This is a genomic window from Sorangium sp. So ce406 (genome assembly GCF_051474675.1).
GTDB classification, from domain to species: Bacteria; Myxococcota_A; Polyangia; order Polyangiales; family Polyangiaceae; genus Sorangium; species Sorangium cellulosum_G.
This window is the reverse complement of record NZ_CP150340.1, coordinates 3170302-3227972: the sequence shown is the minus strand read 5'-3', so window position 1 is coordinate 3227972 and position 57671 is coordinate 3170302. Positions and strand designations below refer to the sequence as shown.

The 57671-nt window shown below is 72.1% G+C and carries 44 protein-coding genes and 1 tRNA gene (2 of these 45 only partly in view); 19 read left to right on the top strand and 26 right to left on the bottom strand.

The genetic code is table 11. From position 1 onward, the window contains the following. Positions 1 to 143, bottom strand: partial view of a hypothetical protein gene (locus WME96_RS12130; RefSeq protein WP_437290302.1) — the start only. The gene continues 475 nt to the left of window position 1, outside the view; the window shows 143 of its 618 coding nt (coding positions 1-143); it begins with the start codon at positions 141 to 143; the stop codon falls past the left edge of the window. Positions 144 to 252: 109 nt separating this feature from the next. On the opposite strand from WME96_RS12130, the gene WME96_RS12125 reads away from it, so the two are divergent. Next, positions 253 to 1527, top strand: a complete 1275-nt coding sequence (locus tag WME96_RS12125; protein WP_437290301.1) for a (2Fe-2S)-binding protein — start codon at positions 253 to 255, stop codon at positions 1525 to 1527. 89 nt (positions 1528 to 1616) lie between these two features. Here the strand turns inward: WME96_RS12125 and WME96_RS12120 are convergent, their stop codons facing one another. The 3 genes from WME96_RS12120 to WME96_RS12110 form a co-directional block, all read right to left on the bottom strand. Continuing rightward, complete coding sequence (locus WME96_RS12120; protein WP_437290300.1) at positions 1617 to 2366, bottom strand: heme exporter protein CcmB; 750 nt, start codon at positions 2364 to 2366, stop codon at positions 1617 to 1619. An 8-nt stretch (positions 2367 to 2374) separates the two neighbouring features. Continuing rightward, a complete protein-coding gene (gene speA, locus WME96_RS12115) occupies positions 2375 to 4306 on the bottom strand; it encodes a biosynthetic arginine decarboxylase (protein ID WP_433935609.1) in 1932 nt (643 codons plus the stop codon). A gap of 226 nt (positions 4307 to 4532) precedes the next feature. Beyond that, positions 4533 to 4910 (bottom strand): hypothetical protein, encoded by a 378-nt coding sequence (locus WME96_RS12110; protein ID WP_433935608.1) that lies wholly within the window; start codon positions 4908 to 4910, stop codon positions 4533 to 4535. A gap of 234 nt (positions 4911 to 5144) precedes the next feature. On the opposite strand from WME96_RS12110, the gene WME96_RS12105 reads away from it, so the two are divergent. Further along, positions 5145 to 6176, top strand: coding sequence for a CPBP family glutamic-type intramembrane protease (locus WME96_RS12105; RefSeq protein WP_437290299.1), 1032 nt, complete (start codon positions 5145 to 5147; stop codon positions 6174 to 6176). Between the two features lie 27 nt (positions 6177 to 6203). Here the strand turns inward: WME96_RS12105 and WME96_RS12100 are convergent, their stop codons facing one another. Further along, positions 6204 to 6689: a hypothetical protein gene (locus tag WME96_RS12100; RefSeq protein ID WP_437290298.1), complete on the bottom strand. Its 486-nt coding sequence runs from the start codon at positions 6687 to 6689 to the stop codon at positions 6204 to 6206. Between the two features lie 272 nt (positions 6690 to 6961). On the opposite strand from WME96_RS12100, the gene WME96_RS12095 reads away from it, so the two are divergent. The 3 genes from WME96_RS12095 (at position 6962) to WME96_RS12085 (ending at position 10192) form a co-directional block, all read left to right on the top strand. After that, positions 6962 to 7648, top strand: a complete 687-nt coding sequence (locus WME96_RS12095; RefSeq protein WP_061617312.1) for a lytic transglycosylase domain-containing protein — start codon at positions 6962 to 6964, stop codon at positions 7646 to 7648. A 200-nt stretch (positions 7649 to 7848) separates the two neighbouring features. Continuing rightward, positions 7849 to 9234: a KamA family radical SAM protein gene (locus tag WME96_RS12090; RefSeq protein WP_437290297.1), complete on the top strand. Its 1386-nt coding sequence runs from the start codon at positions 7849 to 7851 to the stop codon at positions 9232 to 9234. 124 nt (positions 9235 to 9358) lie between these two features. Next, positions 9359 to 10192, top strand: a complete 834-nt coding sequence (locus WME96_RS12085; RefSeq protein ID WP_437290296.1) for a hypothetical protein — start codon at positions 9359 to 9361, stop codon at positions 10190 to 10192. Positions 10193 to 10250: 58 nt separating this feature from the next. On the opposite strand, the gene WME96_RS12080 is transcribed toward WME96_RS12085, so the two are convergent. The 4 genes from WME96_RS12080 to WME96_RS12065 form a co-directional block, all read right to left on the bottom strand. After that, the gene (locus WME96_RS12080; RefSeq protein ID WP_437290295.1) at positions 10251 to 11408 is read right to left on the bottom strand and encodes a helix-turn-helix transcriptional regulator; all 1158 of its coding nucleotides are present in this window, start codon (positions 11406 to 11408) and stop codon (positions 10251 to 10253) included. Between the two features lie 444 nt (positions 11409 to 11852). After that, the gene (locus tag WME96_RS12075; RefSeq protein WP_437290294.1) at positions 11853 to 12485 is read right to left on the bottom strand and encodes a hypothetical protein; all 633 of its coding nucleotides are present in this window, start codon (positions 12483 to 12485) and stop codon (positions 11853 to 11855) included. 337 nt (positions 12486 to 12822) lie between these two features. Further along, positions 12823 to 14883, bottom strand: a complete 2061-nt coding sequence (locus WME96_RS12070) for a MopE-related protein (protein WP_437290293.1) — start codon at positions 14881 to 14883, stop codon at positions 12823 to 12825. 241 nt (positions 14884 to 15124) lie between these two features. Beyond that, on the bottom strand, positions 15125 to 16786 hold the full coding sequence (locus tag WME96_RS12065) for a hypothetical protein (RefSeq protein WP_437290292.1): 1662 nt from the start codon (positions 16784 to 16786) through the stop codon (positions 15125 to 15127). Between the two features lie 213 nt (positions 16787 to 16999). Between WME96_RS12065 and WME96_RS12060 the strand changes: the two genes are divergently transcribed. Both WME96_RS12060 and WME96_RS12055 read left to right on the top strand, forming a co-directional pair. Beyond that, entirely contained in the window at positions 17000 to 18349 is a 1350-nt protein-coding gene (locus WME96_RS12060; RefSeq protein WP_437290291.1) for a porin, read from the top strand. Positions 18350 to 18360: 11 nt separating this feature from the next. After that, entirely contained in the window at positions 18361 to 21993 is a 3633-nt protein-coding gene (locus tag WME96_RS12055) for a PHP domain-containing protein (protein ID WP_437290290.1), read from the top strand. 266 nt (positions 21994 to 22259) lie between these two features. On the opposite strand, the gene WME96_RS12050 is transcribed toward WME96_RS12055, so the two are convergent. The 5 genes from WME96_RS12050 to WME96_RS12030 all read right to left on the bottom strand — a co-directional run bounded on the left by WME96_RS12050 (position 22260) and on the right by WME96_RS12030 (position 30844). After that, positions 22260 to 23990, bottom strand: coding sequence for an OmpA family protein (locus WME96_RS12050; RefSeq protein ID WP_437292307.1), 1731 nt, complete (start codon positions 23988 to 23990; stop codon positions 22260 to 22262). Positions 23991 to 24248: 258 nt separating this feature from the next. Then, positions 24249 to 25970 carry an FG-GAP repeat domain-containing protein gene (locus WME96_RS12045; RefSeq protein ID WP_437290289.1) on the bottom strand — a complete coding sequence of 574 codons (1722 nt, stop codon included), beginning with the start codon at positions 25968 to 25970 and terminating at the stop codon, positions 24249 to 24251. Between the two features lie 160 nt (positions 25971 to 26130). Further along, positions 26131 to 27996 (bottom strand): IgGFc-binding protein, encoded by a 1866-nt coding sequence (locus WME96_RS12040; RefSeq protein WP_437290288.1) that lies wholly within the window; start codon positions 27994 to 27996, stop codon positions 26131 to 26133. Between the two features lie 399 nt (positions 27997 to 28395). Continuing rightward, positions 28396 to 29433, bottom strand: coding sequence for a cytochrome d ubiquinol oxidase subunit II (locus tag WME96_RS12035; protein ID WP_437290287.1), 1038 nt, complete (start codon positions 29431 to 29433; stop codon positions 28396 to 28398). Next, the gene (locus tag WME96_RS12030) at positions 29423 to 30844 is read right to left on the bottom strand and encodes a cytochrome ubiquinol oxidase subunit I (protein WP_437290286.1); all 1422 of its coding nucleotides are present in this window, start codon (positions 30842 to 30844) and stop codon (positions 29423 to 29425) included. The genes WME96_RS12035 and WME96_RS12030 overlap by 11 nt, the downstream gene beginning before the upstream one ends. A gap of 144 nt (positions 30845 to 30988) precedes the next feature. Here WME96_RS12030 and WME96_RS12025 point away from each other — a divergent pair, with 144 nt between their 5' ends. From WME96_RS12025 to WME96_RS12015, 3 genes are read left to right on the top strand one after another with little or no spacing between them, the layout of a single operon-like run. Continuing rightward, positions 30989 to 32299 carry a thymidine phosphorylase gene (locus tag WME96_RS12025; RefSeq protein ID WP_437290285.1) on the top strand — a complete coding sequence of 437 codons (1311 nt, stop codon included), beginning with the start codon at positions 30989 to 30991 and terminating at the stop codon, positions 32297 to 32299. A gap of 54 nt (positions 32300 to 32353) precedes the next feature. Further along, the gene (locus WME96_RS12020; protein WP_437290284.1) at positions 32354 to 33421 is read left to right on the top strand and encodes a sensor histidine kinase; all 1068 of its coding nucleotides are present in this window, start codon (positions 32354 to 32356) and stop codon (positions 33419 to 33421) included. Between the two features lie 49 nt (positions 33422 to 33470). Then, a complete protein-coding gene (locus tag WME96_RS12015; protein WP_433935587.1) occupies positions 33471 to 34175 on the top strand; it encodes a response regulator transcription factor in 705 nt (234 codons plus the stop codon). Between the two features lie 121 nt (positions 34176 to 34296). Here the strand turns inward: WME96_RS12015 and WME96_RS12010 are convergent, their stop codons facing one another. Together WME96_RS12010 and WME96_RS12005 are read right to left on the bottom strand one after the other, a co-directional pair. After that, complete coding sequence (locus tag WME96_RS12010; RefSeq protein ID WP_061616526.1) at positions 34297 to 34734, bottom strand: hypothetical protein; 438 nt, start codon at positions 34732 to 34734, stop codon at positions 34297 to 34299. A 129-nt stretch (positions 34735 to 34863) separates the two neighbouring features. Then, positions 34864 to 35331, bottom strand: coding sequence for a DUF3293 domain-containing protein (locus WME96_RS12005; RefSeq protein ID WP_061607955.1), 468 nt, complete (start codon positions 35329 to 35331; stop codon positions 34864 to 34866). Positions 35332 to 35642: 311 nt separating this feature from the next. On the opposite strand from WME96_RS12005, the gene WME96_RS12000 reads away from it, so the two are divergent. The 8 genes from WME96_RS12000 (at position 35643) to WME96_RS11965 (ending at position 44835) form a co-directional block, all read left to right on the top strand. Then, on the top strand, positions 35643 to 36779 hold the full coding sequence (locus WME96_RS12000; RefSeq protein WP_437290283.1) for an ABC transporter ATP-binding protein: 1137 nt from the start codon (positions 35643 to 35645) through the stop codon (positions 36777 to 36779). Further along, complete coding sequence (locus WME96_RS11995) at positions 36776 to 37522, top strand: ABC transporter permease (RefSeq protein ID WP_061618146.1); 747 nt, start codon at positions 36776 to 36778, stop codon at positions 37520 to 37522. The genes WME96_RS12000 and WME96_RS11995 overlap by 4 nt, the downstream gene beginning before the upstream one ends. After that, the gene (locus tag WME96_RS11990; RefSeq protein ID WP_437290282.1) at positions 37522 to 39264 is read left to right on the top strand and encodes a GldG family protein; all 1743 of its coding nucleotides are present in this window, start codon (positions 37522 to 37524) and stop codon (positions 39262 to 39264) included. The genes WME96_RS11995 and WME96_RS11990 overlap by 1 nt, the downstream gene beginning before the upstream one ends. Next, on the top strand, positions 39264 to 41621 hold the full coding sequence (locus WME96_RS11985; RefSeq protein ID WP_437290281.1) for a DUF4340 domain-containing protein: 2358 nt from the start codon (positions 39264 to 39266) through the stop codon (positions 41619 to 41621). The genes WME96_RS11990 and WME96_RS11985 overlap by 1 nt, the downstream gene beginning before the upstream one ends. Positions 41622 to 41684: 63 nt before the next feature. After that, positions 41685 to 42599 carry an SH3 domain-containing protein gene (locus tag WME96_RS11980; protein ID WP_437290280.1) on the top strand — a complete coding sequence of 305 codons (915 nt, stop codon included), beginning with the start codon at positions 41685 to 41687 and terminating at the stop codon, positions 42597 to 42599. Positions 42600 to 42685: 86 nt separating this feature from the next. Beyond that, a complete protein-coding gene (locus WME96_RS11975) occupies positions 42686 to 43489 on the top strand; it encodes an alpha/beta fold hydrolase (protein WP_437290279.1) in 804 nt (267 codons plus the stop codon). 116 nt (positions 43490 to 43605) lie between these two features. Then, a complete protein-coding gene (locus WME96_RS11970; RefSeq protein ID WP_437290278.1) occupies positions 43606 to 44178 on the top strand; it encodes a hypothetical protein in 573 nt (190 codons plus the stop codon). Positions 44179 to 44493: 315 nt separating this feature from the next. After that, positions 44494 to 44835, top strand: a complete 342-nt coding sequence (locus tag WME96_RS11965) for a hypothetical protein (RefSeq protein WP_437290277.1) — start codon at positions 44494 to 44496, stop codon at positions 44833 to 44835. Positions 44836 to 44940: 105 nt separating this feature from the next. Here WME96_RS11965 and WME96_RS11960 read toward each other — a convergent pair whose 3' ends face one another. From WME96_RS11960 to WME96_RS11915, 10 genes are all read right to left on the bottom strand, one after another. Next, a complete protein-coding gene (locus tag WME96_RS11960; protein WP_437290276.1) occupies positions 44941 to 45426 on the bottom strand; it encodes a response regulator in 486 nt (161 codons plus the stop codon). Between the two features lie 325 nt (positions 45427 to 45751). Beyond that, positions 45752 to 45824: transfer RNA gene (locus WME96_RS11955), tRNA-Phe, on the bottom strand. A gap of 110 nt (positions 45825 to 45934) precedes the next feature. Beyond that, a complete protein-coding gene (locus WME96_RS11950) occupies positions 45935 to 46909 on the bottom strand; it encodes a hypothetical protein (RefSeq protein WP_437290275.1) in 975 nt (324 codons plus the stop codon). Then, complete coding sequence (locus tag WME96_RS11945) at positions 46906 to 49014, bottom strand: M1 family metallopeptidase (RefSeq protein ID WP_437290274.1); 2109 nt, start codon at positions 49012 to 49014, stop codon at positions 46906 to 46908. The genes WME96_RS11950 and WME96_RS11945 overlap by 4 nt, the downstream gene beginning before the upstream one ends. Positions 49015 to 49123: 109 nt before the next feature. After that, positions 49124 to 50458: a hypothetical protein gene (locus WME96_RS11940; RefSeq protein ID WP_437290273.1), complete on the bottom strand. Its 1335-nt coding sequence runs from the start codon at positions 50456 to 50458 to the stop codon at positions 49124 to 49126. A gap of 34 nt (positions 50459 to 50492) precedes the next feature. Beyond that, positions 50493 to 52322: a molecular chaperone DnaK gene (gene dnaK, locus WME96_RS11935; protein WP_061619411.1), complete on the bottom strand. Its 1830-nt coding sequence runs from the start codon at positions 52320 to 52322 to the stop codon at positions 50493 to 50495. 279 nt (positions 52323 to 52601) lie between these two features. Further along, entirely contained in the window at positions 52602 to 54368 is a 1767-nt protein-coding gene (locus tag WME96_RS11930) for a DnaJ domain-containing protein (RefSeq protein ID WP_437290272.1), read from the bottom strand. Positions 54369 to 54466: 98 nt separating this feature from the next. After that, positions 54467 to 55069 (bottom strand): hypothetical protein, encoded by a 603-nt coding sequence (locus tag WME96_RS11925; RefSeq protein WP_437290271.1) that lies wholly within the window; start codon positions 55067 to 55069, stop codon positions 54467 to 54469. After that, positions 55069 to 55926 (bottom strand): hypothetical protein, encoded by an 858-nt coding sequence (locus tag WME96_RS11920; RefSeq protein WP_437290270.1) that lies wholly within the window; start codon positions 55924 to 55926, stop codon positions 55069 to 55071. The genes WME96_RS11925 and WME96_RS11920 overlap by 1 nt, the downstream gene beginning before the upstream one ends. Beyond that, positions 55923 to 56561, bottom strand: a complete 639-nt coding sequence (locus WME96_RS11915; protein WP_433935571.1) for an RNA polymerase sigma factor — start codon at positions 56559 to 56561, stop codon at positions 55923 to 55925. Before WME96_RS11915 ends, WME96_RS11920 begins: the two co-directional genes overlap by 4 nt. A 344-nt stretch (positions 56562 to 56905) precedes the next feature. On the opposite strand from WME96_RS11915, the gene WME96_RS11910 reads away from it, so the two are divergent. Further along, positions 56906 to 57671 carry the 5' portion of a rhomboid family intramembrane serine protease gene (locus WME96_RS11910; RefSeq protein ID WP_437290269.1) on the top strand. 161 nt of this gene lie beyond the right edge of the window, so only the first 766 of its 927 coding nucleotides appear in the window; its start codon is at positions 56906 to 56908; the stop codon falls past the right edge of the window.

Below are 57671 nucleotides of genomic sequence, written 5' to 3'. Positions count from 1 at the left end.
CAGCCCTCGACGACCCGCTCGAGGGCGTCGTCGTCGGCGACGTAGATGACCCGCTCGGCGTGCCCTTCATCGAGCAGGTGCTGCGCGCCACGAGCGAGCGCGGGCAGATCACCCTGTGCAGGGCCGAGGACGCCGAGGCGCATCGGCGACAGCATAGATCAGCGCCCCAACCGGGGGACACCTTCTCCGCTTCGCGCGATCGCGCGGCGCCTCCCTCCTCCACGGCGCGCGGGCGTCTGCTAGCGTCCGCGCATGTTTCGGCGAGGTCGCGCGCTCCGGGATCCGGTCACCATCACCCTCGACGGAGCGGCCGTCCCGGCGGAACGGGGGGAGCCGCTGGCCGTGGCGCTGATCGCCTCGGGGCGCGTGACGCTCGCGCGGAGCCCGAAGCTGCACCGCCCCCGGGCGCCGACGTGCCTGCGCGGCGGCTGCGACGGCTGCCTCGCGCGGGTCGACGGCGTGCCCAACGTGATGACGTGCCTGCGCCCGGCGACCGGCGGCGAGCGCATCGAGGTGCAGAACGTCGTGGGCTCGCGGCAGACGGACCTGCTCCAGGTGACCGACTGGTTCTTTCCGCAGGGGATCGACCACCACCACCTGATGGCCGGCGTCCCCGGCCTGTCCGCGGTCATGCAGTCGATCGCGCGCAAGCTCGCGGGGCTCGGGCGGCTGCCGAGCGCGGCGCTCGCGGCCGAGCCCGCCGCGCGGCTCGACGTGGACGCGGCGGTGATCGGCGCCGGGCCCGCCGGCGTGGCGGCGGCCTCGGCGCTCGCGTCACGGGGGCTCCGCGTCGCGCTGATCGATGACGGCCTCGCGCCCGCCGGGTCGCTCGCCGGGGCGCCGCGGCGCGCGGCGGAGCTCCTGGCGCGGCACCCGCTCGCCGGCGTCCACGTGCTCTCCAGGCACGTGGCCGCCGGCGTCTACCTCGGCGAGCTGCTGGTCGCCGGCGACGCGGGCGCGACCGTGATCAGGGCGCCCGCCAAGGTCTTCGCCACCGGGGCGCACGACGGCGTCGCGGCGTTCCCGAACAACGATCTGCCCGGCGTCTTCTCGGCGCGCGCGCTCTGCCGGCTGCTCGCCCACGGCGTCGAGCCGACCGGCCCGATCGCCCTCGCCGGCGAGGGATTCTGGGCCGACGAGCTCGCGGGCGCGCTCGGCGACCGCATCGCGGCGCGGATCCCGCTCGCCGCGCTCGCCGCGGTGAACGGGATCTCGCAGGTGAAGGGCGTGACCGTGCGCGAGGCGCCCTTCGAGCCCGACAGCCCGACGACCGACCTGAAGGTCGTGGCCGTCGCCGTGGACGCGCCGGCCGCGCCCTCGTTCGAGGTCGCCGCGCAGGCAGGCGCGCGCGTCCAGGCCGACCCGCGCTCTGGGTACGCCGTGCGGGTCGACGCGCGCGGCCGCGCGGGCGACGGGGCGTGGGCGCTCGGCGAGTGTACCGGCGCCGCGCTCGACCTCGCCGCCATCGAGCGGGCGGCGGCGACCGTCGCCGACGACGTGCTGGCGGCGCGCGGCGCTGCCGCCTGAGCCTGCCATCCGGTCGGCCCTGGCCGCGCGGCCACATGAGCCCTCGCTCGACCGGCCCCGGCCGCGCTGGATCGCGGTCGCGCGGCGGGTCAGCCCTCGATCATGAGATCGAACAGGCCGACGCCGCCCGCGATGAACACCACGTCGAACACGCCCATCAGCGCGATGTAGTCGGTGAGCTCGCCGATCGACGCGCCGCCGAAGAGCTCCCGCGTGCCCGCGACCGCGGCGAGCAGGGTGGGCGCGAGCAGCGGAAAGAGCACGCTCGCGAGCACGAGGTCGCGGGCGCGGGTGCGCACGGTCATGGCCCCGAACAGGGTGCCGCTCGCGGCGATGCCCGGCGTCGCCGCCAGGCAGAAGAGCGCGAGCCCCGCGCCCGTCTCCACGAGATCCACCGCGAAGAGGAGCGCCGCCACCGGGATGATGATGGCCTCGACCGCGCCCACGAACAGGCAGAGCCCGAGCGCCTTGCCGGCGAACAGGGCGCTCCTCGCGATCGGCAGGACGAGCAGGCCCGCGAGCGCGCCGTCCTCGCGCTCCCGCTGCCAGGTGCGGCTCAGCGCGAGCACCGACGCGAACGCGACGCTCACCCAGATGACGCCGGGCGCGACCCGCTCGGTCGCGTCCTGCCCCGCGTGGAATGCGAGCGACGCGATCACGGCGACGAGCACCGCGAAGAACCCGCTGGTCGTGACGATCTCGCCCGTGGAGAGCTCGATCGAGAGGTCCTTCCCCGCGACGAGCAGCGCCTGGCGCGCCCAGCCCGGCGGGCGGCGCCCGGGGGGCGCCGCGCGGCCCGCGATCACCGTGGTCTGGGGCGCCGTGGCGTCGGAGGGCACGGCGCGGCTCAGAGGCTCAGGTACGTCTGGTCCTTGAGCCCGCGCTCGTAGTCGGCGAGCAGCCGCATGCCCTCGGTCGGCTTGAGGAGATCCTGCTTGATCGCGCCGTCGACCTGCGCCTTCACCTTCCCGACGAGATCGCGGTTGTCGTACTGCGTCAGCGCCAGGACCTCCTGGATCTTGTTCCCGGCGATCGTCTCCTCGATGTAGTACCCGCTGTCCTCGTCCTCATCGAGGAAGACGTGCACCTCGTTGACCCGGCCGAACAGGTTGTGGATGTCGCCCATGATGTCCTGGTACGCGCCGGTCAAGAAGATGCCGACGTAGTACGGCTTGTCGCCCGAGATCGGGTGCAGCGGGAGCGTGTCCTTCACATCGTTGAGATCGATGAACTTGCTCACCTTGCCGTCGGAGTCGCACGTGATGTCGACGAGCGTGCTGTCGGCCGAGGGGCGCTCGTTGAGCCGGTGGATCGGCACGATCGGGAAGAGCGCGCCGAGCGCCCAGTGATCGAGCAGCGACTGGAACACCGAGAAGTTGCAGATGTACTGGTCGGCGAGCTGCTTGCGGAGCTCCCCGAGATCGTCCGGCACCTCCTCCGGGTCGAGCTCCGACGCGATCTTCTGCATGCTCTCGGCGATCTCCCAGAAGAGGATCTCGACCCGGGCCTTCACGTCCAGGTTGAGCAGGCCGAGCTCGAACATCTTCTGCGCCTCCTCCTTGATCTGGAGCAGGTCGTGCCACGACTCGCCGAGGTTCGGCGAGGAGAGGTTGTCCTTGATGTAGAGGAGGTTCTGGATGAGCTTGTGCTCCTCGGTCTGGATGTCGATCGGCGACATCGGCGTCTTCTCGATCGAGCCGAACGCCTGGACGACCAGCACCGAGTGGTGCGCGACGATCGCGCGCCCGGACTCCGAGACGATGTTCGGGTGCGGCACCCGCTCCTCGTCGCAGATATCGGCGATGTTGTGCACGATGTCGCGCGCGTACTCCTCGACCGAGTAGTTCATCGACGAGTGGAACGTCGAGCGCGAGCCGTCGTAGTCGATGGCGAGCCCGCCGCCGACGTCGATGTACTCGATGCGCTGCCCCATCTTGCGGAGCTTCGCGTAGTAGCGCGTCGCCTCGCGCACGGCGCGCTTGATGATCAGGATGTCCGGCACCTGCGAGCCGATGTGGAAGTGGAGGAGCTTGAACGAGGCGCTCATCCCGGCCTCGTCCATGATCCTGATCGCCGCGAGGATCTCGGCCGTGGAGAGGCCGAACTTCGCGTTCTCCCCGCCGGAGGTCTTCCACTTGCCCGCCCCCTCGGTGAGCAGCCGCACGCGCAGCCCGATCATGGGCTCGACGTTCATGTCCTTGGCGACGCGCGTGATCATCCGCACCTCGGAGAGCTTCTCCGCGATGAGGATCACCTTCTTGCCGAGCTTGCGCCCGATGAGCGCCGTCCGGATGAAGTTCTCGTCCTTGTAGCCGTTGCAGACGATCAGCGACTCGGGGTCGGTGTGGACCGACAGGCCGGCGAAGACCTCGGGCTTCGAGCCGACCTCGACGCCGTAGTGGTAGGTCTTGCCCGCGTCGAGGATCTCCTCCACGACCTCCCGGAGCTGGTTCACCTTGATCGGGAACACGCCGCGGTACGTCCCGCGGAACTTGCTCTCGGCGATCGCCTTGTTGAAGGCCTCGTTGAGCGACCGCACCCGGTGATGGAGCAGATCCTGGAAGCGGATCAGGAGCGGCGTGCGGAGCCCCTGCTCGAGCGCCGCGTCGACGACGTCGCGGATCGCGATCTTGCTGCCGCGCTCCTGGAGCGGCGCGACCGTGAGGTTGCCGTCCGGGCTCACGTCGAAGTAGCCGCGGCCCCAGCGATCGATCATGTAGAGCGACTTGGCGTCTTCCGTGGTCCAGACGCCGGTCTCGGTCTCGTGCGCGCTGCTCACAGTCGTTCTCCTTGGCGGGGCTCGCCGGGGGCGACACCCGCCTTTCTGGGAGGGCCCAAGAGGGGATTCACGCTCAACAGGGGGACGTCAGATCGTCGGTCCGACGCTGGACGGCTGGACACCGCGCGCTGGCGACGCGGCTCAATTACGATAGGAACGCCGGACCTTCAAGGGCAGGCAGCCCGGTCAGGTCCGACATGGATGGGCGCGGTCGGTGGGCGGCGGCTCAGGCCTGGGTCTTCGGGGTCGCCGAGGCGGCCTTCGCCCGCTTCGAGGCCGACTGGTAGAGATCGTAGAGGCGCGGGACGGGGTACGCCTCGAGGCGCTTCTTGTACCCCTGGTCCTTCGACCGGTTCAGGACCGTGAGCGTTTCCTCGATGAGGCGCGCCCGCGTCCCGAACTTCTCCTTCACGGCGCTGAACGTCGCGTGAAGACGGAGGAGCTTCGCGTTCGAGACGTGATCGAGCCCCTTGCTGCCGCCCCGATCCGAGCTGACGCGCCCGAGCCAGAGGTCCTCGGTCGCGAAGCCCTTCACGGCCTCGACGAGCTTCGCCTTGTCGCCGAAGCGCTCCTTCACGATCGCAAGCGGATTCTTGATGGCCATCGCTGATACTCCCACGGGCAGGCGAGGCCTGCGCCGGTCATGCGCGAGATGACTCGCGCGGCATTGAAGAGGGAGCGCGATCTAGCAGAGCGGCCTGGGTCACCGCAAGGCCGCGCTGCGGGAGTCGCGGGAGTTCGGCGAAGCGGCGGGGCGCGCTCCTACGCTGGTCGGGGGCGCTGGTCGGGGGCGTCGACCGGGCGCGTCGCTCGTCGGCGCTGTACTGGGCCCCGGATCATGGTACACGCCGCGCCGATGCTCAACCTGGGGAGCTGGCTCGTGGCGAACGTCGACTGGCTCCGACCGCTGCGGCCGCCGCTCCAGGAAGCGGCCTCCCGCTTCGCCGAGCCGTCCTCCGCCCTGGCGAGCACGCTCCTCAAGGCCCTGTTCCCGGTCGCCGCGTTCATCGCGCTCGCGCCCGTCCTCTGGCTCTTCTTCCGGCGCACCTGGCGGGAGCTCGACGTCGAGGCCCACGAGCACCAGCGGCGCACCCTGGCGGCCGGGGGCTACGACCGCCGCCCCGCCGTCCTGTTCACGATCACCGCGCTCGTGCTCATGCTGCAGCAGTACTACGGCGGCCGGGCCGTCTACGACGCGCACATACGGCCGTGGCTGCGCGAGGTCGAGCTCGCCCAGGCGCTCTCGCCGGCCGGCGCGCTGCTGCCCGTCTCGCTCCGTCGTTACGACGAGCTCTACAGCTACGTCTGGTGGTCGTTCACCCGCGTGTTCGGCTACGTGGCCATCCCGATGGTCGCCTGGAAGCTCTGCTTCCCCAGGGACAGCCTGCTCGACATGGGGCTGCGCGTCCGCGGGCTCGCCAGGCACGCGTGGATCTACCTGCTCTGCCTGGCCGTCGTGGTCCCGGCGGTGTTCATCGTCGCCAGCGCGCCCGACTTCGGGACCTATTACCCCTTCTACAAGCAGTCGTCGCGCTCCTGGTTCGACCTCATCGCCTGGGAGGCGATGTATTTCGCCCAGTTCTTCGCGCTGGAGATCTTCTTCCGCGGCTTCTGGCTGGCCGGCCTGCGGCACACCATGGGCTCCGGCGCGATCTTCGCGATGATCGTCCCTTATTGCATGATCCACTTCGGCAAGCCGTACCTCGAGGCGGCCGGCGCCGTTGTCGCCGGGATCGCGCTGGGGTCGCTCGCGATGCGCACGAAGAGCATCTACTCGGGTTTCCTCGTGCACGTCACGATCGCGCTGCTCATGGATCTCGTGTCGCTGTCGAACCGCGGCGCGCTGCCGCGGACGTTCTGGGCGACGTGACGGCCGCGCGGGCCTGCGCGCGGCGGCTCAGCCGAACGTCTCGGCCAGCTTGCGCATGATCTCCGCGCGGTTCCGGTCCCGGATCTCGCGCCGGTAGAGCGCCTGGAGCCCGATGGCGGCCGCGCGCGCCGCGTCGCGGTGCTCGCCGTCCCACGGGAGCACCGCGAGCCGCCGCCAGAGGATCTTCTCCAGGAGCCGCGGCCTGCGCCTGGCCAGCGCGCCGCTCGCGAGCTCGATGACGCGGGCCGATGTGGGGTCGGCGCGCATGGCGCGCACGAAGAAGCCCACGGCCGCGGTGACGCGGCGGCCGCCGTGCAGCGCCTGTACTCCCGCGTCGCACAGCGCCTCCGCCCGCTCGCGGGGGGTCGCGGCGCGCCGCGCGCGCTCCCGCGCGGCCTGCACCTCGGCGCTCAGCGCGTCCCGGCGCCGCCGCGCGGGGCGCATCTTGACGATCAGGAACAGCAGGAAGAGGGCCGCAACCCCCACGAGCACGTGTCGCCAGCCGATCTCCATCGCGCCCGCCTTAGTACAGCGCCCGGGACGTGCTCACCAGACAGACCTTCCGCCGCGACGCCCACGAGCACGCACAGGGGCGCCACGGCGCGCTGGCGCCCCCGCGAGGCGTCCCGGAATGGCGCCGCGGATCGCGGCGTTGCTTCCGCCGCCTCGCTGCGCCGTCCATCCATCCGCTGTTTCCGCCGACTGATTCCGCCGTCTGCTCCTGGTTCCGCCGTCACGGTGCGGTTTGCGCGAGCGGACGATCACAACCTATGCTTCGGCCAGAGATGCCCGTCACATCGACCTCCGGCTCCTCCCTTCGCCTGCCGCTCCGCGCCCTCGCCGCCGCGCTCGGGCTCGCCGCCCTCGCGCTGCACCCGGGCAGCGCGCACGCCGACATCTTCACCTACACCGACGCGGATGGGACGGTGCACTTCTCGAACCGCTCCAGCGGCGACGGGCGGTTCAAGCTGTACATCAAGGGCGACGGGCGCCGATCGCCGGCGCGCGCCGGCGTGAACCCGGTCGCCCCGAGCGACAAATCGCTCGAGCGCTTCAGCCGCTACGACGCGTGGATCCGGCAGGCCGCGACGCTCTACCAGATCCCCGAGGAGCTCGTTCGCGCCGTCATCAAGTGCGAGAGCGACTACGACCCGCGGGCCGTCTCGCCCGTCGGCGCGCAGGGGCTGATGCAGCTCATGCCCGAGACCGCCCTCCGCATGCAGGTGCGCGACGCGTTCGACGCGCGCGAAAACATCTTCGGCGGAACGCGGTACCTGCGCATCCTGGCCAACCTCTTCAACGGAGATCTCGATCTCACCATCGCCGGGTACAACGCTGGCGAAGGGGCGGTCATGCGGTACGGCGGCATCCCGCCGTACGCGGAAACGCAGGCTTATGTGACGCGCGTGCGGACCTACTATGCGCGCTACCGCACCACGCGGGACACGACGCTGGCTTCCATCGAGCCCTGACCGGCTCGCCCGCCTCGGAGCACCTCCGCCCGCCAGCCGAAGACACGGCACACACCGCCCCCGACGGGTGTGTACCGCGATGCTACGATCCGATAAACCGCTGCCCCTGCCTCTCCCGGGCGGGCCCCGAGGGGCGCAGGCGCAGGCAGGCGGCCATCCGCTGACGCCCTCTCTTCTCCGCGCGGACAAGGGTCCACGACATGACGACCACCTCGAGCCTCATCGAACTCACCAAGCGAAACAGCGACATCGCGCCCCTCAAGCCGCCGGTCGACCCGGCGTCGCTCCAGCACGCGCAGCTGCTCGAGATGCCCGACTTCCGGCGGATCCCGGCGTACGCCGACGTGACCGACGAGCAGTTCATGGATCACCGGTGGCAGGCGAAGAAGTCGATCACCCGCCCGGACAAGCTGCTCGACACGCTGCGCGGGATGGTGTCGGACGATTTCATCCGCGACGCGACCGAGGGCTTCGCGCACGCGCCGATGAGCGTCCGGGTCTCGCCGTACATGCTCTCGCTCATCGACTGGAACGATCCGTACAACGATCCGCTCCGGACCCAGTTCATCCCGCTCGCGTCGCGCTTCCTGCCGGACCACCCGAAGCTCGGGCTCGACTCGCTGCACGAGCGCGCGGACGCGCCCGTCCCCGGGCTGACGCACCGGTACGCCGACAAGGCGCTCTTCCTGCCCCTCGACACGTGCCCCGTGTACTGCCGCTTCTGCACGCGCAGCTACGCGGTGGGCATCGACACGGAGGAGGTCGAGAAGACCCACTTCAAGGTCGACGAGGACCGCTGGAAGCGCGCGTACGCGTACATCGCGTCGCGCCCGGAGCTGGAGGACATCGTCGTCTCCGGCGGCGACGCGTACAACCTGCGGCCGGAGCAGCTCGGCGCGATCGGCGAGACGCTCCTCAGGATGCCGAACATCCAGCGCATCCGCCTCGCCACCAAGGGCCCGGCCGTGATGCCGCAGAAGCTCCTCACGGACGACGAGTGGATCGACGCGGTCACGCGGACCGTGGAGCTCGGCCGGAAGCTGCACAAGGAGGTCGTGATCCACACCCACTTCAACCACCCGAACGAGATCACGGGCATCACCCGCGACGCGATGAACAGGCTGTTCGAGCGCGGGATCACGGTGAGGAACCAGTCGGTGCTGCAGCGCGGGGTGAACGACACGCCCGAGACGATGAAGCTGCTCGTGAAGCGCCTTGGGCACGTGCACGTGCACCCTTATTACGTCTACATCCACGACCTCGTGCGGGGCGTCGAGGACCTGCGGACCACGCTCGCGACCGGGCTCATGATCGAGAAGCACGTGCGCGGCTCGACCGCCGGGTTCAACACGCCGACGTTCGTCGTCGACGCGCCCGGCGGCGGGGGCAAGCGCGACGCGCACTCGTTCGAGCACTACGACCGCACGACCGGCATCTCCGTGTTCGAGGCGCCGAGCGTCAAGCCGGGGCAGCGGTACACGTACTTCGATCCGATCGATCAGCTCCCGCCCGAGGGGCGCGCCCGCTGGGCGGACCCGGCGGAGCACCAGAAGATGATCGACGAGGCGCTCCGCGCGTCGCGCTGAGGCGGCCGGGCGCAGCGGGCCGAGCGCGCGTCGCTCGAAGAAACCGGAATCAGGTCGCCTGCCAGCACGCAACTCCATGGTGTGTCCCGCCGACTTCGGAGGGACCCAGCTGGAGGCTGCTACCATGACCCTGCGCATGCCATCGAAGAACCCCGCCGCATTTCATCAGGCCCCCGAGGCGACGTCGCCCGCTGCCCAGAAGCTGCCAGGCCACGGCGATCCGCCGCGCGTGGACGAGCGCCTGGTCCAGGTCGAGAGCCGCGAGGAGATGATCGGCGGCCGCCGCGTGCTCGCCGCGCCCGCGGCCCCTCCCCACGGCGACGCCCACTGCCAGGTCGACGGCGAGGCGCTCTTCCACGTGCGGCCCGGATACGTGGCCTCGACCGACATGCTGACCCGGACGGATGACGGCTCGGACTTCGCCACCGACACGTCGATTCGCAAGGAGGGCAACGACCCGACCACCGGCGCCCGTTACCTGGAGGAGGTCGTGTTCGAGGTCGTCCACAAGCAGCCGCTGCGCGATCTCATCGACCGGGCCGAGCGCCTCACGGCGCGGGGCATCCGGCGGATGTTCGCGCTCTTCGTCCAGCGGCGCCTGGTGGCCGAGTGGTCGCCGGCCGAGCGAGCGTTCCGGCCGCTGCCCATCGACGCGGAGATCGAGGACGCCTGCCTGATCCGGCCGCTGCCGGTGCGGGCGCTGCTCGACCGCGCCGAGGGGCGCAACGCGGTCGCGCGCGTGCTCCTGGACGAGAAGAACCCCGTCCTCGCCGAGGCCCAGCAAGAGGCCTTCCGCAGCGGTCTCGCCGAGGGACACCGCAAGGCGATCGAGCGCCTCTGCCAGGCGCTCCAGATCGAGCTCACCGGCGAGCGACATGCCACGCTCGCGCGCCTCGACGCAGCCGCGCTCGAGGAGATCGCCGCGCGCGTCGCCGCCGAGCGACGCTGGCCTTCCTGAGCACCCGCGCGCAGCCTGGCCGGAGCGCTGGCGAGGTCCGCCGGAGCGCCGGCCAGGTCTATCCGTCGGCGGGCGGCGGCTCCGCGTAGCGCGCGAGCGCGCCGGCCAGCTCGCGCTTCACGCGGTCCACGAGATCGGGCGGCTCGACCACGCGGGCGGTCTCGCCGAAGCCGAGCACCCACGTCGCGAGCTCGGTCATGTCGCCGATGTGCATCGTGAGCCGCACGCCGCCGGCGGGCAGCGGCGTGATCTCCTGGGACGGGTGGACCTTGCGCGTCCGCACGAACTCGGTCACGCGCTCGTCGAAGTCGATCACCACGCGCCGGGGCTCGCCGCCGCGCCAGATGCCGAACTGGCCCTGGAAGTAGTCGTCGATCGAGAAATCAGGGGGCAGCTCGAAGCGCTCGGTGACGGCGCACTCGGTGTCGCGCATGCGATCGAGCAGGAACGTGCGCACCTCGCCGCGGCCGACGTGGAGCCCCACGCAGTAGATCGCATCCTTGTAGAGGACGAGCGCGTACGGGTGGATGAGCACCCGCTCCTCGCGCCCGTCGCGCGCGCGGCGGTACCGGCACCTGAGCGGGCGCAGGTCGGCGACGGACTGGAACAGATCGTCGAGCTCCTCGGTGCGCGCGGCGTAGTCCTTGGGGGCGAACGGGAGGTAGAGGAACCGCTCCTCCAGCCGCGCGTCGGCGACGCCGGCGTTCGGCCCGCGCCCCGGCCGGCGCGCGACGCCGAGCAGGCGCTGCGCGGCGAGATCGATCTCCTCGAAGAGGGTCGAGCCGCGCATCGGCTCGAACAGCCGGCGGGCGGCGAGCAGGGCGTACGCCTGCGTCCGGCGCACCTCGACGCGCCGGGGCGCCTCGCTCGGCGACAGCCGCCAGAGGCGCGGGCCCCCAGGGCGCGTGGCGACCGAGACGAGATCGAGCTCGCGCTTGACCTCGACGAGGTAGCGCCGGAGCGACCGCGGCGTGACGTTGAGCTCGCGCGCGAGGTCGTAGATCGTCAGGCCGGCAGGGTGCTTCTGCAGCAGGCTGCGCAGCGAGTCGAGCCGCCGGTGCTGCGTGAACGGGCCGCGCGGCCGGCCGCGCTGCGAGCCGCCCCTGGCCTCTCCGGCGTCGTCGTCGTCCTCGTCCTCGTCCGGCGGAGGAGGCCTCTTCGAGGCGGCCGCCGGCGGGCTCGCCTCGGCCCGCGGAGGGGCCGCCGGGGGGCGCACGCTCGGCGAAGCTGGGGGGCGCACGCTCGACGAAGCCGGGGGGCGCACGCTCGGCGAAGCCGGGGCCGCCGCGCCCGGCCTGACGTCGAGCCCCGCGTCGCCCGTGAGGCGCGGCGCCGCGCCTGCGCGCGGCTTCGACGGCGGCAGCGAGCTGCTGGAGAACGGGTCGGCCGCCTGGCCGACGCGCGCGCGGGGCGCGCCCGCGGACCCGCTCGAGCCGCCGGCACCCCGGCCGCGAGTCGGCGAGGCGGCCGGCGCATGGGCACCCCCGGGGCCTGTGCGAACAGCGCGCGCCATCAGCTCAGCGCTCTATCGCATCACCCCCGCCCGTCCAAGATGTTTGTCCCGCGCGACGCCGGCCGAGCGGCGACCGCCGCTCGGCGCGCAGGCGCGAGGCGCGCCGCCCGGCGCCCGCTGGGCTCCGAGGCGCGCGCGGCGGGCGGCTCACCAGGGGCGATCGCGCATCGTCTTCTTGTACTGCTCCTTGTAGAGATCGTGGCACTGCTTGCAGCTCGCCTTGGCGCCGTCGATGTCGCCGGCCTTCGCCTTGGCGGCGCCTGCCCTGGAGATCGCGCCCCAGCTCCCCATGCCCGGCGGCGGCTTGCCGGCCACGTACTGCAGCGCCGCCGCGATCTTCGCGCCGTCGCCGCTCGAGGTCGCCGAGGCCATCGTGCTCTTCATCCAGGCCTGCATCGGGCAGAGCTTCTGTCCCTTCGCGCCGCACTCGACCTTCTTCTCGCCCGCCTGCGCAGCGCCGGTCGCCGCCGGTCCGGCGGCCGCGGCCGCCGACGCCGCGGCGGTCGCCTTCGGCGCGGCCGCGGCCGCCGTCTCCGCCGGCTCGGCCGCAGCAGCGGCCGTCTCCGCGGGCGCGGCCGTCGGCTCCGCGGTCGCAGCGGCCGGCACGGCCGCCGTCGCCGCCGGCGCGGCCGTCGTCGCCGCGGGCGCGGCGCTCTCGGTCGGCTTGTCCTCGGCGACCGCCCCCGGTGTGGTCGCGTCGTTCCCCTTGCTGTCGCAGCCGAGCGTGGCGAAAGACAGGCCCGCGAGCAACAGCGCGAGCGGGGTGATCGTTCTCCTCATGCAGTCTCCTTGGGTGATGAACAGAAGCGCTCCCGTGAGCGCGAGGCCGAGGGATGCGTGCCGCGGTCCCCGGCTTCGTCGCGCAGTGTAAACGGGTCGCCGTCCGTCCGCTGCGTTCGCGCGCGCGGCACGGCGGAGCGCCGCTGGCCCGGGTGCCCGCCCTGATGCGCCTTCACGGACACCCATTCCGGCAGGTGGTGGCAGATTGGACCACGGGGACCGGAGGGCTGGTAGAAAAGTTCAGGAACGCATTCGCCTGGAGAGGAGCGCTTTTCCCCGATGCCGGCGACCGCGGGGCCCTTGCTCGCCGGCCGTCAGGACCGCCGCGCTGGGCGCCTCAATTGCGCGTGCCGGGCGTCGAGGCGAAGCTCGACCACTGGAAGTTGTCGAGGAGGGCGACGGAGTCATTCCAGGGATCGCCCGTATCCCACAGCACGAACCGCAGTTCGATGATCTCCCCCGGGCTGACATTGCCGTTCATGACCAGCCACCCGGTCCCGCCGCCGGCGAGCTCGCTCGCGCCGCACCAGCCCGGCTCGCCGTCGAACTGGGCAGCCGGCCGCGCGACGTCGAACCCCGTCCCCTGGAGCTGATCGACGCCCGCGCAGGTCGTCGTCGTGCCGGGGACGGCGCCGCCGCCGCACCCGGTCTGGCCGTTGACGCACTGGGTGAAGAGCCCGGTGCCGCCGAAAGCGAGGTTCACGCCCAGCGGGTAGACGGGCGCCCCGGCGGGCGGAGGGTCGTGGAAGGCGAGGTTCCTGTCCGCGGGGTTCGGCGCCTCCCCCGCGAGGGGCGCGAACGACGAGTCGAGCAGCGCGAGGAAGAAGTCGTTGAACCGGCTGCACACCCATTCGGGGTATTCCGACGAGAGGAAATAGGTCGAGACGCTGAATGAGCTCGCGTTCGTCGGGACGCGGATGCGCAGCCGCAACATCACGGGATCGTGGGCTGTCGACCCGCCCTGCGGCTCCGGACACCCGGGCGCGTTCGGGAGGTTGCCGCCGTTCGCCTCGAGCCAGTCCTCGGGCACGCTGCTCGAGGTCCCCATGTCCCGACCGCCCTGGAACGGAGCGAAGCTCGGCCTCGTGTTGTTCGGCGCCGCCTGGGCCGCGGCCACGCCGGTCGAGAGCACCGCGAGCCGCGCGCCCCGGAGCGGCGCGATGCCGGAGCCGAAGCCCTGGCGGATCGACCGCTGGGCCGCCGCCGGCGCGCCGGCGGCGTCGGCGCGGTGGAAGCTCGCGGAGACGACCCCCCACGTGCGCGCCGCGGGCGACGACGGGGCCGCCGCCGTGGTGACGCAGAGATCCATCGCCCTGGCGTAATCGAGCGCCGTGGCCGAGTCGCTCGCGAGCCCCGCGTCGCAGGGCGCGGCGTTGTCGACGGCGCCGTCGCAGTCGTCGTCGACGCCGTTGTCGGCCACCTCGAAGGCGCCGCGGTTCACGAGGGCCGGGGTGCTGCACCCGTCCGACGGGGAGTCGCAGCAATCGCCGTCACAGGCGGTCCAGCCGTCGCCGTCCTGATCGGGGGTGTTGTCGACGGCGCCGTCGCAGTCGTTGTCGATGCCGTCGGCGCACGCGTCGAGCTCCGGGAGCACCTGGCCGAGGCACGGACCCCACCCGAGGCCGTTCGATCTGCAGGTGGAGACGCCGGGGGCGCAGGGAGAGACGCCCTCGGTGCCCGGCGGCCCCTGGTAGCACGCCCTGGTCTCGTTCGGCGTGCACGAGCAGGGCCCGCGCGCCGCGACGTCGTGCTCGCACCCGTCCGCCGGGTCCTTGTTGCAGTCGATGAACCCGTCGTCGCAGGCGCTGAGCGCGCAGGCGCCGTCCTCGCAGGCGCTCTCGCCGTGGGCCAGCGACGGACAGGCGCGATCGCAGGCGCCGCAGCTCCGCGCGTCGGTCTGGAGGTCGCGGCAGAGGCCATCGCAGCACGCGGCGTCGCCCTGGCACGGGCGCGACGCCGAGCACCCCTCCACGCACTCGCCCTCTCCGGTGCACGACATGCCGGTCGGGCACTCGTCGCTCGCGGCGCAGCCGACACAGGCGCGCTTCGCGCGATCGCAGGTGAGCGCAGCAGGGCAGTCGGACTCGGATTCACACCCGGCCACGCAGCGCTTCGCCTCGGCGTCGCAGTGCTGGCCGGCCGGGCACGCGGCCGCGCCGGGGAGGCACGCGACGCAGCTCCCCGTCGCCCGGTCGCACAGCGGAGCGCTCGGGTCCGCGGCGCAGTCGGTCGGACAGTCGACGGCGTCCTCCCCGCCGCCGCCGAGCGGGACGTCGGGGGGCTCCGCGCTGGCGCAGGACGGCGCCACCCCGGACGCGAGCGCGAGCGCCGCCAGGGCGGCCAGCCCTCCGGTCCAGGCCAGCGGGCGGCGACGGACAGCGCGGGTTCTCTTCGGCATCGGCAAGCTGCTCCCCTCCGCGAGGCGGGCACACCCGAGGGGCGCCGGCCGCAAGATCGTAGACTACCCCGCCGCCGGCGAGCGCGACGGCCGATCCGCGAGCCCGCGACATGGCGCGCGCGTCGCGGGACGCGCAGCGACGCGGCCACAGGCGACCGCGGCCACGCCGTGACGCGCGCGCCGCGCGGCGCAACGAGCCGCGCCGAGGCGGCCGGGGCGGAGGTGCGACCGGGACCGGCGATCAGCGCGCGCGCTCGTACAGCGTGAAGGCGCCCTCGCGAGCGACGCGGCGAAAGGGGGTGCGCGCCGCGGCGAACACCGACCTGTCCGGCCGCTCGTTCCGGAGGATCACGTAGTCGTAGGCGACGCCGTGGACATCCGGGTTGAACCACTCACCGCGGTTCGACGGCGGGGCGGGGAGACGGCGCTTCAACGTGAAGGGGAAACCCACGTTGTGCCAGCCGTCCGCGCTGAAGCCCCCGCGCATGATCTGCACCCACGAGGAGAAGTGGTTCGTGCCCTCGATGATCAGGGCCTCATCGGTGCGCGGCGGCAGCGACACGAAGAGCACCTCGGCGCCGGGCGGGATCCGCTCCACCATGCGCGCGAACGGCTCGAGCCGCTCGTCGAAGCTCGCGTATTTCTCCGAGAGGTGCAGCGGCAGCACCAGCGCCGCCACCGCCGCGGGCGCCATCAGCAGGCGAGAGAGGCCCCGGAGCGGCGCCGGGATGGCGAGGAAGCCGAAGAAGCAGATGAGCGGCGAGAAGCGCCCGCTCACGAACCACCAGTCGAACGGGCGGGCGAGGTGCAGCGGCACGAGAAAATAACAGGCCACCATCGCCGCGCACAGGGCGAGGGAGCGATGGCGATGCAGCCGGTCGAACAGCGAGCCGGGAGGCGGAGGACGCTCCGCGCCCCGGCGCGGGAAGAAGCGCACGGCGGCGCTCCGGAGGGCGAGCAGCGACGCCGTGGCGAGCAGCACCCAGAAGAGCCGGGTGTCGAGATCGCCCGAGACCGAGTCGAGCGTGTACGCGGGGAACGACCTGATCATCTCGTGCCAGGGCACCCAGGCGCCCTGGAAGCGCGGGCCGCTCCGCAGGTCGACCATGGGGCTCTTGAAGGCGACGAGCTGCCAGAGGAGGAGCGCGACAGCGGGCGCGAAGAGCGGGAGCGCGCGGGCGATCCGCGACCACCGGGGCAGGTGGCAGAGCATCAGCACGGCGACGCAGACGTAATAGCCAAAGAGGATGAGCGGATGGCTGAGGCCGCAGCCGACGCTGAGCAGCGCCACCGCGGCGGCGCGGCCGAGGCTCGGCCGATCGAGGTGGGCGTCGAGCGCGACGACGCCGGCGAGCAGCAGGGCAATGCCGACGAGGAACGGCAGGAAGCCGCACGCCCAGGAGAGGCTGAAGGCGAGCGGGAACGTGAGGACCGAGAGCCACGGGCTGCGCCGCGTCCGGCGCGCCCAGACGAGCGCCGCCGCGGGGATGCCGAGCACATAGCCGGAGAGCACGAGTCGATTCGCGTTCTCCAGACTGACCACGTGGGCGATGACGTGCGTCAGGATGTGATAGGCGCCGTACGGGGCCGGGCGCAGGCTGAGCTCGTAGAAGTCGCGGAATCGAGTCCACGGCGCGTCGAAGTTGTGCCAGATGTGGACGGCCGCGAGGTGGTTCGGCAGGTCGAGCAGGGGCAGGAACCGCACGCGCCATATCGGCACGATGGCCGCCACGGCGAGGAGCGCGAAGGTCGCGACAAACGCCCTGTCGCCCGGCCATCGTCGTGGCCCCTTCGCCCCGGCGAGGGAGTCCCCGCCGGCGGGGCGGCCCGGCGCGTCGTGGGCGAGCTCGGCAGTCGCGGGCGGGAGATCGCTGTCGGGCGGGCTCGATTCGGGCGTTCGCATCAGAAGGGTGGCCCTCCCTGCCCTCCGCGCTGCGGGTGGGCCGATCGAGGCGCTGCGAGCCTTACCACAGGACGCCGCGCCGATTGCAGCGCCGCGCGTCTTCCTCTAGTTTCAGCGGCACCTCGTCGGGCGGACACGGCACGAGATGACACCCCACTGGCCATCCGGAGCGGCGCGGGGCGCTCCGCGCAGCCCTCCAGGAGACCTGAATCCATGAGGCACCTTGCTGGCGTCGCAGGCGGCGCCGCCGTCCTGCTCGCCCTCTCCACGCCGCGCGCGCAGGAGCCCGAGCCCGCGGCCGACGAGCCCGCCGGCGCGATGCCGGCCGACGCGCAGGGCGGAGCCGTCGAGTCGACCGGCGAGCCGGAGAGCGCGCCGGAGCCCGCCGCGCGCCCGGAGGCCCCGGAGCGCCCGCGACCGCCGCGGGAGAGGCCGGCGCGGGCCGCGGCGGCGGTGCCACCGGCGCCGGCCGCGCCGGGGGCCGCGCGCGACGAGCCCCTCGGGCCGGGATTCCGGGAGCGGGTGCGGCTCGCGCTCGGCCCGCTGGAGGTCACGCCGATCGCGCTGATCGCGCTGCAGGCCGCGCCGTACGTGGGCGACGACGCGCTGAGCCAGGCGGGAGACAGCGCGGAGCAGCCCGGCTTCCGGCTGCGCCGCGTCCGCGCCGGGCTGTACGGCGACGTCGCGGGGCTCGTCCGGTTCGCGATCTCGACGGATCTCGCCGGGGGCGACGAGGGGACAGCGCGCATCCACGAGGCGTGGGGCGGCGTCACGGCGATGCCCGCGCTGGAGGTCTATGCGGGCGCGCGGACCGTCCCCTTCTCGCGCTCCGCGATGGCCGGCGCCGGCGACGGGTCCCTCACGGAGCGGCCCCTCGCCGTGCGCGCGATCGCCCCGTTCACGCAGGTCGGGATCCAGGCCGAGGGGCACTTCCATGACCGCGCCTTCAGCTACCACGCGGGCGTCTACAACGCCTTCCAGCGCTCCGATCAGTTCTACACGGGCCATTCCGAGAGCGTCGCCCCCCTCGGCAACCGCTTCGAGGGGATCGCGGTCGCCGGCAGGATCGCCACCGAGCCGCAGGGCCCGCTCGGCCGCACGATCCAGGACGTCGCGCACTCGCCCTTCCGGATCGGGGCGGGCGCCGACGGCTTCTTCAGCGACGGCGGGGCGCGCACGCTCTACGGCGCGAGCGCCGACGTGCTGCTGCACGCCTCGGGGCGGCACGCGCTCGGCGAGGTGCTCTGGACCGGCGCGAGCCCCAAATCGGTGCCCACCCAGCCGATCGCGCAGGTCACGTCGGTCACGTCGCTCGCGCTCGTGCTCGAGGCAGGCTACATGATCGTCGCCCGGAAGCTCGGCGTCTCGGGTCGGGTGGAGTGGATCGACCCCAATGTCGATGTCGAGGACGAGGGGGATAACGTCGTGCTCACGGGCGGCGTGAGCTACCACGCCTATGATGATCTGGTGAAGGCTCAGCTCGATTACACGCACCGTGAAGAGCTCGGCGGGCTCTCGCTCTCGAACGACGCCCTGATCCTGCAACTCCAGCTCTCGCTGTAGGGGAGATCGCTGTGCGGCGAACACACCGCTGGTTCACGAGGGTCGCCCTCCTCCCGCTCGCCGCCGCCGCGCTCGCCGCGCCCGCGCTCCCGAGCTGCGGAGAACAACGGCTGCTCCGCGCCAAGCAGATCGAGCACCGCGCCGAGCTCGTCGGCGGCCCGGTGGCGATGGCGGACGTCGGCGACTTCCTGCTCGAGAACGACCAGATCCGCGTGGCGATCCTGGGCGGGCGGGACTCGCCGGGCCCCGGGATCTTCGGCGGCGCCATCGTCGACGCCGACAGGCGGCGCGGCCGGATCGGTGAGGAGGGCGGACAGGGGCGAGACCGGTTCGCGGAGATGTTCCCGCTCGCCAACCTGATCGTGCCCGACCCGACGGCGACCGACGTCTCGGTGCTCGCGGACGGGTCCGACGGCGCGGAGGCCGGGATCCGCGTCGAGGGAGACGGCGAGTTCCTGTTCGAGGCGATAGGCCTGCTCCGGGCCCAGGAAGACCTGCTCGGCCTCTTCTTTCCCAACGTGCGATCCAGGATCCGCTTCCGGACAGACTACCTCCTTCGCCCGGGCGATCGGTTCGTGACGGTGCGCACCACGCTCCTGCTCGACGACAAGCCGCCGCCCGGCTGCGCGCCGCAGCAGGGCTGCGAGGCGTGCCCGAGCGGGTACCAGCAGGACCCGGGCGGATGCCCGACCTGCGCGTGCAGCGATGTCCTCCCGCTGGACAACGCCACCGCCCCTGTCTCCGTGTTCGGCGGCATCCTCGGGGATCCGCCGGACGAGGCGCAAGAGGCGCCGTCGCGCCGCGCCGGCATCGTCGCCGGAGACTTCGTGTTCTTCGGCAATCAGAACGACGTCTTCGCGCCCGGGGCGGGCTTCGACGAGGACACGGCGGTCCAGGACGCCTGGAACGCGGGGCGGAACTCGTTTCAGGAGCCGCTCACCTTCGATTTCGTGGCCGCGGCCGGCGGGGACGTGAGCTACGGCTACTTCACGAAGGCGGAGGAGGGCGCGGCGCCCTCGGTGGTGAACGTGCCCCTCTTCGCCAGCGCGGCCACGGCGTTCGTGTCCGCCAGCCGATCGTGCCTGTTCGGCGAGGAGGACGACGCGGCGTGCGACGTCCATCGCGCGTTCAGCTACGAGCGCTACCTGGCCGTGGGCGACGGCGACATCGCGAGCGTGACCGACGTGATGCACGCGCTGCGGGGGACGGCGACAGGCACGGTCAGCGGCCACGTGCTGTGGGAGAGCACGCTGGAGGCCGCGCCGAACGCGCGGGTGTTCGTCTTCTCCGATCCCGATCCGTCGCGGCCCTTCGGCTCGCTGGACGAGCTCGTGGCGGCGAACCGGGAGGCGCGCGGCGACGTCGGCCTCGTCAACGAGATCGACGCGGACGTGGGGCTCGACCCGTCCGAGGACGGCGATTTCCGCGGCGCCCTGCCGCCCGGCAGCTACGTGCTCGTGGCGCGGAACGCGGCGGGGACGGCGACCTCGGCGCCCGTCCGGGTGAGCCTCCGGGCCGGGGAGCACGTCGCGGTCTCGCCGCGCCTGCCCGCGCCGGCGACGGTGCGCTACCGCGTCGCCGACGGGAACGGCCAGCGGATACCGGCCAAGATCGCGTTCGCCTCGCTCGACGCGGCGGGGCGGAGGCTCCCGGGGGACGGCCGGCGCAGGGTGTACCTCGGCGACGGGCGGCTCGGGAACGGCAACCGCGCCATCGAGGTCACGGCCACCGGCGAGGGAGAGGTGGAGATCGAGCCGGGGCGATACCAGATCACCGTGTCGCGGGGCATCGAGTACGGCATCCACGTGGAGCGCGACGTGACGCTCGCGCCGGGCCGCGCGGTCCAGCTCGACGCGACGCTGGTGCGCGAGGTCGACACGGCCGGGTGGATGTCGGCCGACATGCACCTCCACTCCAGGCCGAGCTTCGACAGCGGCATGCCGCTGCCGCGGCGGGTCGCCACGATCGCGGCGGAGGGCGTGGAGCTCGCGGTGTCGACCGATCACGACGTCGAGACCGATTACCACCCGATCGTGCGCGCGCTCGGGCTCGCGCCCCACCTCGCGACGGCGGTCGGGGCGGAGATCACGACGCTGGAGCAGGGGCATTTCATCGGCTTCCCGCTCCGGTACGACGAGCTCGACGTGCCGAGCCACGGCGCGCACGACTGGACCTGCGAGCCCGGCGGGACGATCCTCGACGCGATCCGCGCCTCGGGCGACGGCACCGTCGAGCCGCTGACGATCGTCGCCCACCCGCGCGACGGGTTCTTCGGCTACGTCGAGCAGCTCGGCGTCGACACGTACACGATGGATCGGACGCCGACGTTCCTCGAGGAGAACAACCCCGTCTTCCGGACCGCGAGCTGCGAGTTCGACGCGATGGAGCTCATCAACGGCAAGCGGTTCGATCTGGTGCGCACGCCCAGCCTGGCCGAGGTCGTCGACTGGAACCGCTGCCTCGCGCGGCTGAACGCCGCCGGGAGCGCCGCCGAGATCGAGGCGGCGTGCCCCGAGGTGCAGGGCTGGCTGCGCGCGCCCTGCGCGGAGACGCCTGCGCCGGGCGGCGACGCCGGCGCCGCGCCGGGGCCGATCGCGATCGCGGACTGCAGGCGTCGCGCGCGCACCGAGCTCGCGTGGGCGCTCATGAAGCGCGTCCTCGCGCGGACGCCGGACGAGCAGGAGAAGAACTGGGGCTTCGCCGGGACGACCCCGGACAGCCAGGAGCTCTGCGGGCCCGCCGCGCTCGGCGACAAGGCGGTCGACCCGGAGGCGCGCGACGAGCCGTGTACGTACCGGGCGGGCCAGGTGGACGACTACTTCCGCTACCTCGAGCGGGGCTTCGTCCCGGCGCAGATCGCGAGCAGCGACGGCCACGACAGCTCGAAGGAGCCGGGCTTCCCGCGGACCTATTTCCGCAGCGCGACCGACTCCCCTGCCGCCCTCGAGACGCCGGCCGCGGTCGAGAGCCTGCGGGGCGCGCACGCCTTCACGACGTACGGGCCGTTCATCCGGGCGACGATCGGCGGCAAGACGTACGGCGAGGTGGCGGCCGGGCGCGCGGGAAGTCCGCTCGAGGTCCTCTTCGACGTCCAGACGGCGAGCTGGTTCGGCGTCGATCGGGTGGAATTTTACCTCAACGGCAGAATGATCCGGCTGCTGGAGCCGGACATGCCGCCGAGCGCGCTCGTGGACGTTCGCGGCAAGGTCACGTTCACGGCGCCAGACCGGGACTCCTGGGTGGTGATCATCGCCATGGGGCTGGAGGACAGGAATCTGATGAGCCCAGTTTCCCTGGAGGTCCCGTTCGGGGAGATCCAGCTCTCCCGGCTGGCGAGCGACGCGTTCGGCAGGATCCCCGCGATCAACGCCCTGTTCGCGCCCACACCGACGGTGCCTGACTGGTCGCCCGTCCCGCCCTACGCGGTCACGAACCCGATATACATCGATGTGGACGGCAACGGCCGTTACGACGCGCCGCTGCCGCTGCCCGACTTCTGCTCTCGCCCGTGCGATCCGGACGTGCTCGACCCGGAGCAGTGCCCCGCGAAGCAGGACTGCCTGACCGAGGAGAAGGTCTGCGGCTTCCCGATCCCCGGCAAGTGCGACCACCGCCGTCCGGCGCTCGGGCATCACGACGACTGAGGGTCGGGCCGCGGAGCCGCGGGGGCGGTCGCGGCGCGCGAGGAGGGCGCGGGGGCGGCCGCGGCGTGCGAGGAGGGCGCGGGGGCGGTCGCGGTGAGCGAGGAGGGAGCGGGCGTCGCGCACGTGGAGCGCACGCGCGCGACGCGCGCGGCCAGACCGGCGCCTGACGGCCGTCGGAGAGGGGGTCTGCGTGCGCGCGGCGAGCCACACGCACGCAGACCTGGCGGTATTTCGGGGGCAAGCCGGCCAGCCGCTCCGGGCGGAGCTTACCGGCCCTCGATCGCCTGCGACTTGATGTGGAACTCGACGCGCCGGTTGCGCTGCCGGCCTTCCGGCGTGTCGTTGGACACGAGCGGCCGGCGGGAGCCGAAGCCGGCGGAGGTGAGCCGCTCCGACTGAACGCCCTTGTTGATGATGTAGATCCTGACCGCGGTGGCGCGGTTCTGAGCGAGCCTATCGTTGTAGTCGATCGTGCCCTGGTTGTCGGTGTGCCCCTCGATGCTGAGCAGCTTGATCTCGGGGTTCGCCTTGAGCAGCCGCACGACCTCGTCGAGGATCGGATAGCTCTGCGGGAGGATCCTGGAGCTGTCGAACTCGAACTCGACCTGCTTCATGATCTCGATCTCGGCGGAGCCCTGGATCCTGCGGATGTAGTACGGGCAGCCGTTCTTCTCCGGGTCGTCGACGACGACCTGCCCCGGCTCCTTCGGGCACTTGTCGACCACGTCGGGGATGCCGTCCTGGTCCGCGTCCTCCTCGGGGCAGCCGTCGCGGTCGTCGATGCCGTCCTTGTCCTCGGGGTCGTCCGGGCACTTGTCGACCACGTCGGGGATGCCGTCGCCGTCGCGATCGGGCATGTCCGGGCAGCCGTCGCTCGGCTTCGGCTGCTTGCCGTCCTCCGGGTCCTCCGGGCAGAGGTCGATGACGTCGGGGTAGCCGTCGCCGTCGGCGTCCTTCTCCTGCTCGATCACGAAGTTGAAGCCGGGCGAGCGGGTGTCGGACTCCTCGATGCTGAACGAGCCGCCGACGATGGCGACGCCCCGGAAGTCGGGGGCGTAGCCGCCGCTCATCCGGGTGCCGACGCCGGCGCCGGCGTAGAGCGCCTTGTCCTTGGTGAGGAACATCCGGCTGTTGAGCTGCCACTCGATGGGCGAGGCATCGAGCTCGCCGCGCGTCTCCTTGATGAGGCCGAACGACCCGAAGACCTCGGCCCCGACGCGGATCGTGTCGTCGCGCAGCGGGACGTAGCCGCCGACGCCGTACGTGAGCTCGGTGCCGACGTGGAGCTCGTTGAGCTGCACGTGCGGCCGGATCGCGACGCCGGTGTTGAGGGTGACGATGAAGTCCTTGAAGTCGTACTCGGCGCCGAGGCCGAACGCGCTGCTCACGGTCCTGTCGCCGGCGAAGGAGTACGTGTTGCCGAGGGGCACGAAGACCGCGCCGGTGAGCCCGAGCCGGAAGCGGCGCTCGTCGAGCTCCAGCGGGACGACGCGCGCGTCGATCCGGAGGTCCATGGGGGCGGCGGTCTTGAGGTCGACGCTCTGGTTGAGGCCGAGGTCGCGGTTGTACGTCTGGTTGCCGTCCTGGAAGAGGATGACGGGGAACGAGACCTGGAGGGAGCCGCGGCCGAGGATCTCCACGCCCGCGTTCAGGTAGGTGATGAGCTGCGAGGTGACGGGCCCGTCGCCTTGTAGCTGCTCCTCGATGGCGAGGTTGTCGACGTAGTTGTCGTTGCGGAGCGGGTGGACCGACACGCCCAGCCCGAGCTGCCCGAAGAGGCGCGTCCGTTCCCCCATGTGGGGGCGCCAGACGCCGAACCCGTCGTCGGGGGCGCCGGCCATCCTGAGGCGATCGAGGTAGAAGGTCCGGTCCTGCGCGTGCGCGGCGGAGGGCGCCAGCGCGGCGAGGGCCGGGGCGGCCAGGGCCGCTGCGGTCAACGCGCAGCGAAGGCGCGACCGGCGTCGCGGCTTCCGGCCCGGCAGGTGTCGTCGATCCATCACGGTGAGCTGTCCTCCAAGCAACGCTCGAAAAACGAGGTTGACGCGAGCTTTCCGCCGCATGCGGGCCGGCGTCCGGGCGGGAGACTACTCGGGCCGGGGGAGGATGTCTCCTGGGTCGAGCCAGGAGGTGCGAGGAGGGCGCCAGGGGGGAGGAGCGCGGCGGGGTGCCGGGTCGGCGAGCGAGGGGTACGAGCGGGCTCTCCGCTGCCCCGTCACCCGTCCAAGGTGGCGACGAGCGCGGCGCACCTCCCGACATCACCGATGCGCCACAGCGAAGCCGAACTCTCTATCACCTGGGGGTTGCGCAATCAAAACGTCCTCAGTCAAAGGACTTGTCACCACAGGGCGCCCGAAATAGAGATATACAACATCCTCCTCCGCCATGGAGATCGCAAAATCCGAATAACCGTCCCCATTCACATCTCCAGGTGACCCCAGACGCTGCCCTGTCCTGTCTTCGATAGCATCTCTGTAGATGGCAACGTCCGGCTCGCTCACATTTGATTTGCCATCACCCAGATACAGAAGCACCTTTGGAGATCGGTCGGCAACCGCGACATCATCAAATCCGTCGCCATTGACATCACCCACCGTCGCAACCGTCACGCCAAACGCGTCGCTCCCTGTCAGGGTCACGCTCGGCGTCGTCTCCAACCCCTGGGGTCCACCGAGATAGACATACACACGATTGTCCTGCATGGCGCCAACGATGATGTCATCGAACCCATCACCATTGACATCGCCGGCGGAGCCGAACGAACTAACGAACCTGGAGTCGCCGGAAGGATCCACGAGGTCCGCCTTCGGCGTGGGATCGAAGCCCTGACCCGGGTTCCCATGATAGATGCGCACGACATCGTGTTCAATCGTATGAAACAGCACCAACACATCGGAAAAACCATCCCCGTTGGTGTCGCCAGCCGATGAAACGAGCGCGACCGCATTCTCCAGGTCCTCCACGCGCTCGCCAAGATCGAGCTCGATCGGCCCCTCGAGTTCTGCCGCGCCGCCTAGGTACAGAGACGCGGTCAACCTGGAGCGGCCGGACGTTCCGACGATGACATCGGCAAATCCGTCCCCATTGACATCACCAGCAGCAGACACATACGGACCGAGAAAACCCTCTACCGAATTTCCATCGAGCCTGATGTAATCCGAATTAAATCGGTCTCTGCTGCTGCCACGGTACACGAATGCATTGTCCCTGTAGGGCGCCCCAACCAGCACATCGGCATAGCCATCGCCGTCGACGTCACCGGCGCACGACAAAGATATCCCGAAGCCATCGTTGGCCCCGGAAGGACTGAAGACAATTCCATCATCGTCCAAATCAAATTGTGCGCCGGAGACCCCGTAGTAGAAGTAGACGGCGCCGCTGGTGGGACTGCGACCGAACGCACTGATCGCAACGTCGTCGTAGCCATCAGCATTGTAGTCGCACTTGGTGCGGCCTACGTTGACCCACCGAACCCGCGAATACTCCGAGCAGGCGTCCTGCGCACACGCGCGTACGCGCCAGTAGTACCGCCGTCCGACGGGTGGAACCAGTGCTATCGCCAGATCCTCTTCAGGCTGGTACTCGGTAAGCTCGGTAGTTATCGAGACTGCATTGGTGAGCTCCTGATCGGCGCCGTACTGCAGTTCGTACTCGATGGGCACACCGGAAGACGAGGTCGACGCCTCCCACACAAACCTGGGTCGAAGCGAGCCGATCTTTCGTTGAGCGCCCAGATAGGCATCGTTCCTGGGGAGCCGCAGAACGGGCACTGTCGGCGGCTCGCCTGAGCCGCCGCCATTTCCGGACGACGTCACCCCGCTGCTGCCGCCGGACGTTACCCCGCTGCTGCCGGCCGCCGAACCGCCGGGCGTGTCGACGAACTCATCGAGGCCAAGGATCTTGCTGCACCCCGTGAGAAAGATGATGGCGATCCATCCCACGTCAGCCCCGAAGACCACTTTCGATCGACGAGTTCCCATGGCATCGACAAAACCATGTCTGACATGTCGATGTCAAGCAACGGAGCCAATATGCGCCACGAATCTCCGGAGTCGAGCGGAGAGAGACGGGGCAAGGTGCCATGCCAGATGCGGCTCTATCTCCGCGAGATAGAGCCGCACACGTCCAGCACGCGTGGGTTCACCGCGGCTCAGGGGGAATCGTGACTTGGTTGATCGGCTGAAAACCAGCGCCTGCAGGATAGGCGTAAGACACCAGCCGGGTAACGTTGGTCGTCCCCCACCCCCAGACAGTCACGCCGAAGGGGAGCTCGCTTGACATCACGTGACGACCGTTGACACAGTCCCCATTTCCCTCGAAGTCCCCGCTCACAAGCTGCACCCGCGTGTACTCGTACTCTCCAATCCGCTCCCAGCCGGTAAGCGTCCCCAGACAATCCAAGGTTACATCAGCAAAGCTCCCGTCGAGCTTGGATGGGGTCCGCACAACGTTCAGGCTCGTCTGCGGGTATGTTGGATCCGTAAACAGGACGTAATAGTTCAAGAACTGCGAAGGCGGAATCACATTGACCCACTCCGGGTCGCCCTCCTCTGCATAGTTCTCACCTCCTGTCATGTACCCACCGAGGTAGAACGGATTCTGCCCACCCTGGCTACGCACCACGAACGGGCCGGACGCCCTGAACTCGCGAACCTCTCCGAGCTTCAGCTTCTCAGGAGCACCATCGGGTCTGGAGGGTTCCCAATGCAACTCGGTGTCATCGACCATACCCACGAGGCGCCACGGGGGAGCTTCCTCATTTCCAGCTTGCCCGTCACCACCCGTGCGGCCCTGATACCGCACAGCCACATACTCGTTCCCGGTGGCTCGCACAGGCGCAATCTGCTGGTGAGCAGAATCGCAATCGGTAACGTCAAGTGGAACATTCATACATGACGACGCACCGAACACACCAATCGGTTTGTCGGACAGAATTGGGCTACCCGTGAGCTCCGCAGGCTGAGCGATCTGAAGAAACTCTCCCTTCTTCAGAGTATATGTGATCGGCACCCCCTTGGTAGCCGGAGCGACGATCGGGGTATCGGTCGGCCCAGCGCCTTCGATGTCCGCATTGGGAAGTATCGTCACATTGGTGTCATCCTCGCGCGCAACGATCTCCAGAGCAGGCAGGCCGGTTGGCGTCAGCTCGGAGACAGGATACGCGTTCACCGCAACGTAGTTCGTGTCCCACGAACTGGTTGGCAGCAACAAAGTCGCGGACGTGTAGCTCGTCAACCCACCACCGTACGGAACAATCTGATAGGCGACAACAGGATAGTCCGTGGTGATATGAAACGCTGAACCGCGCCCAGTGTACTCGCCCGCATTGGCGTTTTTGGGGATCCCCGTCTCATCGGGCACCGCAGGGTCTTTCGGGCACCTGATCAGCCCCCCCGTCCTGCTGCGAGACAGGAACAACACAGCGACCTCGCCGGCGCGAAGGCCTTCGCTCGCAACATATGGATCGTAGGTGACATTCGACCCCTGCCCCCTCGGGATGAAGGCGAAGTTCTCGACGGGCAGCTCCGTGCCATCTCGCTCGACAGAGATGTGCACTTCCTTTTCCCATGTATTCGCAACGAACGCCGCGAAGCATGCGCCCTCTGCCTGCGTTCGCTGCACCGTCTTCAGCGCCCAGAAATCGCATCCATACGAGCTCTTGGACTCCTCCGCCGCGTTGCACGGGCCCGGCACGCACTCGGCGTTGATGCACCCCTCTTCCGGCCCGCACGTCTGCAGCGTCACTCCGTTGCAGCTGATGACCCTCTTCAGGTCGTTCGAGCACGTCGGCTCGCACCGCCCCCCCTCCCCGAAGGTCCCCGCGCTATCCGTGTCCCCGCCGCCCTGGCCGCCGCCGCCGCCGCTCGTCGCGCCGGGGCCCGTGCCGCTGCCGGTTAGCTCGTTGAAGTACGAATCCGAGCAGGCGGCGAACGAGCCCGTCACACCGGCTGTCGCTGCAAGAAGACTCACTATCGCGTGTCGACGGTATCTAGCCATGTTCGCCATCTCTACAGGGCTCCTTCCCCCACAAGCATCCTGAAACTCTTGACTGCGAGCCTAACACGGTTCCCGCGCCCTGGGGAGGCCCGCGAAAGCGCTCGCGTTTTTTCACCGGCCTCATGAGAGGGGGTTCCGGGTTTCAGGAATGCAATGCGCGACCAGCCCCGCGCCACGACCGTCTAGCGCCCGGACGGATAGGCGCCCTGCTGAGCGAGCCGACCTCACGCCTCTCCAGCGGGTGGGGCGAGGTGTTCAGGCGGTTGCGACCCGCTCACGACCGGTCGCGACCGATTGGGACCGTTCGCGGCCGCTCGCGGCCGACCGCCACGCGTTACGCCCGGCTACGGCCGCTTACGACCGGTTACGACCGATTGCGACCGATTGCGACTTCCACGCACCTCGACCCTACTCCCGCTCATGAACCTCATCGCCGTCGTGCGCAGCCCCCGCCCGGCCGCTCCCGAATATCCGGAAAAGGACGTACAGCGATGGGAACAGCAGCACGAATCCGACGCCGAGCACCCAGACCAGCAATCGCAGCGTCCTCGGGTTCGCCGCGGCCCCGGCGAGCGTCACGTCGGGCACGACCAGGAACGGGTACTGAGAGGCCGCCCAGCCCAGCAGGATCAGCGTGACCTGCGCCGCCGCCGCGAGGCGCGCCAGACGGAAGCGGCGGGTCCACAGCGCGAAGAACGCCGCCGTCGCGGCGAGGCCCGTCGTGACGTGAAGCGGCCACGTGATCGGATGATCCGTCAAGCCCTCTCGGATGAGCGGAGCGCCCCGGAACGAGGCCGCGAACGACGCCAGCGCGAGCGCCGCGACCACGCAGCCCGAGAGGAGCGCGCGCCGACGGAAATCGTCGACCAGCGCCGGCTCCGTCGCCTCGTTCGTCAGGTAGACCGCCGCCAGGAACGCGAACAGCGCCAGCGCGAACAGCCCGACCACGAACGGAAACAGCGAGAGCCACGGGGCGAAGAAGCCGCTCGTCACCACCCCGGACGCCACCCGGATCCGACCCGACGCCACCGCGCCGACGATCATGCCGAGCAGCACCGGCGCGATCACGCTCGCCAGCGAGAAGACGAATCCCCAGCGCTTCTGCTGCCTGTCACCCCGCGAGTCGTAGCTGCGGAAGCTGAACGCCGAGCCGCGGAACACGACGCCCACGAGGAACAGCGTGAGGGGGACGTGCAGCGCGATCGAGATCGCCGCGAAGGCCGGCGGAAACGCCGTGAAGAGCAGCACGATGGCCAGGATCAGCCACACGTGGTTGGCCTCCCAGATCGGGCCCATGACCCGCTCGATCAGCGCGCGCTGCTCCTGCTTCCGCGGGCCGGAGGCGAGCAGATCCCAGACGCCGCCGCCGAAGTCGGCCCCGCCGAACAGCGCATACAGGACGAGCGCCGCCACCATCACCCCGCCGAGGAACCACTCAACGTGCATCGGCCGCGCCCCCCTCGAGCGCGCGCGGCGCGCCGCCGCCGGCCGTCACCCCGGGCTCCCCGCCGCCGCCCGTCGCGCTTCCCCTGCCGGCGCGCGGGCCCCCGCCGCCCGTCACCCCGAGCGGCGCCGCGCGGAGCTGGCGCACGAGCAGGTACGTCACCATGACGCCCAGGAAGACATAGAGCGCCGTGAACATCCAGAAAGGCGCCGCCAGGTGTGGGAACGGGGTCACCGCGTCGCGCGTGCGCATCGCGCCCCGCACGATCCACGGCTGGCGACCGAACTCCGTCACCAGCCAGCCCGCCTCCATCGCCACGATGCCGAGCGGGCTCGCCAGCACCGCCGCCCAGAGGAACGGGCGCTGATCCGGGATCCCCCGGCGGCGCCACGCGAGCACCGCCGCGACCAGCGCGAGCAGCGCCATCGCCGAGCCCGCCGCGACCATCACCTGGAACGAGAGGTGCGTCGCCGTGACCGGCGGCCACTCGTCGCGCGGAACAGCGTCGAGCCCCGTCACCACCGCGTCCGGATCGGCGTGCAGGAGCATCGACAGCCCGCCCGGGATCTCGATCGCGTGGTCGACCTCACCCCGCTCCACGTCGGGCAGGCCGCCGATGAGCAGCGGCGCCCGGGCCGAGGTCTCGAAGTGCGCCTCCATCGCCGCGAGCTTCGCCGGCTGCCCGGCCCCGACCTGCACCGCCGCGTAATGGCCCACGAACGGCTGAGCCAGCGCCGTCACCCCGGCGATCGCGAGCGTCACCGCGAACGCCTTCCGGAACAGCGGGCTGCCAGGGTGCCGCAGGAGCACCAGCGCGTGGATCCCCGTCATCACGAACGCCGTCGCCTGATAGCACGCCAGGATGCCGTGCAGGGTCTCGTGCTTCCACGGCGGGCTGAACATCGCCGCGATCGGGTCGATGTCCACCGGGCGGCCAGACGCCATCGAGAAGCCGGCCGGGTCGTTCATGCAGGCGTTCACCAGGATCACGAAGAACGCCGAGAGCGCGCCGCTCAGGGCCACCAGCGCGCCGGAGAGCAGGTGCAGCTTCGGCGGGAGCTTGCCGCGCCCGTAGAGATAGATGCCGAGGAAGATCGCCTCGGTGAAGAACGCGAAGCCCTCGAGCGAGAACGGGAGCCCGACCACCTCGCCGAACGTCCCCATGAAGCTCGGCCAGAGGAGGCCGAGCTCGAACGAGAGCACCGTCCCCGACACGGCGCCGACCGCGAACAGGATCGCCGTCCCCTTCGCCATGCGCTTCGAGAACTCGAGGTAGTCGCGATCGCCCGTCCGATGCCAGAGCGCGTCCGCGATGACCATGATCAGCGGCAGCGCCACCCCGGCAGCGGCGAAGATCATGTGAAATGCCAGCGACAGGCCCATCTGGGCCCGGGCGTAGAGGAGGCTGTCCATGAGGCGCCGTGCGGCTCCCTTCCAGAGCGAACGCGACCGGCACCGGATCCGCTCTCCTGCGGGGGCGGCCCGCGCGCTCCCGGGCACCATAGGGACGACCGCGCCGGGGACAAATAGGGTCGAACCCGGCTAAGCTCGGCGCCGATGCACACCCTTGTCGAGCTCGTCGCGAAGAAGCGCGACGGCGGGCGGCTGTCCGAGGACGAGATCGCGCGGATCATCCGCGCCCACGGCGAAGGCGAGCTCGCCGACTACCAGATGAGCGCGCTGCTCATGGCCGTCTTCTTCCGCGGCATGGACGACGCCGAGACCGTCGCGCTCACGAAGGCGATGCTCCACTCGGGCGACGTCCTCGACCTGTCGAGCGTGCCCGGGCGGAAGGTCGACAAGCACTCGACCGGCGGCGTCGGGGACAAGGTCTCGATCTGCCTCGCCCCCCTCGTCGCCGCCTGCGGCGTGCCCGTCCCGATGGTGTCCGGCCGCGGGCTCGGCCACACGGGCGGCACCCTCGACAAGCTCGAGGCGATCCCGGGGTTCGACGTCGGGCTCGACACCGCCACGTTCGCGCGCATCGTCCGCGAGGTCGGGACGTGCATGATCGGGCAGACCGAGCGGATCGCGCCCTCGGACAAGCGCATCTACGCGCTGCGCGACGTGACCGCCACGGTCGAGTCGATCCCGCTCATCGTCGCCAGCATCCTCTCGAAGAAGCTCGCGGAGGGCATCGACGCACTCGTGCTCGACGTCAAGGTCGGGCGGGGCGCGTTCATGAAGACCCTGGACGACGCCCGCGCGCTCGGGACCGCGCTCGTGCGCGTCGGGACCGCGGCCGGCAAGCGCGTCTCCGCGCTGCTCACCGACATGAGCGCGCCCCTCGGGCGCACCGTCGGCAACGCGATCGAGACGCGCGAGGCGATCGAGGTGCTGCACGGCGGGGGCCCGGCCGACCTCGTCGCGTGCACGCTCGCCCTCGCCGAGGAGATGCTGATCGCCGGCGGCGCCGCGGCGAGCGCCGCCGAGGCGCGCGTCAAGCTCGAGGCCGCCATCGCGAGCGGCGCGGCGGCCGAGGTGCTCGCGCGGATGATCGCCGCGCAGAAGGGCGATCCGGCCGTGGTGCGAGATCTGGGCCGGCTCCCCAGCGCCCCCGTCGTGGTCGAGGTCGCGGCGCAGGACGAGGGGTACGTCGTCGCCGTGGATCCGCTGGAGATCGGGCTCTCCGCGGTGGCGCTCGGCGCCGGACGGACGCGCGCCGACCAGCGCGTGGACCCCGCCGTGGGGATCGAGCTCGCCGCCACGCGCGGCGACCGGGTGGACCGCGGGGCGCCCCTCGCCCGCATCCACGCCCGCCGGACGGAGGACGCGAAGGCCGCGGCCGATCGCGTCCGCGCCGCCTTCCGGCTCGGCCCGGCGCCGGCCGAGGCGCCCGCGCTCGTGCTGGAGCGGATCGAGCCGTAGGCCCGCGCCCGAGGCCGCTCGCGGGCGGCGCGCGGCCCAACTAAGCTGGCCGTCATGCGGACCCCGCGGCGCGACCTCACCACGCTCGGCTACCGGCGGATCATCCAGCTCCTCGTCTACCTCGTCATCGTCCCCGGCGTGCTCCTGTCGGGCGTCGGCTTCCTCCTGCTCGTGCTCGGCGAGGCCCAGTACAACCTCATCATGGGCATCCTGGTGCTCACGTTCTGCGGGACGCTCGCGACCGGGGTCATCCTCGTGTGGGTGTTCCTCCGGCGCGAGCGCAACCTGTCCGAGCTCCAGGCCGACTTCGTGTCCAAGGTCTCGCACGAGCTTCGCACGCCGCTCACGTCGATCCGGATGTTCACCGAGACGCTCAAGCTCCGTCGCGGCGACACGGTCAGCGAGGACCGCTGCATCGACGCGCTCACCAAGGAGAGCGCCCGCCTCCAGCAGCTCATCGACCGGCTGCTCGACTGGGGGCGCATGGAGAGCGGCCGGCGCGTCTACGAGCTCTCCGAGCACCACCTCGAGGACGTCGTCGACGAGGCGGTCCACGCCTTCGAGCCGACCCGCGAGAAGCGCAGCGTCGAGCTCGACATCGACGTCGACGCGAACCTCCCGCCCGTGCTCTGCGATCGGAGCGCGCTCGTCGACGCGATCGTCAACCTGCTCTCGAACGCCTACAAGTACGGCGGTCAGCCGAGGAAGATCTGCGTCTCCGCCCATGTCGTCAACCGGTCGGCGCTGATCACCGTGCGAGACAACGGCAAGGGCATCGCTCGCAAGGAGCACAAGCGGATCTTCGAGAAGTTCTACCGGGTCGACGATCTCCTGGCCCGACAGCAGGAGGGCTCCGGGCTCGGGCTGTCGATCGTCAAGCACGTCATCCGCGCGCACCGGGGCCGGATCCTCGTGGACAGCGAGCCGGGGAAGGGCAGCACGTTCACGCTCGTGCTGCCGATCCGGAACGCGCCCAGGACGAGCCCCGCCGGGAAACGTTCACCGGACGCGCCGGACGCGCCGGGCGCCGCGCCCGACGCCGTCCCCGCGCGCGACGCCGTCGCCGTCGCCGCGCCCCCCGAGGCCGCGAAGCACGCCGCCGGAGCGGACGCGCCGCCGTAGGCGCGGCGCCTCCGGTCCGGACATGGACATGCTAGAGGACGTCCCCAGCATGACCCGGAACCCTCAAGCCTCAGCGCGGACCGTCCTGCTCGTGGAGGACGATCCCAGCATCGCGATGGGTCTCGAGATGAACCTGACCGCGGAGGGCTACCGCGTCCTCGTGGCCGAGGACGGCGAGCGCGGGCTCGCGCTCGCCCGCGCCGGCGGGATCGATCTCATCATCATCGACGTGATGCTCCCCCGCCTGAACGGCTTCGAGCTGCTCCGCATCCTGCGGAGCGAGCGGCGCACCCTGCCGGTGATCATGCTGTCCGCGCGCGGCGCCGAGATGGACAAGGTGATGGGCCTCGAGCTCGGCGCCGAGGACTACATCACGAAGCCGTTCAGCCTGGCCGAGCTGCTCGCCCGGGTGAAGGCGGTGCTCCGGCGCGACGCGATCGCGCGCGCGAACGCGGAGCAGCTCCGCGCCGGCGACATCGTGATCGACGCGGCGACGCGCGAGGTCCGCCGCGGCGACGCGCTGATCGAGCTCACGGCGACCGAGTTCGACGTGCTGCTCTGCCTCGCCGAGGCCGGCGGCCGGGTCCTGTCCAGGGAGCAGATCCAGGCCAAGGTGTGGGGCCCGACTCACCACGGGACCCCGCGCACGATCGACAACTTCATCCTCCAGCTCCGCAACAAGCTCGAGGACGACGCCGCCGCGCCGCGCCACCTCGTGACGGTGCGCGGGGTCGGCTACCGCTTCGTGCCCTGATCACGGGTCGCCGGGCCGCGGTGCGCGCCGTCGCGCAGCGCGCCGCGCGAGGCGCGCGCGCCTGCCTGTCCACGACCGGCGCGAGCGCCCCGCCGAGCCCGGCCCCGGTGGGCCGGCCTCCTCAGGGCGCCTGACAGAACTTGTTGATGTTGTCGACGAGCGGATCTTCCTGCTTGATCGCCTTCTCGATCGCGGCCTGAGCGGTGTTGCTCTTCTCCGCGTCGTTCGCGTCGGCCGCGGTCGCGAGGTCGCGCGCGGCCTTGGCGACGTCCTTGGCCATCGCCTGGTACTCGCCCGAGAACTTCTGCAGCTCCGGGGTGGTCAGCTTCACCTGCGCCGCGTCGGCCGCCACCTTGTCCATCGCATCGGCCATCGCCTTCAGCTCGCTCGACCCGCCCTGGTCGGTGCCAGCCTTGGTGCCCTTCTCGATGCTCTGAACGCCCTTGTTGATGACCTCGATGAGCGCGTTGCACTCCGAGACCTTGTTCTGGCCGCAGCCGCCAGCGCCGGCGACGAGCCCGAGCGCGGCGAGCGCCGCGAGGGTGACCTGGGTGCGCATTCTGCTGTGTCTCCTCATGTGGTGAGCGAGGCCGGTCCGCCCATCCCTAAACGCCTGGGCATGAACCCATATTTTGCGGGTATGTTTCAACATGGAATCGGCGATCCGCGTCCGCGGCCGCCCCCAGCGTCACGACCGAACGCGCCAGTTGCCCTGGAAAGTTCGGCCGATGTCGTCTGCCGTCGGGTCCGTGATGATGAGCTCCGGCCGGCCGCCTTGCGCGAAGACGATCGTGTTCTGCCGGAAGACCCGGCCGAAGGCGATCGCCTCGTCGCGGTCCATGCCGTGGACGAGCCAGGCCGGCTCGCGCCAGATGCCCTCCGGCTCGGCCTCGGATCCCACGCACGGCTCCACCCGGTAGCACCCGAGGATCAAGAGATCGCGGAGCACGTGGTGGCGCTGATCGTTCACCCGGCGAGGGATGAGCATCGAGCGCGGGTTGTAGGCGGTGAGCACGGCGAACTTGCGGGTCAGGAGGTCGGGGAGCCCGGCCTGGTCCTGGACGATCTCGCCGTCCAGCGAGACGCGCAGCGTGCCCGCCGCCGTGGGGAACTCGTAGATGGTCGAGAAATACGACCGGAGGAGCGTCTGATCCATCGTGAAGCGGTGGGTGTGAGGGGGCCGCGGCGCTCGGCGCACCGGGTGCGTCGCACGGCGGAGGGGCCCGTGGCCTGAGCGCCCGGGCCGCCGGGCGCGACGGCGGAGGGTTACCAGAGACGCGCGGCTCTGGCTACTCGGCGGCGATCGGCGCGCCCCGCGTCCGCCGCAGCGCCCGGACGCCCGGCGCGCGCTTCCCCTACCCCGCCCGGTGCGCTAAGCGTTCCGCGCGATCGTTCCAGCGTGCGTGCGCGTGCCGCGCGCGCTGGCAAGGATCGCCGCGCCGACGGCCCCGACCCCCCGATGTCCCGATGATCGAGGTCGAGCACCTCTCCAAGTCCTACGGTCCTCACCAGGCGGTGAGCGATCTCTCGTTCCGGGTGAACCAGGGCGAGATCGTCGGCTTCCTCGGCCCGAACGGGGCGGGCAAGAGCACGACCCTGCGCATCCTCGCGGGGTTCCTCGGCGCGACCTCCGGCCGCGTGCGGGTGGCCGGGTACGACATCGCGGAGGAGCCGATGCGCGCGCGGGCCTCGCTCGGGTACATGCCCGAGACCTCGCCGCTCTACCCGGAGATGCGCGTCTCGGAGTACCTCGCCTTCCGCGCCGAGCTGAAGCTCGTGCCCCGGCGCGCGCGCCGCGACGCTGTCGCGCGCGCCCTGCGCGACGCGCGCGTCGAGGACGTGGCGAGCGTCATGATCGGCCACCTCTCGAAGGGCTACCGGCAGCGGGTCGGCCTCGCGGACGCGCTCGTCAGCGACCCGCCGCTGCTCATCCTCGACGAGCCGACGGCGGGCCTCGATCCGAACCAGATCCGCGAGGTGCGCGCGCTCGTGCGCCGGCTCGGGCGCGACCGCACCGTGCTCCTGTCGACGCACATCCTCTCCGAGGTCGAGGCGACCTGCACGCGGGCGGTCGTGATCGCGCGGGGGCGGCTCGTCGCCGAGGGGTCGATCGACGAGCTGCGCGCGATGCGGCGCGCCTCGGGCGTTCGCCTGGTCGTGCGCGGCGCGGCCGACGCGGCGCTCGCGGCGGCGCGCGGCGCGGCGGACGTCCGCTCGGCCGAGGCGGAGCCGGCCGGCGACGCGGCGCGGCTCACGGTGGAGTTCGACGCCGCCGCCGATCCTGGCGAGGCCACCGAGCGCCTCGTGCGCGCGCTGGTCGGCGCGGGCATCGGCGTGCGCGAGCTCGTCCCGCACGCCCCCTCGCTGGAGCAGGTCTTCTCCGAGCTGACCGCCGGCGACGACGGCGGCGAGCAGGGCGCCGCCGGGGAGCCGGCCGCCGCCGGGCCGGTCGGCGGCAGCGAGGCGCCCCCGCGGGCGCCCCGGAAGAAGGGCAGCGCGGGGCGCCGCGGCACGGGCGGCACGGGCGGCACGGGCGGCACGGGCGGCACGGGCGGCACGGGCGGCACGGGCGGCACGGGCGGCACGGAGAAGGAGCGGCGGTGAGGGGCTTCTGGCCGATCTTCAAGCGCGAGCTCTTCTCGCTGTTCGTGACGCCGCTCGCGTGGGTGCTGATCACCACGTTCCTGCTCGTGCAGGGCGTGCACTTCTTTCTGATCGCGACCCAGTTCGCGGGCGAGGTGGAGCTCTCGGCCGACACGGGCCCGGTGCAGGTCTTCTTCGGCCAGACGATCCTGATCTACCTGCCGCTGCTCTTCGTGTGCCCGCTGCTCACGATGCGGCTCTTCGCCGAGGAGCGCAGGAGCGGCACCATCGAGGCGCTGCTGACGGCGCCCGTGGGGTCCACCGGCGTCGTCCTGGCGAAGTACGCCGCGGCGCTCGTGACGTACGTCGCGATGTGGGCGCCGACGCTGCTCTACGTGGTCCTCATCGGGAGGACCGGCGAGCTCGACTGGCGGGTCGTGGGGTCGAGCTACCTCGCCGTGGTCGCGATCGGCGCCGGTTACCTCGCGATCGGGACGATGACGAGCGCGCTCACGAAGAGCCAGCTCATGGCCGCGGTGCTCAGCACGATGGCGGTGATGGGCCTGTTCATCCTCGGCATCGGGGAGTTCATCTTTCCGGACGGCCCGGCGCACGACCTCTGCGCCTACGTCTCGGTGTGGACGCAGATGAACGATTTCTCCCGCGGGATCGTCGACCTGCGCCGGCTCGTGTTCGACGCCACGGTGATCGCGCTCCCGCTGTTCGTGACCGTGCGCGCGGTGGACGCGTGGAGGTGGGGCTGATGGCCGAAGAGCAGCCGCGCCAGGTCCCGCCGTCCGCGCAGGTCGGGACTCCGCCTTCGCGGGTCCCTCCGTCCGCGCCGATCGGGACTCCGCCTCCGGGCACCTCGCTCGGCGAGAAGCTGTCGGCGAGCGTCGGCATCATCGCCGCGATGGTGCTCGCGGTGCTCGTCAACCTGCTCGTCGCCCGCCACTACAGGCGCTGGGACTGGACGCAGGGCGGCCTGTACACGCTGAGCGACGCGACGGTCTCGACGCTGCGCGCGCTCGAGGAGCCGATCCGCGTCTACGTCCTGCTCTCCGAGGGCGACCCGCTGACGCTCTCGGTGCGGCACCTGCTCGACGCGTACCGCGCCGAGACGTCGCGGATCCAGGTCGAGGTGACCGACCCGGACCGGCGCCCGGCGGAGTTCCTGGCCGTGCAGCAGCGCTACGGCGTCGTGGCGGGCAAGACGGAGGACGGGCGGATCGTCACGGACGCGGCGATCATCGTCGCGCGCGGCGACAGGCCGCACTTCCTGACCGCGAGCGACCTGGTCGAGGTCGAGGACGAGGACGACCTGCGGGCGCGCCCGCGGCTCGAGCAGGCGCTGACCGGCGCGATCCGCAGCGTCGTGCGCAGCGAGCGGCCGATGGTCTGCTTCGCGGGAGGCCACGGCGAGAAGTCGATCGAGGTCGGCGGCGCCGGCGGGCTCGCCGCGCTCAAGGACCGGCTCAACAAGAACAACTACGAGGTCGTGGAGCTCGACGGCGGCCACGCCGACCACGACCACGATCACGATCACGGCGACGAGCCCGGCGCCGCGCCGAAGGAGCCCGCGCCGGAGGTCGATCTCGGCCGCTGCCGCGTGCTCGTCCTCGCCGAGCCGAGCCAGCCCGTACCCCCGCGCGACGTGGCCCGCTACCGCGCGTTCGTCGAGAAGGGCGGCAGCGCGCTGCTCGCGCTCGGCCCCGTGCCCGACGAGAGCGACCAGCGCTACGTGGACCTCGGGCTCTCGGGCCTGCTCGCCGTGGCGGGGGTCGAGCTCCGGTCGGACTTCGTGTTCGAGCTCGATCCGAAGCTCCGCTCGACGCAGGGCTTCGGCGAGACCTTCTCGCCGATCGTGAAGCCGCACCCGATCACCGAGGGGCTCGTCAAGGCGGCCGATCAGGGCCTCGGCCCGGTGCTCACGGTGGCGAGCTCGCTCGCGCCCACGAAGGCCGGGCCGGTCGCCCCGGCGCCGCTGCTCGTCACGAGCGACCGGGCCTTCGGCATGGTCGATTTCTTCGGCTGGGCCAGGGACCCGTCCGAGCCGAAGCCGCGCGCCGGCGATCACCCGGGGCCGCTCACGGTCGCCTACGCCGCCGAGCTGCCGAAGCCCGCCGGGTCGAGCGCCGCGCACGGGCCGCGGGTCGTGGTGATCAGCTCGCCCAGCGCGCTCTACGGCGCGAACTGGCAGAGCCCCGAGCTCCGCGGGACGGCCGTGTTCGTCGAGAGCGCGCTGTCCTGGCTCGCCGCGAGCCCGCCCATGCTCGACATCCCCGACAAGCCCGCGGTCACGGCGGGCCTCCGCCTCAGCGAGGACTCGCTCGCCGGCATCTTCCGCTACGTCGTCCTGTACATGCCGCTCGCGGCGGCCTTCTTCGGCCTCGCCGTGTACCTCTCGCGGCGCGGCTCCGAGCGCCGCGCCGGCGACAAGGGCGGCCCCGGCTCGCCCGCCGGGCGCGGCTCGCCGGGCGGATCCGAGCGCGAAGGGGCCCCGTGATGCGGCCCCTCCGCCGGCACGCGACGACGCTGATCCTGGTCGCGCTCGCCGCCGCGGCCGCCGTCGTGCTCCTCGTGCTCGACCGGGGCTCGGTGTCCACGGACGAGGCCGAGCGCCGCCGGAGGAACCTCTTCGAGGCGTGGCGGCCCGACGAGATCACCGAGCTCACCGTGACGATGGCGTCGCCCGGCGCCCCGCAGACAGCGCGGCTCACCCGCGGCGAGGTCAACGACGCGGGCCAGCGCCCCTGGAACGTCGAGATCGACGGGCAGCGCTACCCGGCCGACGAGCCCACGGTCGACCAGCTCCTCGGGACCCTGGAGTTCGCGACGGCGGAGCGCCGCGTCTCCGCCGAGGCGGTCGACGCCGCCGCCCTCGGCCTGGCCTCGCCCCGGCTCACGATCGCGCTCGCGATGGGCCCGCGCCGCGAGCGGCTGCTGCTCGGCGGCAGCGCCCCGACGCCGCCCGGCGCCGTCTACGCCGAGGTCGCCGGCCGGGGCGTCTTCGTCATCACGAAGCAGCTCGCCGCGGCGCTCGACGTTCCGCCGGATCGCCTCCGCTCCCGCAGCTTCGTCCCCTACCTCGCCACGGAGCTCTCGGGGCTCACGCTCGACGGCGACGGCGGCCCGCGGCGCTTCTCGCGCGCCCCGTGGGGTGGCGGCCGCGGCGCCGGCTTCCGCTTCGCCGAGGGCGCGCCCGAGGGCAGCGGCGTCCGGGTCAGCGCGGAGGCGATGGACCGCGTGCTCTCGGCGCTCGGCCGCCTGCAGGCCGACGGGTTCCTCCCCGACGAGGTGGCGCAGCAGGCCGCGGCCTCCGGCGGCCCTCGGGTCACCCTGACGCTGCTGCCGAGCGACCCCTCGGCGAAGCCCGGCGTGATCGAGCTCGGCGGCGCCTGCCCGGACCGGCCCGATCACGTCGTCGCGGTGCGGCGCGAGCCGACGCGCGCGGCCGCCTGCGTGCACGAGAGCGCGCTCGAGCCGCTCACCGAGGACGCGTCCCGATTCGTCGACCTTGCCCTCGTGGGCGCGCCGCTCGACGAGGTCGCCGAGGTGAAGCTCGCGGTCGGCGACCGCGGCGAGGGCGGCGCGCGCTCGCTGGAGCTCGCGCGCGCCGGCAGCGAGTGGCACCTGCGGGCCCCGGAGGACCGGCCCGTCCCGACCGAGACGGGCCGCGCCCTCGTGCAGGCGATCCTCGACGTCCGCGCGACGCGCCTGCTCCCGACGGCGAGCGACCCCCGCGCGCTCGGCCTCGATCCGCCGCGGGCCACGCTCCGCGTCCTCTCGACGCCGGCGGAGTCCCCGCGCGAGGGCGAGCCGCAGGAGCGGCTCGAGACGCTCGAGATCGGCGCCGAGCAGGCCGGCGTGGTGCACGTCCGGCGGCTCGAGGACGGCGCGATCGCCGAGATCCCGGCCGCGGCCGCCGGGGCGCTCCTCCCCTCGGACGTCTCGCTGCGCTCCATGCAGGTGTTCGATTTCCCGCCCGATCGGATCAGCGCGCTGCGCATCGAGCGCCCCGGCCTGGTCCAGCGGCTCCGCAGAACCGGCGATGGCGCCTGGCAGCTCGTCGAGCCGAGCGGCGAGGGCCTGGCCGCCGACAACGCGCTCGCGGAGGAGCTTGCCGAGCTGCTCGGCGGCCTCAAGGCCGAGCGCTGGGTCGCGCCGGACCCCGGCCAGGGCTACGGGCTCGCCGCGCCCCGGCTCGTGGTCGAGGCCGAGCTCAGCCCCGCGCCCGACGCGGGCGACGCCGCCGCGCGCGCGGCCCGGGTCGAGATCGGCGCGCGCGCCGGCGCAGGCTCGTTCGCGCGCGCCGGCGACGGCGCCGCGGTGTTCGTCGCCCCGCCGGCGCTCGAGACCGCGGCCGGGCGCCTGCTCCTCCGCCGCGACGTCTTCGCCGTCGCGCCCGAGGACATCGCGCGGGTGACGCTCACCCCGGCCAGCGGCAAGCCGGTCGTGCTCGAGGCCTCCCCGGGCGGCTTCACCGTCGCGGGGGCGGCCGATCACGCGAGCACCGCCGCCGCGGGCGTCCGCGACGCGCTCGCCGACCTGCGCGCCGAGGGCGCCGTCGCCCTGGGCAAGCCGGAGCAGCACCACGGCCTGACCCCGCCGCGGCTCCGGATCGCCGTCGATCTGGCTCGGCCGGCCGCCGCGCCGGCCGAGGGCGGCGCGGGCGCGCCGCGCCCCCCGGGGGGGTCCTTCACGATCGCGATCGGCGCGGGCGACGCTTTCCGCGGCACGAACGTCGTCTATGCCCGGCGCGACGGCGTGAACGCTGTCTACGCCATCGCGCAGTCCAGGGTGCGGCCGCTCCTCGAGGCGGCCGGCGTCGCGGCGGCCGCGGCGCCTGCGGGTCCTCGCTGAGCGGCCCTGCTCGAACGGACTATTTCGTTCTGGCGGCCCACCTGTGCTAGGCGACGTGCAGGCATGGCGAAGGCGGACATGGCGAAGCGGCAGCGCCCGCTGACGGTCGACATCCCCCGTCCCGGCGATGAGCAGCCGGTCTGGTCACGGGTGGGGGTGATCGCGCTCGTGGGGTTCGTCGTCGGCGTCGCCTGGCCCAGGCTGGCCGGCGTCCGCATCGGCCCGAGCGTCCCTGGCGACCTCAAGCCGACGACGGCCGAGACCGCGGCCCCCGCGGCGCCCTCCCCCGCGGCCGCCGCGCCCGGCACCGCCGAGCCCGACGCCAAGCCCCCCGAGGCCGCCGCGAAGAACCAGCAGCAGATCGTGGTCGGCCCGGGCAGGATCACGCGCTGCTCGGACAAGAAGAACAAGAAGATCGAGGACTGCGGCGAGCTCCAGTTCGACCCGCTCGCGCTGCCGCGGCTGAAGGAGCTCGCGCAGTGCCCGGCGGCGCTCGGGGTCGAGGGCAAGCTCCCGATCGGCTTCGAGCTCAACTTCGAGAAGAAGGAGGTCCAGGTCGTCAAGGGGAAGAAGACGAGCCTCCCCGCCTCGACGGTCAGCGGCATTCTCCAGTGCGCCGCGCGCGAGTTCTCGAACGTTTCCCTCGAGGAAGTCCCCCACAAGTACCGCCGCTACTCCCTTGTTTACACCGCCACCTTCGTCCCCCCGGGCGCGCAGGCGGAAGCTCCGAAGACCGAGGCGGGCAGCGAGGAGCAGGAGCAGGCTGCCGGCACGACCACGAGCGAGACCGCGGCGAGCGGCCTCGCCACCGTGAGCTGGGATACCGCGCTCGTCCGTGGGGCGCCCAAGGAGGGCGATGTGGTCATGCGCCTCGTGCGTGGGACTCGCGTCAAGCTCGTTGGCCGACAGAACGATTGGTACAAGATCGAGCACCGGGGGAAGACAGGATGGATGTACCGCGGCGCCATCGGCCTCTAGCCGGGTTTGCCGCGGCCGGCGCCGGGCTGACGCGCCGGGGTGGCCGCGCCTGACCAGCCTGGAACCGATCCTCCAGGAGGTGCTCGATGGCTCGGTTGGACCTCGGAGGTTGTGAGCTTTACTACGAGGAGCTAGGGCACGGTCGCCCGATCGTGTTTCTCCACGGCGTCTGCATGAGCGGGCGTTTCTTTCACCGCCAGCTCCCGTATTTCTCCGCCGGCCATCGCGCCGTCGCGCCCGACCTGCGGGCGCACGGCCGCTCGACCCAGGTGCCGTCGGGCCACACCCTCCCCACCTATGCGCGCGATCTCCGCGTGTTCCTGGAGCGGCTCGCGCTCGACGGGGTGGTGCTCGTCGGGTGGTCGATGGGTTGCCTCGTGATCTGGGAGTACGTGAGGCAGTTCGGGACCGCGCGCCTCGCGGCGACCGTGCTCGTCGAGCAGTCTCCCTCCGACTTCAAGTGGCCAGACTGGCCGCTCGGCGCGTTCGACCTCCCGGCGCTGACGGAGGCGATGGAGCAGCTCCAGACCGACCGCGACGCCTTCGCGCACGAGTTCATCTCTCTCATGTTCAAGGATCCGCCGGGCGAGGCCGACCGGCGGTGGATGTTCGATGAGATCACCCGCATGCAGCAGTCGATCGCCGGGTCGATCCTCTTCGATCAGACGATGCGGGATTATCGTCCGGTCCTCCGCTCGCTCGCGGTTCCATCGCTGGTCGTCATGGGGCGGGACGAGAAGCTGGTCCCGGTCGCGGCCGGCGAGCACCTCGTTCGCCACCTCCCCGACGCGCGGCTCCTCGTCTTCGAGGAGAGCGGCCACTGCCCCTTTCTCGAGGAGCCGGACCGGTTCAACGAGGAGGTCCACCGGTTCATCCGATCGCTGCCGTGACGGGGCGCCCGCAGGCCCCGCGCCCGCCTGCGCGCACCGCCCGGGCGGATCCCCGAGCGATTCCAGGGCCGCGCGCAGGCGGGCGCGCGCCAGTTCGCGTAGAATGCGCCGGTCCAATGTCGCGCAAGCTCTCGCTGCCCCTGGTCAAGCTGGACAAACTCGTTGGCGCCGCGGCGCCCGCCTCCCCGAAGCCGACGGTGGACGCCGTGCGCGAGCGCCTCGGCGGGCGCGCGTCGACCGAGCCGGGCGTGGGCGAGCTGGTCACGCTGACCACCGCCGCAGGCAAAGCGCTGCCCGGCGTGGTCCTGTTCAGGCGCGGCGCCACGGTCGACATCTGGATCGACGCCACCGAGACAAAATATTCCGTCCCGGACGAACAAAGGCGCTCGTTTCTCGCGCACGCCACCACCAGTCGCGGCGTGGTTCACCGCGCTCAGCACGCGGACATCGCGCCGCTGCGCGTCCCCGCGCCGGAGGCGCTCGTCGCTGTCGCGTCCGACGCGCGCGTCTTCGCTGCCCTGAGCGAGGGCCAGCGCATCCGGTTCCAGGACGGCGGCGATCTGGCCGAGGGCACGCTGGTGGAGAAGTGCCGTTTCGGCGGCCTGGTGCAGCGCGACGACGGCGTCCTCCTCGGCGTCGGCTTCCGGCGGCTCTGGCCGGCGCAGCCCGCGGATGCGAAGCGGAACTGAACGAGACCGCGCGAAATCGCGAGTTCTGTGCGATGACGGGTCGAGCACCCCCGCGTGAGCGGGTATCCATGCCCGACATCGCTCGTCGTCGGCGCGGAGGATCATCCGTGGAGGCGTCCGACCTCGCTCATGTTGCCTGGCAGCAGCGGAGTCACCGAGGGCCCGCGCGGGCCGCGGGAGCGCGACGGGAGCTCGCGGAGGCCGCGCCGAGCGCCCCGGGACGGCGAACGTGCGGCTTGTACCTCCTCCGCGGACGCGATAGACAAGCCACATCATCGTAGCTCGCGCGCCGCGCGACCAAGTTGGAGGTACACGTTGAAGCTCGCTTGCTCGTTCACGGTCGCCCTTGCGCTCGCCCTGCTCCCGGGCTGTGGGAGCTCGATCTCGAGCCTGTGCGAGGACAGGTGCGATTGCACCGGGGACTGCAGCCCGGATGACGAAGACGACTGCATCGACAACCTCGAAGACGCCGAGCGCGAGGCGGAGGCACAGGGCTGCGAGGAGCAGTTCGACGCGGCCATCTCGTGCGTGGAAGACGAGTTCGCGTGCCGGGGTGGGGACGTCGACGTCGACGGGTGCCGTCAGGAGGTCGACAACCTGGGGAGCTGCACCGATCTCCCGACCGGCCTCCTGTTCTGGGCCGCCATCAATAACTGAAGGGTGACCGCGCGCCGCCCGCCTGTTCGTGCGGAGGTCTGGCCCGGCTTCTACCCCCTCCCCACACCCCTGGAGCCCCGCCTCCGCCGCCCCGGCGCGAGCTGCCTATTCGCCGAGGTGGGTGCGGACCTTCGTGAGCAGCGTGTCGCTGTCAAAAGGCTTGATGAGGTAGTCGGTGCACCCGTTGGCGAAGCCGATCTTGATGCTCGTCTGATCGCTCCTCGTCGTCATCATGATGATCGGCACCGTCTTGGTCGCGTCGAACGCGCGGAGCCATCTGCAGGCCTGAAAGCCGTCCATGGCGGGCATGACGACATCCATCAGGATGAGATCGGGGCGCTCGGCCACCGCCTTCGCAATGGCCTCCTTGCCGTTGCGCGCGATGACGATGTCGTAATCGTCCACGCCGAGCGTGAGCTGCTGCGACAGCAGTGAAGTCAGCGAGTCGTCGACGACGAGGATCTTCTTCTTCTTCGCTGCGTCGCTGGCCTGGTTACCTGGCGCGGTCGGCCGGCTCCGCGGCGCCGAGTCGGAAGCGGAGGCCGTTTCCGGAGAGCTCTTTCGCGAGGAGTCGACACGACGATCGGTCATGAGGGAGCCTCCATGAGGGGGCGCCCTTCCCTGGGGCGCCTCCGGAGTGTTCAGGTTGCAACGAGTGGTCCCCCCGCCACCTTATCAGGATCGCTACCGCACCGGAACCAAGTTCCACTGTCACCCGATGTGGGCCAACCCCGCGAAAGTACTCCTGAACAGACCGTCGCGCCCACGCCGGCGACCCGCTGTTGAGATCGCCTGAGACAGGCGGAATCAACCTGGATGCAACGACACGCGCGGATCCGGGCGAGGCAGAGGCTCACGCACGAACGTGAGGACGGAGCGGCAGCGCCTGCTCGCCGGCACAAGAAAGAAGGAATAGTGCCCAGGGACGGAATCGAACCGCCCACACGAGGATTTTCAATCCTCTGCTCTACCAACTGAGCTACCTGGGCTTGCTGCGGGCCCCGCGCTTACGCCGAAGCGTCGGTCACGGGCGGGCTACGTTACGCGGATGCGGGGCCATGTCAAGCAATTCTGCATCGTGTTCCGTCCGTTCATGCTTTCAAAGCCCGGGAGCAGCGGCGCGATCGGACAGCCGCAGGGCGGCCGCGAGCCAGGAGGCGCGCAGGTAGGCCGCGACGGCGAGCGCCATGAGCTGCGCGGCGAAGGCGGCGGCGACCCGCGGGCCCGTTCCGACGCCGGCGAGGTGGATACCCCACGCCCCGCAGGCGAGCGCGACGATCGCGAGGGCGCCGCGGGAAGCCCAGGCCCAGGCCGCCGCGAGCGGCGCCGCTTGCAGGGTGGCGAGCCCCCTCGAGGCCGCGGCGTAGAAGCCCCGCTGCTCGTCGATGAGGGCGACGCGCGCGAGATCGTGGAGCAGGCCGATGGCCGCGACCGGCACCAGCGCGGCCGCGGCGACAACGACCGCCGCGATGTCGCGGCTGCGCGGCAGGACCAGGAGCTCTGCGCACAGCTGCATCCCGGGGAGCAGGACGAGCGCCGCCGCGGTGACCTGGGCCGCGAGCGCCAGGCCCCAGAGCAGCGCGAGCGGGCCGAGGGCGCGCGCCACGCGGCCTCCGAGGGCCTGCGCGGAGAGCGGCCCGCCCTGGCTCAGCGCGGCGAGGAGCACCGCGAGCGGGACCAGCCCGAGCGCGGCGGCGATCAGGGCGCCCACGCCGAGCTGGGCGGCCATCGACGAGGCGGCGACCGCCGCGAGGCGACCGAGCTCGGTGAGCATCAGCCCGCCGGGGTCGAAGAGGATGGCGTCGCCGCGGGGGTGGTGGCCGACGACCTCGGCCGCGAGGACGGACAGCGGGGTCGCGACGACGACCGAGGCGACCGCCCGGTGGCCGAAGTAGAGCGCGACCGCGCCGAGCCGCTGGTGCGCGGCGGGGCGCCGTGGGGCCGGTGGGGCGCCTGGCAGCTCGGCCCGGGTGACGGCCGGCGAGCTCGGCGCCCTCGTGGCCTCCTCCGCTGCGGCCCCTTCTGCCGCCGGCGCGCCCTCCTCCGTGGCTGCCTGCTCCACCGGCGCGCTCATGGTCCGAGGAGCGTGAGCGCGAGCCCGACGCCGAAGCTCGCGCGCGAGAGCACCGCGGGCGCGAGGAGGTCTCGGTCCGAGCGGCGCGCGTTGTTCGCGAGGTCGTCGTCGAGCAGCACCCGGCGGTCGGGGTCGATCACCACGGCGACGAGCGGCGAGGCGCCGGCGTACGCGATCCTGGCGACGCTCTCGCGCGCCGGCCATCGCGCCCGCTGCACACCGCCGTCCGCGCCGTGCAGCTCGACGTCGACGGGGAGCACGAGGGAGCCGCGGCGCCGCACGACGGCGTGCCCGCGGTAGGCCGGCGCCTCGCTGCCGCCCGCGGGCGGAGCGTCCGCCCCGGCGTCCGCAGGCGGAGCGTCCGACGCGGCGTCCGCGGGCCACGACTGGAACGTCGCGACGGCGTAGTCGACCCATGCGCCATCGAAGAGCCCGGCCCGGAGCGCCTCGGCCGCCTCGTCGCCCGCCTCCCGCCGCATCGCTTCGAGCAGCGCCTCGGGGCCCGGGTGCCGGAAGCGGTTCTCGCGCGCGTAGCGGCCGACGGCGCGGCGCACCACGTCCTCCCCGTACACGCCCGCGAGGGTCGCGAGGAGCACCGCGGGCCGCGTGTACGCGAGCCCGGCGTAGTCCTCGCCGTCGATGAACGCCGTCGCCGGCTGCGCGACGGCGCCGTTGTGGCCCGACGCGATCGCGCCGACGCGGTACTGCGCGAGGAGGTCGAGCTCGATCCCGAGCAGCCGCGCCGCGGAGCCGTCGCCGTAGCGCGCGCGCAGCGCGTCGGCCTCGGCGTACGTGGTGAGGCCCTCGTCGAGGAACGGGTGGCGGTGCTCGTTCGTGGCGACCAGGCCGTAGAACCACTGGTGCGCGAGCTCGTGCATCGTGACCGTCTCGACGAAGCGCACGCCCACCGCGGGCCACAGCCAGCTACCGCCGGTCGTGATGAGCGTCGGGTACTCCATCCCGCCGGCCTCCTCGGCGCCCTCGGGCGGGTGCACGATCGTGAGCGTGCCGTACGGGTAGCGGCCGAACGCCGCGCCGAGGCGCGCCAGGCCGAACCGGACCAGGTCGATCTCCAGCGCCGCCTCACGCTCGTTGCCCGCGGGGTACAGGCACCGGATCGCGACGCCGTCCTCGGTCGTCGCGCGCATCTCGCGGAAGCGGTCCCACGCGGCGAACGCGAAGTCGTGCACGTCCTCCTGCACGAACCGGCGGACCGCCCGCCCGTCGCGCCGCTGCTCCTCGACGAGCCGGCCCGTGGCCCCGACCGTGAAGCCCTCTGGCACGTCGACGGTCACGTCGTACGCGCCGAAGTCCGCGTAGAACTCCGAGAGCCGGTGGTACGCGAAATGCGCCCAGGTCCCGTCGGGCTCGAGGCGCGCGATCTTCGGGAACCACTGCCCCACCATGTGGAAGCTCCCGTGGTGGCCCGTCCTCAGCGCGAGCGAGGGGAGGTGCGCGTCCCACGCGAGGTCGATCGTGATCGCGTCCCCGGGCGCCACGGGCTGCGGCAGCTCCACGCGGATGTCGGTCTCGTCCTCGGGGTCGCCGGGCGTCGTGGGCTTCCCCCCGGGCCACACGTCCGCGCCTCCCATCTCGCGCACGGCGAAGCGCGTCACCTGGATGTGCCCGTAATCGTACAGGATTTCGCTACCGCGAAAGCCGCCGACGGGCGCGCGGAGGAAGGCGGTGCGCGGGTTCTTGAAGCCGTTCAGGTAGAGGTGGACGAACAGCTCGCGCTGCGGCGCGCGCGAGGCGTTGCGCCAGACCAGCGTCCCCTCGCCGCGCATCGTGTGCTGCGCCGGATCGAGGCTCGCCCGCAGCGTGTAGCTCGCGATCGGGTCGGCGCGCGCAGCGAGCGCGGCGTCGGGTGAGGGCGCGGACGCCGCGGGGGTCGGCGCAGGGCGGACGGCAGCGGCAGCGCCTGCCGGGGCGGCGGCAGCGCCTGCCGGGGCGGCGGCAGCGCCTGCCGGGGCGGCGCCCGCGAGGTCGATCGGCGGCGGCAGCGAAGGAGCGCCGGGCGCGATCGTGGCGAAGAGCGACGCGCCCGCGCGGCCGGCGAGCAGCGCGAGCAGGAGACCGACAGCGGCCTGGAGAGCCGTGCGCACCCGTGCAACCTAGCGAGCCAGGGCCATCGCGGAAAGCTGCCTCGGGGGCGCTGCGGCCCGCCCGGCGCGATCCGGGGCGCGACGCCGCGATCTCAGGCCGTCCCGGCGGCTAGGCGCTGCAGACGATCCCCTCCTGCACGAGCTCGTACAGGATCCGGAGGGCCTCGAGCGTCTGCATGCCCGACACGTCGAGGATCTCGTCGATCGAGCTGTACCCATCGATGCACGACAGCAGGAAGCCCGCGCGGTGATCGAGGTTCAACGAGCGGAGCTGGTCCGGCGGCACCGCGAGGCGGAGCACGCGCGAGCCGTCGCCGAGGCGCGACTGGTACATCTGCCGCAGCATCTCGACGCAGCTATCGGCGTACTGCCGCGCCACCCAGTCCTTCGGGTTCTCCTCGAGCAGGCCCTCCGCGAGCACGAGCGCGCCGCCGAAGTCGCCCTGATCGAACCGGTGCTGCATCTGCTCCCGCGGCCCCGGAATGCTGAGCTGGGGCGCGGTCACGCGGGAATGAACCCCCCGGTCACCCTTCGTGACGGACGCAGGGGAGCGCTCGGTCTCGAGCGGGCGCGGCACGCGCGCGCCGCCCTGCACGTCGCCCGAGACCTGGTACGAGGTGGATCCGGCGAGCGCGCCCGTCCCGCCGCGGAAGGCGGGCTCGTCGTCCTCCACGATCAAGCCGTAACGGAGCGTGCCGGGCGGCGGCGTGATCGGCTGCTCGTCCAGGGGAAGGCCCGGATCCTCGAAGCCGAGCCCGAGGTCGAGGCGGAAATCGATGCCCAGCGGCCCGCCGTCGTCCGGACCGGGCGCGCGGCCCCTCGCGATCGAGGGGATGCGGACGTCCCGCGAGTCGACCGGGGGGCCTCCAAAGACGTCGATCTCGCCGAAGCCGTGCGGGTACGGCTCGCCCGGCTCGCGCAGGAGATCGTCGTCGAGGTCCGGCCCGAGCTCGCGCTCGACGTCGAGCGACCCGAACCCCAACCGCCCGCCGGGACGCGACGGCACCCCAGGCTCGTCGCACTCCAGGCCGAGCTGCGCGCCCTCCCGGGACGGCGCGCCGTGCTTGCCCGAGAAGGCGCTGCCAGGCGGCGGCTCCCAGGGGATCGTCCTGCGGGCGGGCGGCGGCGGGTACCCCTCCGCCGGGACCTCCGGCGGGCGCGGACGCTGGGCGGTGATCTCGGAGCTCGAGTGAGAGCGACGGGTCATCATCTTTGCCACGTATTCGCTGACCGGGATCGGCGGCGGAAGGGTGATCTTCCCCTCGGCGTCCGGCTTCACGGGAACGCCGGACGCCGGGGTCTCCATGCGGGGTGACCCCTGCTCCTCGCGCGCGCGTGCGGCGTGCGCGAGGATCTCCTTGGAGGCGACCGGCTGGGTGTCCTCGAGCTCGTCCACCTCGTCGTGCCCCCAGGAGGCATCCAGGGTCTTGGAGTCAGGCGGCACCGACCGCATTGTCTTCCCTCATCGCGGCCACGGTTCACCCCTGCGGCCGGGCTACGACACCCTTGAACATCCGGTGGGTGCGCGAGAGCGCCTCCATCTGCTCCTTGACCGCGGCCGCGTCGCGCCGGCCGATGGCCTGACGCGAGCGGTCGACGATCCCGCGCGCCTTGCCGATGGCGTCGCGGCCGAAATCGCTCGACGCCACGATCTGCTCGACCTGCGGGAACATGCGCTCGATCTCGGCGATGAGCTTCTCGGCCTCCTGCCGGACGCCCTCGAACTGGTCGCTCGCGCGGCGATCGACGAGGTACTCCTTCGCCGCCTCCATCATCTCGCCGACCTCCTCCTTCGTGAGGCCGCTCGAGGCGGTGACCTGGATCGACTGCTGCTGGCCCGTCTCCAGATCCTTCGCGCTCACGGAGACGATGCCGTCGCTGTTGATCTCGAACGTCACCTCGATCTCGACCTGGCCCTTCGGGGCGCGGCGCAGGCCGGTGAGGATGAACTCGCCGAGCAGCTCGTTGTCGGTCGCCTTCGTGTGCTCGCCCTGCATGACCAGGATCTTGACCGCGGTCTGGTTGTCGCGGCTCGTCGTGAAGATCTTCGATCGGGCCGTGGGCACGGTCGTGTTCTGCGGGATGAGCTCCTCGAAGTTGGACCCGAACGTCATGATGCCGAGCGCGTGCGGCGTGACGTCGAGCAGGATCATCTGCTTCGTCTCGTCCACGAGCGCGGCCCCCTGCACCGCCGCGCCGAGCGCGACCACCTCGTCGGGGTGCACCCCCTTGCACGGCTCGCGCTCGAAGAAGTCGCGCACGGCCTCCTGCACCCGCGGCATGCGGGTCATGCCGCCGACGAGCACCACGTCCTCGATCTCGTCGCGCTCGAGCCGCGCGTCCTCGAGGGTCTGGCTGCAGATCTCGATGCACCGCTCGACCAGGTCCTCGCACAGCCCCTCGAGCTCGGCCCGCGAGAGCGTGCGCTGGAGGTGCAGCGCCTCGTTCCGCGCGCTCGAGATGATGAAGGGCAGGTTGATCTCGGTCTCGAGCACGCTGGAGAGCTCGCACTTCGCCTTCTCGGCCGCGTCCTTGAGCCGCTGGAGCGCCATCCTGTCCTGCCGCAGGTCGACGTCGTGCTGCTCCTTGAAGCCCTGCACCAGCCAGTCGATGACGCGCGCGTCGAAATCCTCGCCGCCGAGGAACGTGTCGCCCGCGGTGGCGATGACCTTGAAGACCCCGCCCGCGCCGATCTCGAGCACCGAGATGTCGAACGTGCCGCCGCCGAGGTCGAACACGGCGATCGTCTTCTCGACGTTCTTGCCGAACCCGTACGCGAGCGCCGCCGCCGTCGGCTCGTTGACGATGCGGATGACGTCGAGCCCCGCGATCTGGCCCGCGTCCTTCGTCGCCTGCCGCTGGTTGTCGTTGAAGTAGGCGGGGACGGTGATCACCGCCTTCGAGATCGGCTCGTTGAGGTAGTCCTCGGCGAACAGCTTCATCTCCTGGAGGACCATCGCGCTGATCTCGGGGACCGAGTACGTCTTGTCGCGAAGCTGGATGCGGACGTCCCCGTGCGGCCCCTCGACGATCTTGTACGAGGCGGTCAGGATCGCGTTCTTCACCTGCGGGGACGACCACTTGCGGCCGATCAGCCGCTTGGCGGCGTAGACCGTGTTCTCGGCGTTGGTGATCGCCTGCCGCTTCGCGATGTGCCCGCAGAGCCGCTTGCCGGCCTCGGTGATCGCGACCATGGACGGCGTCGTCTTGTACCCACCGCGATTCGGGATGACGGTCGGGACGCCCTCCTCGACGATGGCAACACACGAGTTCGTGGTGCCAAGGTCAATGCCGATGACACGCTCCATCGATGCCGCTGCTCCTCTTGTGATCTTCGGCCCGAACGGCCGCCGAGGTCACGATGCTAGAACGTTTCGCGGAGCCGAGCGGGTCAATCGTGCGTGGCCCCCGCGGAAGTCGGCGCCTCCCCGCCCACCCCGGGTCGGCGCGGCGGAGCCATCACGCGACGAGCGGCCACGACGCGCACGCGCGCGCACCTGTCGACGCCTGAAGGAAACAGGGCTTCGTCCCTCGCGAAATTCAGCCGCCGGGAAGCCGAAGCGCCGGCGGGATCCGCGGCTACGGCACTAGACTTGCTTCCCGTATCGCTTCGCCTGCTCGCGCGCTTGCGCGACGAGGCCGCGCAGCCTGGGGTCGTTGCCCGCCAGCTCGGCGGCGCGGTCGAACTCGCCGTTCGCGCTCTTCGCGAGCGCGGCGGCCGAGTACGCCAGCGCCAGCGTCAGCCGGTACTCCACCGACGAGGGCACGAGCTCGACCGCACGCCGCGCGAACTCCACCGCGCGCCGCGTGTTCTCGCCGGTCTGCAGCGTCGCATAGGCGACCCGCTCGTGCGCGCCGGCGTCGTCGGGGCGACCGTTGCACACCTTCGCGTAGCTCAGCGCCGCGTCGAACCAGCGCCCATTCTGCGCCTCGTAGTGGGCCTGCTTGAGGTAGCCGTCCGCCAGCGTCGCCGCCGCGAGGCGCTGCGCGTCGGCCGAAGCCTTCTGGAGCGCGACGTCGTCCGGCGCGAGCGACGCGGCGATCCGGTACGCGTTGGCCGCGGCCGCGTAGTCGTTCCGCTCGAGCGCGACCCGGGCCGCCTCGGCGTGCCGGGCGATCTGGTTGCGGAGCGCCTCGCCGCGCGCGGCGTCGTACCGCGCCTTGAGCGACTCGACCGCCCGCATCGACTCGGGCGAGCGGAAGCCGGCCGGGGCCCTCGGCGTGGTCACGACGACGGTCGTCGCGACAGGCGCCGCAGGAGACGCCGCGACCGACGTCGCGGCGGTCGCCGCGGAGGGCGCGCCCGCCGGCGCGCGCCGCAGGCCCCCGGTGAGCTTGCGCGCGAACGTCTCCCGTCGATCCTTCGCGCTCGGCGCGGGCGCGACCGGCGCGCTCGCCGGCGCGGCCCGCGCCGGCGCGCCGCCGCCGTCCGGCGAGCTCGCCTCGTGCGACGGCGGCGCGGGCGTCGCCGCCCGGGCGGACGCCGCGGGCGCGGCCTGCTCCGCGGCGGACGGGCGCGCAGCGGCCTGCTCCGTGGGCGCGCGGTCGGAGGAGTAGCGCCCGGGAGACGCGGCCACGTCGCGCGGATCGGCGAAGGCGGCGCGCACCGAGGCGTCGACGGCGGTGGTGATCGTGGCGATGTCGCGCGGCGTCTGCTCGATGAGCGCCGCCATCGCCCGGTTCTTGTGGGTCTGCTCGAGGTACCCGTCGTACTCGGCGCGCCGCTGCTTCGACGTCAGCGTGTCGTGCGCGAGCGTGATGCGCGTGAAGATGGCCTCGATCTTCTGCTTGTACGAGCCGAGCTGCTTGCGGAAGTAGGTGTCGGGGTGGAACTCCGGCGCGAGCAGGTAATAGGCGCTCTTGATCTGCTTCTTGTCCGCCTGGTCCGAGACGCCGAGCAGCGCGTAGTAGCTGAGGTCCTCGAGCCGGTAGTAGAGGTCGAGGATCCGCCGCTTTCGCTCGGGGGTGAGCTCGACCGGCTCGTCGAGCTCGGCAGGATCGTAGAGCGGCGGGGACTCCACCTGATGGAGCGCATCCCGACCGAGCGGCGGGACCGGCTCGCCCGCGGAGGACATCGCCCTCTCCGGATCCGCCGCGCCCCCGCGCCGCCCGGCGTCGGAGGCGCCCCGCGGCGGAGGCTGCCCGGCGACGTCGCCGTCCAGCGTGATCGCGCCGAGATCGCGCAGGCGTCGCAGCGTCTCCACGGTGTCGCCGTGCGACATGCCCGTGACCAACGACAGATCCCGATCGGTCAGGACGCCGTCGATCCGGGAGAGGAGGAACGCCTCCGCGGGTTTCAGCGGGAGCGACTTGAGGTCGTACCCGGGCTTAAGCCTTGGAACACGGAACGTCATCGGCTCGGGCAGCGGCCCCTCTCGCCGAGTCTAGCGAGGAACGCGCGCGCGTCGCAATTGCAGACCACGGCGGCCGCGCGCTTCGTCGGGCGCGCGCTTCAGCGCGGGTTTTCGGGGGCGCTCTTCAGGGCCTCGGTGATAACCTGGTCCTGGATCGAGATCGCGCGCTCCAGCAGCTCGACCGCGCGCTTGCGGACCTGCGCGGCCGCCTCGCGCTCACCCCGCTCGTCCAGCGCCTTCGCGCGGCGCTCCTCGACCACGCCCGCCACCTCGTAGAGGTGGCCCTGGAAGTGGGACGGCGCGGGCGCCAGCGCGAGGCCCGCCTCGACGTCGCGCGCCGCGGCGTCGAACTCGCCGGCCTCGCCCCGGATCTCCGCCAGGCGGGCGTAGGTGTCCGCGATCACCTCGGCGACCTCCGGCGGCGCGCCCGGCGGCCTCGGCGCGGCGATGATCCCCTCGAGGGCGCGGATCGCCGCGGCGCGATCCCCGGCGCCGAGCGTCACGTCGGCTGTGTGGTGCGCCGCGCGCGCCCTGGAGAGAAAGGCGAGCAGCGTCGGATCGACGACCTGCGCCGGGGCGCACGCGCACGCCGACTCGCCCCGGGCGCCGGTGGCGCGCGCCTGCGCGTCGTCGCGCGCGCACCCGGCGTGCGCGGCCGCGAGCCACGTCAGGCAGGCGGCGGCGAGGCGAGCGCGCAGCATCAGCGTACCCCCCACGCCGCGTAGCGGTTCTGGCGCAGATCGGACGCGCGCGCGGCGGCGATGCGGTCGATCCGCGCCGTGTGGCCGCCCTCCCTGGGGAACGGCGCGGCCGGATCGAAGAGCGCGGCGGTCGAGCGCGCCTCGATCAGCCGGGACAGCGGCGCGGCAGCCGCCGCGGCCTCAGCGGCGGGCGCGCGCGCGCCGGGAGCGTGCGCGACGGGGGCGCGCTCTTGCCGGATCTCGCCGAAGAGCAGCGCCGCGGCCGCCGCGACCGCGGCGAGGGTCGACAGCGCCGCCATCGTGACCGGCGCGATGCGCCTGGCGCGCGGCGCGGGCGCGGCGCGGAGGGCGCCCTCGACGAGCGCGCGACCCCGGAGCTCCGGGAGCTGCGCCGGACGCCACGCGGCCCGGAGCGCGACGGCGAGCTCCGCGAGCTCGTCGCGCGCGTCGCTCGGGCCGCGAGTCCCCTCGCCTCCGGCGCCGCGCTCAGGCTCGCCCTCGGCCCTCGGCTCGAGCGCCTCCCGCAGGCGCTCGGCGGCGCGCCGCTCGGCCCTTGTCGGCGGCGCGTCCTCGTCGCCGAGCGCGCGCGCGAGCAGCGCCTCGTGGTCCGCCCTGTCGAGCCCGACAGGCCGGGCCGCCGCGCGGAGCGCGTCCGCGAGCGGGACCTCGCCGCGATCGAGCGCGTCGGCGAGCGCGCGCGCCGCGCGCAGCTCGGCGGCTCCCGCGGGCGCGAGCGGCTCCTCCTCCGGCGCCGCGACGAGCGCCAGGCGCCGGCCGTGATCCGCCCCGGCGCGGCGCTCCAGCGCCTCGTCTCCAGCCGTCGGCGCGCGGGGATCCGAGGGCAGCCGCGGCTTCATCGCGACCCTTCCTTGGGCTCCGCGCGCGACGCGGCAACCCCCGCGGCGAGCGCCTTCTTCAGCGCGGTCATGGCGCGGTGCAGGACGACATCGAACGTCGCCACGCTGACCCCGAGCGCGAGCGCCACCTCGTCGCGAGAGCGCTCCTCGAGCACCCGGAGCCGGATCGCCTCCGCGTAGCGCGGGTTGAGGCGCCCGAGCGCGTCCTCGACGCGCGCCCGCGCGTCGGCGAGATCGCGCTTCTCGCAGAGCTCGACCTCGCCGCGGGCGGTGAGATCGGTCTCCGCGGCGTCGATCTCGCGCTGCAGATCGTCGGGCTCGAAGAGCGCCTCGCGGCGGCGCGCGCGGAGCATGTCGAGCGCGATGCGCAGCGCGATCACGCGGAGCCAGGGGTAGATGCCGCAGCTCTGCCACTGAAACTGGGAGAAGCGCTCGACGACGCGCGCGTACGTCTCGGCCAGGGCGTCCTGCGCGGCCGCGTCGGAGCCGAGGCGGGGGAGCAGCACCGAGCGGTACAGCGCGGGCCCGTACCGGCGGAGGAGCAGGCCGAGCGCGGCGCGATCGCCCTGCGCGGCGCGCTCGCACTGGAGGCGCTCCGCCTCCAGATCCGGCCTCGCTGCTGCCACGGCGGTCACGGCCGCGACGATACCCGGACGTCGCGAGGATCGCACCGGTGACCGCCTCGCGCCCGCGGCGGGACAGCGCGCCCGGCGGCCCAGGAGCGTGGGAGCGCCGCCGAGGTGCGGCCGCGCGCCGCCGCGAGGGCGCACCTCGGCGGCGGCGAGGACCGGGCGCGGGAGGGCTGCCGCATTCACACCTCGACAACGGGCCAAACCCGTGGACCTTACGGCCAGGAGCCGCCACAGTGTGCCGGCCCGGGCGGCCGTGCGTCCGCCGTGAAAGGAGCCCTGGTGACCGTCGATACACGATTCACGCTGCGCGCACGCCCCGGGGCTGGGCGGCGGGTCGGGCTCGCCCTGTGACGGCGGGACCGCCTGGCGAGCGGGGGCGCTCGCTGCACTGCGCGCGCTGCAGCGCCCTCAATGGCAGAGATTTCGACCGGTGCATCCGCTGCGGCGCGCCGCTGCTCGCGCCCGCGGTCCACGCGGCGCCGGCGCGAGGGCGCCTCGACGGGCGGAGCCTGCTCGCGACCAAGATGCTCGTCGGGGTCACCGCGTTCGTGTTCGTCGGGCAGATGATGGCCGCGCACGCCCGCGGCCTCGGCCTGCTCTCGGGGTGGGACGCGTCGAACTACCTCCGCTTCGGCGCGCTCCTGATCTTGCCCGGCGCCTCGTTCGAGCCGTACCGCCTGCTCTCCGCGGTCTTCGTCCACATGGGCGTCCTCCACTTCGCCATGAACATGATGACGCTCGGCATGCTCGCCCGCGCCGCCGAGCCCGCCGTCGGCTCGGCGCGGTTCGCGATCACCTACGTCATCACGGGCCTGTTCGGCTTCGCCGCCAGCGCCGGCTGGAACATCCTCGTTCAGCCCGAGGTCGTGTGCACCGCGGGCGCGAGCGGCGCTGTGTTCGGCGTGATGGGCCTGCTGCTCGGCTGGCTCGTCCGCCGCCGCGACCCGCGCTGGAAGGACCTGGCGCTCCAGGCCGTCTTCTACATCGTCCTCTTCGGCTTCGTCGTGAACGCGTCGAACACCGGCATCCGCATCAACAACGCCGCGCACATCGGCGGGCTGATCAGCGGCGCGCTGCTCGGGGCGATCTACGCGGGCGCGGGGCGGCGCCGGT

Coding starts and splice junctions, on each gene's coding strand:
- WME96_RS12125 (WP_437290301.1), top strand. CDS start 253: ATGTTTCGGCGAGGTCGCGCGCTCCGGGATCCGGTCACCATCACCCTC.
- WME96_RS12110 (WP_433935608.1), bottom strand. CDS start 4,910: ATGGCCATCAAGAATCCGCTTGCGATCGTGAAGGAGCGCTTCGGCGAC.
- WME96_RS12105 (WP_437290299.1), top strand. CDS start 5,145: ATGGTACACGCCGCGCCGATGCTCAACCTGGGGAGCTGGCTCGTGGCG.
- WME96_RS12100 (WP_437290298.1), bottom strand. CDS start 6,689: ATGGAGATCGGCTGGCGACACGTGCTCGTGGGGGTTGCGGCCCTCTTC.
- WME96_RS12095 (WP_061617312.1), top strand. CDS start 6,962: ATGCCCGTCACATCGACCTCCGGCTCCTCCCTTCGCCTGCCGCTCCGC.
- WME96_RS12090 (WP_437290297.1), top strand. CDS start 7,849: ATGACGACCACCTCGAGCCTCATCGAACTCACCAAGCGAAACAGCGAC.
- WME96_RS12085 (WP_437290296.1), top strand. CDS start 9,359: ATGACCCTGCGCATGCCATCGAAGAACCCCGCCGCATTTCATCAGGCC.
- WME96_RS12075 (WP_437290294.1), bottom strand. CDS start 12,485: ATGAGGAGAACGATCACCCCGCTCGCGCTGTTGCTCGCGGGCCTGTCT.
- WME96_RS12070 (WP_437290293.1), bottom strand. CDS start 14,883: ATGCCGAAGAGAACCCGCGCTGTCCGTCGCCGCCCGCTGGCCTGGACC.
- WME96_RS12065 (WP_437290292.1), bottom strand. CDS start 16,786: ATGCGAACGCCCGAATCGAGCCCGCCCGACAGCGATCTCCCGCCCGCG.
- WME96_RS12060 (WP_437290291.1), top strand. CDS start 17,000: ATGAGGCACCTTGCTGGCGTCGCAGGCGGCGCCGCCGTCCTGCTCGCC.
- WME96_RS12050 (WP_437292307.1), bottom strand. CDS start 23,990: ATGGATCGACGACACCTGCCGGGCCGGAAGCCGCGACGCCGGTCGCGC.
- WME96_RS12045 (WP_437290289.1), bottom strand. CDS start 25,970: ATGGGAACTCGTCGATCGAAAGTGGTCTTCGGGGCTGACGTGGGATGG.
- WME96_RS12040 (WP_437290288.1), bottom strand. CDS start 27,996: ATGGCGAACATGGCTAGATACCGTCGACACGCGATAGTGAGTCTTCTT.
- WME96_RS12035 (WP_437290287.1), bottom strand. CDS start 29,433: ATGCACGTTGAGTGGTTCCTCGGCGGGGTGATGGTGGCGGCGCTCGTC.
- WME96_RS12030 (WP_437290286.1), bottom strand. CDS start 30,844: ATGGACAGCCTCCTCTACGCCCGGGCCCAGATGGGCCTGTCGCTGGCA.
- WME96_RS12025 (WP_437290285.1), top strand. CDS start 30,989: ATGCACACCCTTGTCGAGCTCGTCGCGAAGAAGCGCGACGGCGGGCGG.
- WME96_RS12020 (WP_437290284.1), top strand. CDS start 32,354: ATGCGGACCCCGCGGCGCGACCTCACCACGCTCGGCTACCGGCGGATC.
- WME96_RS12015 (WP_433935587.1), top strand. CDS start 33,471: ATGACCCGGAACCCTCAAGCCTCAGCGCGGACCGTCCTGCTCGTGGAG.
- WME96_RS12010 (WP_061616526.1), bottom strand. CDS start 34,734: ATGCGCACCCAGGTCACCCTCGCGGCGCTCGCCGCGCTCGGGCTCGTC.
- WME96_RS12005 (WP_061607955.1), bottom strand. CDS start 35,331: ATGGATCAGACGCTCCTCCGGTCGTATTTCTCGACCATCTACGAGTTC.
- WME96_RS12000 (WP_437290283.1), top strand. CDS start 35,643: ATGATCGAGGTCGAGCACCTCTCCAAGTCCTACGGTCCTCACCAGGCG.
- WME96_RS11990 (WP_437290282.1), top strand. CDS start 37,522: ATGGCCGAAGAGCAGCCGCGCCAGGTCCCGCCGTCCGCGCAGGTCGGG.
- WME96_RS11985 (WP_437290281.1), top strand. CDS start 39,264: ATGCGGCCCCTCCGCCGGCACGCGACGACGCTGATCCTGGTCGCGCTC.
- WME96_RS11980 (WP_437290280.1), top strand. CDS start 41,685: ATGGCGAAGGCGGACATGGCGAAGCGGCAGCGCCCGCTGACGGTCGAC.
- WME96_RS11975 (WP_437290279.1), top strand. CDS start 42,686: ATGGCTCGGTTGGACCTCGGAGGTTGTGAGCTTTACTACGAGGAGCTA.
- WME96_RS11970 (WP_437290278.1), top strand. CDS start 43,606: ATGTCGCGCAAGCTCTCGCTGCCCCTGGTCAAGCTGGACAAACTCGTT.
- WME96_RS11960 (WP_437290276.1), bottom strand. CDS start 45,426: ATGACCGATCGTCGTGTCGACTCCTCGCGAAAGAGCTCTCCGGAAACG.
- WME96_RS11950 (WP_437290275.1), bottom strand. CDS start 46,909: ATGAGCGCGCCGGTGGAGCAGGCAGCCACGGAGGAGGGCGCGCCGGCG.
- dnaK (WP_061619411.1), bottom strand. CDS start 52,322: ATGGAGCGTGTCATCGGCATTGACCTTGGCACCACGAACTCGTGTGTT.
- WME96_RS11930 (WP_437290272.1), bottom strand. CDS start 54,368: ATGACGTTCCGTGTTCCAAGGCTTAAGCCCGGGTACGACCTCAAGTCG.
- WME96_RS11925 (WP_437290271.1), bottom strand. CDS start 55,069: ATGCTGCGCGCTCGCCTCGCCGCCGCCTGCCTGACGTGGCTCGCGGCC.
- WME96_RS11920 (WP_437290270.1), bottom strand. CDS start 55,926: ATGAAGCCGCGGCTGCCCTCGGATCCCCGCGCGCCGACGGCTGGAGAC.